Origin of the sequence: Streptomyces sp. NPDC088246 (genome assembly GCF_044741025.1) — a bacterium.
Lineage (GTDB): Bacteria > Actinomycetota > Actinomycetes > Streptomycetales > Streptomycetaceae > Streptomyces.
This window is the reverse complement of sequence record NZ_JBIURV010000035.1, coordinates 1-57,671: the sequence shown is the minus strand read 5'-3', so window position 1 is coordinate 57,671 and position 57,671 is coordinate 1. Positions and strand designations below refer to the sequence as shown.

Below are 57,671 nucleotides of genomic sequence, written 5' to 3'. Positions count from 1 at the left end.
GCGGCCGCCTTTTCACCAAATCATCGGATGAGTTGGTATGACGGCAGAGTGAATCGCCTTCAACCGCTCAACATTTACTGACCAGTTGCGTGCCTGAAACCTTGACCGCAATAAGCGGCATTGCAAGCATCGGATGTCTCGGTAGGCAGCCCCATCGCCTCCGACCACACCGGCCCCCAGCGAGAGAGCGACGGCCATGGCATTCGGACCGCAGAGCCGCACCCGGCCTCCACACACACCATCCGTCTGGGCGAGATGGCGACTCTTCTGCGTCGCCGTGGCCCTCGCGGTGACGACGGGCCTCATCGGCGCACCCACTGCCACCGCCGAGGTCGAACATCCGCGGCAGCAGTGGATGCGGGACTCCACGGCCGGCCTGTTCCTGCACTGGGGCATGTTCACCGCGCCCCGCCATGCCGACTGCAAGGCGTGGGAGCGCGACGTCACCGACGGCGGCTGGACGCCCGACTACTGGGTCGACGAGGCACGCAAGCTCGGCGCCTCCTACATCGTCCTGGCGACCTTCCACAGCAGGCTCGGTTACGCACGCCCCTGGCCCTCGAAGATCCCGGGAAGCTGCTCCACGGAGCGGGATTTCCTCGGCGAGCTGGTGAGGGCGGGCAAGGCGAAGGGCATCAGGATCATGCTGTACATGACCGACGACCCTCAGTGGCACAACGAGGTGCCGGGTGTGCAGACGCTCGACTCGGACGCCTACTCCGCGTACAAGGGCGAGAAGGTCGATCTGACGACGCGGGAGGGTTTCGGCCGGTTCAGCTACGACCAGTTCTTCGAGGTGATGGACAACTACCCGGACCTGGCCGGGTTCTGGATCGACAACGACAACGAGTACTGGGAGAAGCACCAGCTCTACGAGCAGATTCGGGCGAAGCGGCCGTCCTGGTTGTTGACCAACAACAACGAGGACACGCCGATCATGGACACGGTCAGCAATGAGCAGAAGACCGGGATGACACCGTCGTACGACTATCCGTCGGCCGCGTTCACACCGATGCCGCGCATCTCCGAGGGCGACTACAAGCTGCCGACCAGCGGCGACTGGTGGTATGACGGCCAGGACCACCCGGTGGATTTCCGGCTCAGCACCGGCCGCTACATCACCAACGCGGGATCGTCCATGAAGTCCCTGATGGCCGAGACGGCGATGGTGAACGGCACCTTCCCGCCGAGCCAGCAGAAGTACAACGACTTCATGGCCCGATGGACCGCGCCGATCCGGTCGTCGCTGCTGGGCACCGAGGGCGGCGGCTATATGTACGGCGGCATGCAGCCCGGCTTCTGGAACGACGGCGCGCATGGCGTCATCACCGTCGGTCCCGGTGCCGAAACCCATTACGTGCACGTGTTGACCCGGCCCAGGACCGACATGGTCCGGCTGCGCGACAACGGCTACCGGGCCATGGAGGTGACCGATGTACGGACCGGCAGGGCCATGGACTTCAGCCAGTCCGGCGGCTACCTGACAATCCTCGGCATCCATGACTGGGACCCGTACGACACGGTGTTCAAGGTCGACACGTCCGGTCGGCAGGAGTCCTACTATCCGCAGAAGTCCCTGCGGGCCACCGCCTCGTCCTCGCTCGCCGGACACCCTGCCGGAGACCTCGTCGACGGGGACTTCCAGAACTACTGGGACAGTGACACACGGCTTCCCGTGTCCGTGACGATCGATCTCGGAGGCCGCCGGAAGGCGACGTCTCTTGCGGTGAATCAGCGTGAGTGGTCGCCGACCCACGCACGCTCGACGTTCGGCAGGCCGGAGGACTCCGCGCGGATCAAGGACTTCAGGGTCTTTGCGAGCGACGACGGCGAGCACTGGAGGACCGTCCGTTCCGGCGCTCTGCCGAGCGCCCGTGGCGTGCAGTTCATCGACATCGGAGACCAGAAGGCCCGCTATCTCAAGCTGGATGTGCTGAACACCTGGGCCGGTCCGCAGGCCCCGGACTTCCTCGGCAGGCTCAGGATCGACGAGATCAAGGTGGCATACGGATCACCTGTGTCGGGCTCGGCCCGGATGCCGCTGGAGGCCGAGTCGCGGCGCAACGACCGGCACGGTGGCGTACGGGCGTCCGCGTGCGGGGCCTGCTCGGGCTCGTCCCGGCTCGCCGGGTTCGGCGGCGGAGTCCGTAACTCCGTCACGTTCCCCGGTGTCACGGTCGCCGAATCCGGTGCCTACCGGCTCCAGCTCGACCACACGGCAGGGTCGGCAGCCTCCCTTTCGGTACGGATCAACGGTGGGGCGGCGATCGGGGTACCGGTGGCCGCGGGCAATCCGGATGTACCGGGATCCACGGCGCTCTCCGTACCCCTGCGCGCCGGAGCCAACACGGTCGAGGTGTTCAGCGAGGCACCCAAGGGTCCCGGCCTCGACCGGATCGCGGTCGGACCGCTGCCGCCTGCGTCGTACGTGCCCAGGACGACGATGACGGTCGAGCCGCACGGGCTGCAATGGGTCGGCCCCGGGCAGCAGTCCGTCGAGGTGACGGCGAAGCTGAGACTCGACGCCGACGACGCGCTCGACGGCGTCGAGCTCGCCCCGAAGGCGCCCACGGGCTGGTCCGTCGAGGGCGGCCCGGCAGCGGCGACATCGATGCGGCTGGGTCAGACGCTGGAGGCGAGCTGGACACTCACCTCGCCGCCCGGAGCGGATGTCACCTCGACCACCATGCCGGTCACCGCGCGCTTCCTGACGCTCGGCACGCCGCACGAGGTGTCACAGAGCGTCGGCGTCCGGCCGCGCCCGGGGGACCGGGTGTTCATGCGCGAGGCCGAGGACTCCAGGAACGCGCTCGGCAGTGCGGGACTCACCGGCTGTTCGCCCTGCTCCGGAGGTGAGAAGGTGCGCAACATCGGCAAAAGCGCCACCGCCGACGTCACGTTCGAGGATGTCACCGTGGACAGCGCGGGACCGTACACACTCTTCCTCGACTACACGGTGAACGGGGACCGTTCGTTCCTCGTGAGTGTCAATGGCGGTGCGCCGGTCGAGGCGGCGGTGAGCGGCATCGGGAACAGCACTCCCGAGACGACGTCCGTTCCGGTGACACTCGATGCGGGCGGCAACACTGTCAGGATCTACAACGATGAGGCGTCCGCACCCGACCTCGACCGGGTGTCGCTGGGACGGCCGTAGCCGTCGTCGGCGTGGCAGTGGAGTCAGGGGCCGTTTTGCAGCGGCCCCTGACGTATGCCGGCCCCGTGCCGCATGCCGGGCGTCCGGTTCGGGAGCCAGAGGCAGGCGGCGGCCAGGAGCGCCACCGTCGCCCCGCCTGTGAGCACCGGGATGCTGCCCAGCCAGGAGGCGAGCGCGCCACCGCCGAGTGCGCCGATCGGCACCGTACCGATGAGTGCGGCCTGGAGAACCCCGGCGACCCGGCCCTGGAGCTCGGGCGGGGTGATCAGTTGCTGGGTGGTGGTCATGGAGATGGCCCAGACCGTGGCCGAAAGACCGAAGAGGAACTGGTACGAGAGCAGCGCCGGGAAGCCGAATCCCAGGGAGGCGGCCGGGACCAGGAAGATGGCGAGGGCCGCCACCACCGCGCAGATCCTGGTCGCCGGGGCCAGCCCGATGGTGGCGGCGAACCGGCCGGCCAGCAGCACCCCGAGGACGGTCGCGACGCTGAACGCGGCGTACACCGTTCCCAGCTGCCAGGCGGGAAGAGCGAGCTCGCGGGTGGCGTAGAGCACGAAGAGCGCGTCCACGGCTCCGCTGCCGAGATTGAATCCGGCCCCCGCGAGCACCTGCCGGCGCAGCAGCCTCTCCCCACGCACCACGGCCAGTCCGGCGCGCAGCGCGGCCGTGCGGGAGCCCGCCTCTGGACGGCTGCGCTCGGCCGGGGTGTTCAGCGTGGCGGGGAGGGCGAGGAGCAGCAGCGCCTCGACGCCGTAGCCGGCAGCGTCGGGCGTTTCTCGATCGTCTGCCGTTCGCGGTCCTTCGCCTCTTCCTCGCGAACCACTACTTTCCTGATCTCCATATGCCCCTCCCTTCCGCTGTCGATCTCAAGTTCGTCGACGTTAGGTGCCGTTGTGCAAGGCTCGCAAGAGTGCCTCCTGAGGGCGGTGGGGTGTACGGGACAGTCCACGCGCGCGGACAGCGGAGGGTTGATCGCTATGCTGCGACCCAAGCGCTCACAGGAAGCGCTCAAACGAACAACGCGCGGCAGTACGGCGAGGGGGCCAACAGCATGCGGGAGCCCGTTGATCTCAGGCGGCAGCGAATCCTGTCGGTGGTGGAGTCGCGCGGCGCGGTCAAGGTCAGCGTGCTCGCGGCCGAGCTGGACGTCTCGGTGGTCACGATCCGGCGGGACGTCGAGGAGCTGACCCGGGCCGGGCGGCTTCGGCGCGGGCACGGGGTGGCCCGGCCGGTACGGGAGGCGCAGCCGTCCACCGCGGTCCCGGCGCCGAGGAGCGAGGAGCCCGGCGGGGACGGCGGGGCGGTCGCGCTGGTCGTCCCGGAGCGGCATTCGTACCTGTACGAGACCCTGCACGGTGCCCGGACCGTCCTGGAGGAGTCCGGGATGCGGATCGCCCTGCACATCGCGCCTCAGTCGGACGGCGCCGAACGTCCGCTGGTGGAGCGGGCACTGGCGGACGGGGCGCGCGGGTTGCTGATCGCGCCGCGCTGGCGCAATGCGCGGTCGGAGGAGCTGGACTACGGCTGGCTCGCGGACCTGAGGGTGCCGACCGTGCTGATGGAACGGCGGCCCCGGCCGGGCAGCGCGCTGCACGCCCTGGATTCCGTCTGTTCCGATCACTGGTACGGGACGTATCTCGCCGTGGAGCACCTGGTGTCGCTCGGGCATCGCCGTATCGTGCTGGCGGCCCGCGACGACAGTCCGACGGCGCGCAGTATCCGTGCCGCGTTCACCGAGATCGCCGCGGCCCGCCCGGAGGTGGAGGACTGGTCGGTGGTACTGAGTTCCCCGAAGGCGGTGCCCGGCCCCGGCCCCGACTCACCTGCCGCGGGAGGCACAGCCGCTGTGCAGGCCGCGGCGCCACCCGCCCCCGCGACCGATGACCGCACCGCTCTCGACCTGGCCGCGCTGCTGCGGGAGCGGGGCGCCACGGCGGCGGTGCTGCACGGCGATGTGGACGCGCTGATGCTGGTTCAGCGACTGGCGGAGAGCGGTGTGGAGGTGCCGCGGGACTGCTCGGTGGTGGCGTACGACGATGTGGTCGCGGCCCTCGGCAGCACCCCCCTTACAGCGGTGGCGCCGCCGAAGGCGGAGATCGGGCGGGCCGCCGCCGAACTGCTGCTCCAACGGCTGTCCGGGGCCGTCGGCGCGAGCGGCCCGGTACGCCGGACGGAGCTGCTGCCCACGCTCAAGGTGCGTGGATCCGCGCAGGCGCTCACCCCTCCCATCGAGTGAGCGTTTGACCGCTTTGATTTTCTTCTGAGCGATCTATTGACCACTACCGATCAGCCGATCAGGATTTCCCGTGACCCGAATCAGGAGCCGCGGGAGGCGCACATGCCCGGTCGACAGAGCCGTCGATCCGTGCTTGCCACGATCGCCGCCCTGCCTCCGACAGGCGCGCTCAGCGCCTGCAGCGGCAGCGGCGGATCATCGGGATCGGGTAGCACGAGCAACACCAGCAGCACAGTCGGCTCAGCCGGCAAGAACAAAAGGACCTGTTCGCGATGGACGGCGGACTGTACGGGCGGTACGGCAACAGCCTGCCCTACGCGGTCCTCGGCTCCGCACTCGGCGCGTTGGTGAGCATCGCCTGCGGGTACGCCTTCCCATGGTGATGCTCTGCGACCAGCACCTGTATCCGGTCGGTCCCGGGCTCTGCACCTGGAACAGTTCCGCCACCGTGTCCCCCGAGCACTACCCCGCCGTGATCATGGGTTCGCTGCTCGCGGTCCTGCCGCTGGTCCTCGCCTTCGCCCTGCTCCAGCGGTTCTGGAAGTCGGGGCTCACGGCGGGCGCCGTCAAGTAGCCGCGCCACCACCCCACCCCCGTACCAGGAGAAAGATGCCCAGCACCGCCCACACCTCCCCCGGCACGCGGAGCCGGCCACGCGCCGCCGTCGCCATGAAGCCGGACGCCGCGGCCGCCCTCCTCGACGCAGGCTCCCTGGCCGCGCTCGGCGAGGTGTGCGACCTCGCTCCTCTGCCCGTTCTCGACGACTTCACCACCGACCGGGCCCGCGCCGTACTGGCCGGCGTGGAGGTCCTGGTCACCGGCTGGGGCTGTCCGCCGCTCGACGGGGCGGCCCTGGACGCGGCGCCGCATCTGCGCGCCGTCGTCCACACCGCGGGCACCATCCGCGGACACATCACCGAAGCCTGCTGGGAACGCGGCATCGAGGTGTCGTCGGCGGCCGCCGCCAACGCCCTGCCGGTGGCGGAGTACACCGTCGCAATGATCCTGCTCTCCGGCAAACGGGTCCTGGAACGAGCCCGCGACTACCGGACCGAACGCCGCCGCGACAACTGGCTCGCCACCTCGACGCAGGTCGGGAACTACGGCCGCACCGTAGGCATTCTGTCCGCCTCGCTGATCGGCCGACGCGTCATCGAACTGCTGCGGCCGTACGACCTGCCGGTGCTGCTCCACGATCCGTACGTCTCCGAGGCGGAGGCCGCCGCTCTCGGCGTCCGGCCCGTCGGCCTCGGTGAACTGTTCGCCCGCAGCGACGTGGTGAGCGTCCACGCCCCGCTGCTGCCGGCCACCCGCGGGCTCGTCAGCCGTGAACTGCTCACCTCGATGCGCCCCGACAGCGTGCTCATCAACACCTCGCGGGGCGCCGTCGTCGATCAGGACGCGCTCGTCGACGTCCTGCGGCAGGACCGGATCCGGGCCGTCCTCGACGTCACGGAGCCCGACACCCTGCCCGCCGCACATCCCCTCTGGGAGTGCGACAACGTGACCATCACCCCGCACCTCGCAGGCTCGCAGGGCAACGAGTGGGGGCGACTGGTCGATCTGGCGGTCGGCGAGGCCGGCCGCTGGGCCGCGGGCGACGGATTCGCCCATCCCGTACGACGCGAAAGGCTGGCATTCCTCGCATGACCGCACCCCATCCGGCATCTCCCATCGGACTCCCCACCGATGACAGGGCGTTGAGCCCGCACACCGGCTACACCCGTGCGCACTGGGAGGCAGCGGCGGACGGACTGCTCAAGGCCGCCTGGCAGTGGGCCACTCCGGGCGGCGCGCTGCTGGACCTGCCGGGCCGGCCGTCCGCATCCGGGGTGCGTTCCGACGGTCTGGAGGGGTACGCACGTACGTTCCTCGCCGCCGCCTTCCGGGTGGCGGGCGCGGACGGCAAGGACCCGCACGGCTGGCTCGACCGGTACGCCGACGGGCTCACCGCGGGTACCCGTACGCCCGGCCGGGACGATGCCGAGTCCTGGCCGCTGATCCGCGACCACACCGTCTTCGGCCAGCCGATGGTCGAGTCCGCGTCGGTCGCCATCGGTCTGCGGCTGACCCGGCCGTGGCTCTGGGACCGGCTGGAGTCCGGGGTGCAGGACCGTGCCGAGGAGTGGCTGCGCGGCGCGCTGCGGCACACCCCCGCTCCCAACAACTGGTATCTGTTCCCCTACTCCGTGGCGGCGTTCCTCGACTCCGTGGGCCGTGGCGACGCGGAGACGGCCCGTGCGAAGGAGCGTGCCCTCGACCTGCTGGAGGGCTGGTACCGCGGGCAGGGCTGGTACTCGGACGGCGACGGCCGCGCGTTCGACCACTACAACGGCTGGGCGCTGCACCTCTACCCCGTGCTGGACGCACATCTGTCGGGTGACGCCGAGTCGTCCGCGCACTACGGCGACCGGCTGCGCGAACATCTGGAGGGCTTCTCACTGCTGTTCGGCGGCGACGGTGCGCCGATCCACTTCGGCCGCTCGCTGACGTACCGCTTCGCGGCCGCTTCGTCGGTCGCGCTCGGCGCCGTCACCGGGCACACCCCGCTCACGCCCGGCGCCTCGCGTCGGGTGATCAACGGGTCACTGCGCTACTTCCTGGACCGGGGTGCGACCGGTACGGACGGACTGCTGAGCCTGGGCTGGCACGGCCCGCACGAGGCGACGCTGCAGAACTACTCGGCCCCCGCCTCGCCGTACTGGGCGTCCAAGGCCTTCGTCTCGCTGCTCGCCCCGGACGGTCATCCGCTGTGGACCGCGACCGAGGAGCCCGCGCCGAGCGAGGGCCCCGACCGGGTGCTCGCACTGCCGGCTCCCGGACTGCTCGTCCAGTCCACCCGGGCGGACGGGATCGTACGCCTGCACAACCACGGCAGCGACCATGTGCGCCCGCACGAGGGCGAGTCGGGTGTGCAGGACGATCCGCTGTACAGCCGTCAGTCGTACTCCACGGTGACCGGCCCCACGTCGAAGGCGAACGTGGCGGACAACCACCTGGCCGTGGTCGTCGCCGGGGCGCGCAGCGGTCGCCGTGCCATCCGTCCGCTGGGCGCCGGTGGAGGCGACGGCTGGGGCTGGGCCGCCTCCTGGCACCGCCCGGTGTTCACATCCGGTGCGCCGATGGTGCCGGGTATGCGGGTGGAGAGCGTCACCGTGGTCCGCGGCCGGTACGAGCTGCGGGTGCACCGCGTACTCGGCGCACCGGCAGGGGCCCGGGTGGAGCAGACGGGCTGGGCGACCGGCCGCGACGACGCGGTGACCTCCGCGCTGCACGGTCTGCACGGATGGGAGTCACGGGACGGGATACGGGCCCCGCAGGGCACGGCGTACACGCGCTGGGCGGTGGTGCCCCGGCTGTCCGCGGCTGCTGAGGGCACGGCGGTGCTGGTGTCGCTCGCCTCGCTGACCGCGGAGCCCGACGCGGCGCCGCTCGATGCGGTGGTGAGCGGGGTGAATGTGGACGGGGACACGGTGGAGGTCTGCTGGGCGGAGGATGCGGCGACGACACGTATCGGCTTCGGTCCGCTGACGGTCACGCACGGGTGAACACCGGGTTGCGCGGCGGGACCGCGCAACCCCGCCCTCCCCTACACGTCTGTCCTGATCACCACGGCCAGTGTGCGCGGACCGTGCACGCCCTCCACCCTCTCCAGTTCGATGTCGGACGTGGCCGAAGGACCGCTGATCAGCGTCGTCGGCCGCTCCGGCACCAGCCGGGCCACCGCCTCAGGCACCCCGACCTCGACCGTCGACAGATCGACGACACACACATGCAGATCGGGGACGAGGGACAGCGCCCGCCGCCCCTGGTCGGGTGAGCCGTCCAGAAAGATGGTGCCCGTCTCCGCGCAGCTGACGGCCGAGGCGGTGACGACCCCGTCCAATGAGTCGAGCCGGGGAGCCGGAATGTCGGCGGAGTCCTGCTGGACCTCACCGTCGTACGCGTCGAGCCATGCCGCGTCGAGTCCGGCCGGCACACCGATCCGCTGTGCACCGCGCTCTCGCAGCACCTCGGCGACGACCTGCGCCGTGCGGTCTGCGGTACAGGTGTGCACGTGCGCCCTGTAGTCGACGAGCCGGTCGGTGAAGAGGGCCAGGCGCCCGTCGTCGGGGAGGCTGCGGCCGGTGCGGAAGGCGCGGCGGACGGTGGTGTCCGGGGTCGGGGCGAGGGCCAGGGCGTCCCTGATCCTGCCCATCACCGTTTCGCGAGCGGTCGTCACTTCTCCTCCCCCTTCTTCTGGTTCTTCTGGTTCTTCTGGTTCTTCTCGTGCTCGTCGGCGGCGGCCCGCATCATCGCGGCGCCTTCGGCCGATGCCAGCCAGGAGCGGAAGGTCTGCTTCGGCGGGGCGGCCGTGTCGCGGCTGTCGCTCCAGCCGTTGAACGGCGGCGGCAGATGCGAGATCTTCCCGTCCCGCCCGGCGATGACGCGGCCGATCGCCGCACCCTTCTGCGCGGCGGTGTACAGCCTCGGCCTCTTCATCACTCCGGCCGCGGCCTTCATGGCCAGCTTCTCCGCCGTCGTACCGGACTGCTCGGTGTGCTGATGGCGCAGCTCGACCAGCAGCGACGGAATGTCGATCTTGACCGGGCAGGCGTCGAAGCAGGCACCGCAGAGGCTGGAGGCGTACGGCAAAGAGCTGTTGGGGTCGTCCTTGGCCGCGTGCATCCCGGCGAGCTGCGGCGTGAGGACCGCGCCGATCGGTCCGGGGTACGTCGATCCGTACGCATGACCGCCGGCCCGTTCGTACACCGGGCAGACATTGAGACAGGCCGAGCAGCGGATGCAGTTGAGCGCCTCGCGCCCGATCCGGTCGGCGAGCGCGGCGGTGCGTCCGTTGTCGAGCAGGACCAGATGGAAGTCCTGCGGTCCGTCGCCGGGTGTCACACCGGTCCACATCGAGGTGTACGGGTTCATCCGCTCACCGGTGGAGGAACGCGGCAGCAGCTGCAGGAAGACTTCGAGGTCCTGATAGCGCGGCAGCACCTTCTCGATGCCCATGACGGTGATCAGGGTGTCGGGCAGGGTCAGGCACATGCGGCCGTTGCCCTCGGACTCGACGACACAGAGGGTGCCGGTCTCGGCGATACCGAAGTTGGCGCCGGAGATCGCCACCTTGGTCGTCATGAACTTCTCGCGCAGATAGGTGCGGGCCGCGGCGGCGAGATGCGCGGGTACGTTGTCGAGGCCCGGGTCGACGCCCGGGATCTCCTTGAGGAAGATCTGCCGGATCTCGTCACGGTTGCGGTGGATCGCGGGCACCAGGATGTGCGACGGCTTGTCGTGCGCGAGCTGGACGATCAGTTCGGCCAGGTCCGTCTCGTACGGGGTGATACCGACCGATTCGAGGTGCTCGTTGAGGCCGATCTCCTGGGTGGCCATCGACTTGACCTTGATGACGTCGCCGCTGCCTGTCGCCTTGACCAGCCGGGTGACGATCTCGTTGGCCTCGACTCCGTCGCGCGCCCAGTGGACGGTGCCGCCCCTCTCGGTGACCTTGCGCTCCAGTTGTTCCAGGAGTTCGGGGAGCCGGTTCATGGTGTCGGTCTTGATGGCCGAACCGGCGTCACGCAGCTCTTCCCAGTCGGGGAGTTCACCGGTGACATTCAAGCGTTTGGTGCGGATCGTATGGGTGGCCCTGCCGAGATTGCGGCGCAGTTGTTCATTGCGCAGTTCGTCGTGGGCGGCCTCGGGGAACGTCCGGTCGCCACGCAGATTTCCCGTTCCGTACGGGGAACGGGGCGGGGTCGCGGGCATACCGAGGAAGGTGCTGCTCATCGGGCGGCCTCCGTCGGGACGTACGGCGAGGTGCGGGTGGAGGACAGGATCTGTGCGAGGTGCAGGGTGCGGGTGCCCGAGGCGATACGGGAGAGTCCGCCGCCGATGTGCATCAGACAGGACGAGTCGCCCGCGGTACAGACATCGGCTCCGGTGGTGGCGATGTTGCGCATCTTGTCCTGGAGCATCGCCGTCGACGTCTCGGCGTTCTTGAGGGCGAATGTGCCGCCGAATCCGCAGCAGGAGTCGGATTCGGGGAGCTCGACGAGGTCGATGGAGTCGACGGCGCGGAGCAGCTTCAGCGGCTTCTCGCCGACCCGGAGCATGCGCAGGGAGTGGCAGGTGGGGTGGTACGTCACCCGGTGCGGGAAGTACGCCCCGACCTGGGTCACATCGAGGACGTCGACGAGGAATTCCGACAGCTCGTACGTCTTGGCCTTGACGGTGGCGACACCCGCGCGCAGCGCCGCGTCCCCGTACCGTTCGGCGACGATCTCGTGCTGGTGCCGAACCGAGCCCGCGCACGATCCGGACGGCATGACAACGGCGTCGATCGACGCGTCACTGAACTGCTCGGCGAAATTCCGCACCAGAGGCACGGGTTCGCGCTGGTATCCGGTGTTGACGTGCATCTGGCCGCAGCAGGTCTGCCCCGGCGGGAACACCACGTCATGGCCCAGGCGGGCGAGCAGGACCGCAGTCGATTTCACCGCCTCGGGGAAGAGCGTGTCTCCCAGACAGGTGGCGAAGAGTCCGATGCGCATGGGGTCTCTCCGATCGATTCTCCATTTTATGGTCCGACCATACTAGCCTCGGTCCGGAACGAGAAGGATGCGGCGCGCCCGGAGCGGCAGGGAAATGTAGTCATGCCCCTGACAATTCCTTTATCCAAGACCGGCGCACTCGTCGTCGGTCACCGTTCCTACAGCCGATCGGAGCTCTCGTCGACCAGCGTGCCATGGAGGCTGCGGATGTGCTGCTCGACCAGGTCGGCGGCCTTCGCACCCTTGCCCGCGCGCACCAGCCGCAGGAGTTCGGTGTGCTCCGCGTTGAGTGCGGCAGCCGCGGCCGGCCAGTCCTCGGCCTCCTCCAGGGCTCGCAGGATCAGCGGGCGCACCGACTCGCGTACGGCGGAGGTGAGCGTGGAGGTCAGCTCATTGCCGGAGCTGCGGGCGATGTGCACATGGAACCGGGTATCCAGGTCGTTGAACTCGGGCACCTCGACGTCCGGCTCTCCCATCCGCACGACCAGGGCCTCCGCCTCCTCGAGGTCCTCCTTCGAGGCATGCCGCGCGGCCGCCTCGAAGCTCGACCTCTCCAGCACGACGCGCGCCTCCAGGACGTCATGGAGGCTGTAGCTTCCGAGGGCGAAGTGGAGACGCAGCAGCCGGCCGAGGGCGCCGTCCGGGTTGCGCACGATCCGCGCCCCGGCGTCCGGCCCCCGGCCCGGCTGGGCGACCAGCACACCGATGGTCTCCAGCACCCTCAGCGCCTCACGCAGCGCGGACCGGCTGACCCCGAGAACGGGCGCGAGCTCACGCTCGGGCGGCAGCCGGTCACCGGCCCTGAGCTCACCGGCGAACACCCGCTGCTCGATGCTCTGGAGCACGAGTTCATGCGTACGGGACTGCCGTACGGGTTGCCACTCGACGGGCATCCGTCACCCCCTGCCTCGGCCGGAATCGTCCGGTTGCCGTCGCATCTGCTGTCCGATCTCCAACTATGTCACACATCACGTATGGTCGGACCAAAGGCCGGTCATGCGGGACCCACTGCCGACGGCCGTCGAGACACGTGCGTTCTCAGTATTTGACTGCTCCCCTCCCTTGAAGGAAGGGGATTCCCTCCTTCGAGGCTGAGCGGGGATCTCTGGCTCACGCTGCCTGGCCAGGTCTTCCACGCTCAGCACCAGCCGGGTGCAGACCAGCCCGGACAAGCATCACACCTGCGGAGTTCTTGCCCCTCGGGGATACGGCTCCGCAGGCGGTGCAGGTGCAGGTGCGCTCTCCCAGCGGCAGTGCGTGCTCGGCTCTCGCTCCGCAGCGCGCGCAGTCCATCGTGGAGTACGCAGGGTGGATCAGGTGCACGGACCGTCTGTGCTTGCGGCCCATCTCTATCAGGGCCTGTCTGGTCGCGCCGATGGCGGCGTCAGCAGCCTTGCGGGCCATGGTGGTCCGGCTGAGGAACTTCGGCTCGAAGTCCACCGGGCGCGCTCCGCACCGCCATCAGCAGCCAGGACAGGATCTCCAGGTTGCCGTCCCAACTCGCGCCCTGGACGGCCCGGCCGTCGGTGTTGTGCCAGATACAGCCGTCACAGGGCCGCATCTCGGGTTCGGAGTCGAAGGTACCCGGCTCCTCCCAGCGGCCGCCTGCCCCGTTGGTCTCCTTGGACGGGGTGAGTTCAAAGGCATTGGTGGGGTACAGGTGGGTCGACGTCCGATGAGCGTATGTGCCGATGCACCCGGGCTCCGTCGGTTTTCCGTCACGGTCGGTTTGTTGACCGGCATCAGCATTGCTGACCGGCCGAGGAGCGGAGCCGAGAGCCCGCTCCTGGCCCGGCGACGGATGCCGACGACTCCCCTCTCCTCCTGTCCGGACCGGTCCGCGTGCTGGTCACGCGGACCACCCCGGTCGTGCCGGGCGGCCCGCCATTCAGTCGGCGAAGGACCCGTGGCGGCCCGCCCCGCCCCCGAAGCGGTCGGCACCGGCCTGTGTCTCCCCCGCAGTCAGCGGCACCAGGCCGTGCCGGTACTCCGAGGCCAGGGCGTCCGGCTCGCTCAGACCGTGCTGCTCGCACACCGAGAGCCGGTCGTGGCGCAGACACAGCTGCGGGAACGCGGCGATCTCCCGGGCGAGTTGCTCAGCCGCACGGCGGGCTTCACCCGGTGGGACGATCCGGTTGGCGAGCCCGATGGCGTACGCCTCGGCGGCCGGGACCGGCCGTCCGGTGAGGATCATGTCCATGGCCCGGCTCTCACCGATCAGACGCGGCAGCCGTACGGTCCCGCCGTCCACCAGCGGCACCCCCCAGCGGCGGCAGAACACCCCGAACACCGCATCGTCCTCGGCCACCCGCAGATCGCACCAGACGGCCAGCTCCAGCCCCCCGGCCACCGCATGCCCCGCGACGGCCCGCGATGACGGGCTTGTTAAGGCGCATACGAGTCGGGCCCATCGGCCCGTCGCCCTCGGCTACTACCTTGTTGCCGCGTTCCGTACCGATGCCCTTCAGGTCGGCACCGGCACAGAACGTGCCGCCCTCGCCCCACAGCACCGCGACGGCCGCATCCGGGTCGGCGTCGAACTGACGGAAGGCATCGGCAAGTCGGTCCGCCGTCGGACCGTCAACGGCGTTACGGACCTCGGGCCGGCTGAGGATCACCGTGAACACGGGGCCGTCGCGCTCGATCCGTACCGCAGGATTCTCGCTCATCGTTCGCCCTCCCACAGGGGATCGCGCAGGGCCCGGCGGAGCGCGGCGGGCAGCATCGGGTCGGCGGCGCTCGCCCCGCGCATCGCAACCATCATGTCGAGGTGGTCCGCATGAGTGGACTCGCCGAGGCAGGCGAGCCTCAACCCGGCCACGGACAAGCCCAGTTCGAACGCCCGCTCGGCGAACTCGGGCCCGTACACCAGGAGTGTGACGCCGGTGTCCCGGAGCATACGGGTGTGTTCGGCGGCGGAGAGCCGGCCGTTGAGGGGGACGCGGGCGGCGCCGGCCTTGAGGCAGGCGAAGTCGACGGAGACGGACCACAGACCGTTACCGAGGAGCAGCCCGACCCGGTCGCCCCGCGAGACACCGAGTCCGGCCAGGACATGGACGAGGCGGTCTGCGGCCCCGTCCACCTCCTCATAGGTGAGGGAACGGTCTTCGACATGCACGGCGGTACGTCCTGCGAAACGCGCGGCACCGCGGCGAACCAGGTCTACAGCAAGCATGTGCCGGACCATAGACCCGCCAAATACAGTCCGTCCAGACTGTTTGTTGGTTCATTTTCCGTATCGTAGGCTCGCGCCATGTCCCCCGTCACACCACCCACTCGACGCACCCAGCGGCAGCGAAGGGAGGAGACCCGGCAACGGCTTCTCGACGCCACGATCGACTGCCTGGTGGAGCACGGTTTCGCGGGTACGACCACCCAGCGTGTACAGGAGCGGGCCGGGGTGTCACGGGGCGCGCTGCTGCACCACTTCGCGTCCAAGGCCGACCTGCTGGCGGCGGCGACCCACCATGTCGCCGAGCTGCGCCTCGCACACATCCGCGCCGAGACGGACGGGGGCGCCCTGCATCCGGAGCACGGACTCGCGCTGCTGCGTACCGCGATGTCGGGACCGCACTTTCTCGCGGGCCTGGAGCTGTGGCTCGCAGCCCGCACCGATGCCGGCCTCAAGGCGGCCCTGCTGCCCGCGGAACGGGAGGTGGGCGCCGCTCAGCGCGCCGTGATCTCGGACATCTTCGGGCCAAAGGTCGCGGCGCGCGACGATTTCGCCATGCTCTGCGAATCGCTGCTGGTCCTGCACCGGGGGCTGGCGCTCACCAGCGTGCTGCGCGAGGACCCGGCGTTCGGGGACGAGATGCTGCGGCTGTGGGCGGAGCGCTTCCTCACCCGATTCACGTGATTCACCGTGTTCACCCGGTTCATCTGATCCAATGTATTCATCTGATTCTCACGCAACCGTTCTACGGTGGCCGCGTGACCCAGATGAGCCCGCCCGGTTGGCATCCAGACCCCGGGTATACAGGAATTGGCCCCATTCAGGAACGCTGGTGGGACGGCAACCAGTGGACCGACCATCTCCGCGTGCCGCCCGCCACGATCCGGCGCCGTCGGATGCGTATCGGCATCACCGCAGGTGTGGTGGTGCTCGCCGCCATCGGGGGCGGCCTCTTTCTGCTGTCGGACGATTCCGGCGATTCCAAGGAGAACGCGGCCACTGCCCCGTCCACCGCACCTTCCGGTGCGCCCGGCCGCGGGCCGGGCATGCCCGGAGGCGGCGGTGAGAGCCAGGCACCCGAGCGGCAGGTACCGCAGACCGAGGACGGCTACGCCACGGACCTGGCCAGCGGAATCAGCCTCCCGGTGCCCGACGGCTGGACGGGCAAGTCGGGGATCGCGGGCGCGGGAGTGACCACGGGCGAGTACGCCTGTCCCGGCGACACGTCCCAGGAGTGTGTGCGCGGCGGGGTGTTCTCCATGCCGGCGAATGCCCTGAAGCTCGACACCACAACGGCGAAGGCCACGGCGACGAAGGACATCTCCGCCAACGCGACGGATTCCTACGGCGAGAAGATCTACGGAGGCATCGCCTCGCATCAGGAGCTCAAGTCGGGGCCGGTCACCGTGGCCGGTGAGCAGGGCTATCTGGTGCGCTGGAAAGTGGTGACGAAGAGCGGTGACGACGGGTACGTCCAGTCGCTGGCGTTCCCGTCCCCCCGCTCCAAGGACACACTGATCGTCGTCCGTTCCGGCTTCGACATCAACACCAAGGCGCCGGAGCTCTCCGTCATGGACGACATCACCAAGGGCATCAAGGCAGCATCGGGAACGGGCTCCGGTCCCGGCACGACCGCGTAGGCGCATGGCGGGACGATCCGTCGGCGGGGCGGGCGTCGTACACCGATGAGTACGAAAGGACGACCGGACTGAGTACGCCGTCCGATTCCTCACCGGTCCATCGCTGATCGAATGACACCCATGGCTCCTGACGCACCGCCTCGCCCCCGCATGCAGCACGTCGCCACCGCCGGTACTGCCCTGGCCGTGACCTTGGCCCCGCTGGTGATCGGCGTGCTGCTGGCCAAGACCATGGCGACGGATCCGATGACGCCGGTCAACGCGATGGTCACCAGGGGTGGGCAGCCCGCACCCATCTCGCCTGCGCAGTGGCGCAGATGCGGCAGGCATGCGCTTCGCAGGTGGAAGGGCCCGCTGAACGCCTGCAAGCGGCCGGGCGCTCTTGCGCAGCGGTGCCCCGGGGTACGTCGCCCACGACGGCCCGGGGTGTTTCTGCGCGAGCACTGACATACCGCGGGCCTGTCCTCCGGGCAGGCCCGCGGTATGTCAGGCCCTTCGGCAGTGCAGGAACAACTGGGGCTCGGCCGCCGCTGCTTCGTAGGCCGGGGTGAACAGGCTGCTGTGCTCCCACAGAACCGTGAATCCTGCCCCGGCGACCAGCTCGGTGAATTCGTCGGCGCCGAAGCTGGTCGCCTGCACCTTCTGTCCCATGAAAACGACGCTGACGTCCTCGACGTCCAGCGGCACCGTCGCGACGACCAGGTGGCCTCCGGGGACCAGCAGACGCCCCAGCTTCCCCAGGAGTCGGGACTGCTCGTCGCGGGACATCTGCAGCAACGAGAAGTACACGCAGATGGCATCGAAACTCCCCTCACCCAGGGGAAGTTCACGAATATCGGCACACTCGAAAGACGCACCGGGCACTTGTCGGGCCGCCAGGTCAACCATGACGGGCGAGACATCGACGCCCAGCACATCATGACCGGCGTCGACCAGGGTCTGCGCGGTCGGCCGGCCCGTTCCGCAGCCCACGTCCAGGACCCGGCTGTGCGGTGCGATGTGCTCCAACAGCCGGTTCAGCGAGGCGTGGTGGGTGGCCGAGTCGGCGAACGCCCGCTCGTACTCGGCACCCAGAGCGTCGAACACCTGCGCGGCCGGGAGGCCGTGGACTTCGTCCATCGATGTGGGTCCTTCCGTTGCCCTGGCGGCTTCCCCGGGATCGTTTCATCATTCGCATCGGCATTCAACGCCCAATCCGGGCACGTCACATGGGGGATCAGGGCGCCCGGTGGACGGACGAGAAGAACGGATCGTCCGTCGCTCGCTGCCGGGCCCGCCCGCTCTCCTCCGGGTTGCACACCGGGACCGAGTCCGAGATCCCCCAGCCGCCGGTGGCCAGGCAGGAGGAGCCGACCCGGCCCGATGCGCGGGTCACCGGATACGGCGGCAGGCAGAAAAATCCGGTGAACCGCCGGCACCGGGTTCACTACACTCGCCACCAATCGCACGCTGCAACAACATCGCGGCGCGCACCGTGACGAGTGAGGGGAGACCGGCCGTGCGTTACCGCAGCGCTGTTGTTGTCCCCCGGTCGCGGTACGAGGTGATCCTGGTGTCCTCGTGTGCCCGGTGCCTGCTGCGCGGCCGGCACCGGATGACCGTGGCGAACAACTGACCCATTTCTTGAAGGTGTTCAGCATTCCAAGCGGCTGTGCACCGATGCGGTTCGCCGCATCAGGGGTTTCAGCGGGGCCTGACCACAGGCCGGTTCGTCCGGGAATTGCGCCGACCCGATCCGGATCACCCCGAAAGGCCATGGGCCGTGCGTACCGACCTGCACCGTCATCTCACCAGTCCGCTGAACGGCGTTCGTAATCTGGGCATCCTCGCCCACGTCGACGCCGGCAAGACCACCGTCACCGAACGGATCCTCTACCTCACCGGCACCACCCACAAGCGGGGCGAGGTCCATGACGGAACGACAGTCACCGACTTCGATTCCCAGGAACGCGACCGCGGGATCACCATCTTTGCAGCTGCGGTGAGTTGTGTCTGGGACGGCCACCGGATCAATCTGATCGACACCCCGGGCCATGTCGACTTCTCCGACGAGGTGGAGCGCTCGCTGCGGGTGCTCGACGGCGCGGTCGCGGTGTTCGATGCTGTCGCCGGGGTCGAGCCGCAGAGCGAGTCGGTGTGGCGGCAGGCCGACCGGCACGGGGTGCCACGAATCGCGTTCGTCAACAAGCTGGACCGTGCCGGAGCCGACCTCGACGTGGCGGTCGCGTCGATAGCCGCGCGGCTTCACACGGTCCCGCTGGTGGTACAGCTGCCGATCGGAAAGGAGGACGGGTTCACCGGGGTGGTGGATCTGCTGCGTATGCGGTCGCTGGTCTGGGCCGACGGCCGCGGCACGTTCGAGGAGGGCCGGGTGCCGGACGCCTTGCGGGAAGAGGCGCACCGGCGCCGCCGGGTGCTCGAGGAGACGGTGGCGGAACTCCATCCGGTCGCTTTGGAGGAGTTCTGTGCGGAGTCGACGGTCTCCGCACAGACTCTGTCCGCCGCACTGCGTGACCTGACCCGTACCGGTGAGGGCGTTGTGGTGTTGTGCGGTTCGGCCTACCGCAACCGAGGGATCGAACCGCTGCTGGAGGCCGTCGTGGCCTACCTGCCCTCACCGCTGGACGTGCCTGCGGTACGCGGCACCCTGGACGGCGCTGTGCAGGAGCGGTCCGCCGACCCGGCGGCACCGTTCGCCGCGCTGGTCTTCAAGGTGAACTCGACCGCCACGGGGCGGCTGACTTATCTGCGCGTGTATTCGGGAACGGTCCGGAAGGGGGACGCGGTGCTGGACGTGGGCGCGCGACGCAACGAGCGAATCGGCCGGATCCTGCGGGTGCAGGCCGGACAGCACTCGGACGTGGACCAGGCGGTGGCCGGGGACATCGTCGCGGTGATCGGACTGAAAGCCGCCCGTGCCGGGGCGACCCTGTGCACACCCGCGGCGCCATTGGTTCTCGAACCGCCCTCCGTTGCCGATCCGGTCGTCTCCGTGGCGGTCGAGGCCCGCAGACGCATCGACACCGAACGCTTGGTGTCGGCGCTGGCGCGATTGGTCGAGGAGGATCCTTCGCTGGCGGTCCGGACCGACCCCGAGACCGGTCAGACGGTGCTGTCCGGAATGGGGGAACTGCATCTGGAGGTCGCGGTGGAGAAGATCCGTCGTGCTCACGGGCTGGAGGTCGGCGTCGGCAGGCCGCAGGTGGCCTACCGGGAGACGGTCGTGCGAGGGGTGTCGGGACTGGTGTACCGGCACGTCAAGCAGGACGGGGGTGCCGGCCAGTTCGCTCATGTCGTCCTCGATGTGGAGCCACTGGAAGCCGCCCGTGACAACGGCGGTGGCGATGCTGTGGACTTCGCGTTCCGGTCGACCGTCGTCGGTGGCCGGGTGCCGCAGGAGTACGTCCGGGCGGTGGAGGCCGGCTGCCGGGATGCCCTGGCGGAGGGCCCCCTCGGCGGACACCCGGTGACCGGGCTGCGGGTCACGCTGTCCGACGGGGCCACCCACTCCAAGGACTCCTCGGAGATGGCGTTCCGGACGGCCGGCCGGCTCGCGCTCCGTGAGTCGCTGCGCAACAGCGTGATGGTGCTGCTGGAACCGGTGGTGGAGGTCACGGTCACCGTGCCCGATGACGCCGTGGGCGGGGTGCTCGGTGACCTGGCGGCACGGCGCGGCCGGGTCACGGGCTCGACCGCGCGGGCCGGCACATCGGTGATCAGCGCGACCGTGCCGCTGGCCGAGCTGTTCGGCTATGCGACCCGGCTGCGCAGCCGGACCCAGGGCCGGGGGACGTTCACCACCCGGGCCACCGGTTACGCCCCGGCGCCGGACGCGGTGCCTCGCGGGACACCGGACCGGTAGAACCGGGGATGGCCCTGGTTCTTGGCCGGCTCACGAAGTCTCCTTTGTGGTTGACCAGGGTCTCTGCGTGGAGGACATGTCCTCCACGCAGCTCCGGCCCGCGTCAGGAAATCTCCGGGCGATCTTGCACAACTCGCGCGATCAGGTCGTGGATCAAGAATTCTCCGGGCTCACGATTCTCTCTGAGGCGAGCGAGGTTGTCAGGGCCGAACCAGCCGTAGGCAGAATGCTTGGACCATTCCAGGGCGGGGTGGTCCAAGTCGCCGTCGACCTCGACGAGATAGTCGGCCTCGTGACGGAGTCCAGCTCCGTCGTCCCCGGTCCAGGTGCTGGTGCCCAGAAATCGGCACACGTGGCGAAGGCGCCATCCCGTCTCTTCCTCGACCTCTCGCGCGAGAGCGTCCAGGAGGGTTTCGTCCGCCTCGACATGGCCGCCCACGATGTCCCACGTGTCGGGGAAGAGGTGGCGGTCCGGGCTTCGTTTCTGGGCGAAGGCTTCGCCGTCCTGGTTGAGGATGACCGCTCCGACGGTCCAGACCGCTCCGGGTACAGAAACGGGCACCTCGACGTCGTGGTTCACGGTGAATGGCCGGTTGTCTGTTGGCATGCCTGACAGCGTAGGCCGGGCAGCGGGGTGGGGAGGAAGACCGGTGAGGTGCCGACGTGATCGCGACGGTGTCGCCGTCGATGTTGACGAGGCGCCGGGTGTCGGCCCGGCGTTCAGCCGGGACGGGCGACGACGGCCCAGGCGAGACGGCGCTGTCCGGCGAGCCGGACGGTGGCTCGTCCGAGTGCAGCCAAGACCGCGTCGGCGTCGAGGCCGGATTCGAGGTTCGTGACGCCGGCCGACCCGCAAGCGCCCGTCCACCGGCCGGCGCAAGGCCCCTGAACCTGTGCGAAGTCACGACGTCGCCGACCGGAAAGTTCAACTGCGCTTGGCGTTCCCATGGCCCGGCCGACGCCGGTCTGCTGCACCCTCGTCAAGGCTTCATGCGTAGGAAGACCTGAAAGGAACTCAATGATGAACGACACTCGCGTGTCACGGCCCGGTACCGCCTCGGCCGGACTGGGGAGCGGCGCGGCAGCGGTCCTCCTTGCCGTATCGGCAGTCGGGCTGTTCACACCTCCGGCCGCGGCAACAGACGTACGGAAGGCGGACACACCCACCGTCACCGTGAAGCGCGGCAAGCCCGCACGGACCCTGCCCTTCGCCGCAAATCGGGCGGGGGAGGCTGTGGTATCGCTGAACTCCCGAGCGTCCGGGGTCTCCTGGGGGATCAAGGGCAGCGAGTCCGCGGTCGTATCGGCATACGTCGACGGGCGCTACGCGACCGACATCGTGATCCCCTCGGATCAGCCGATCACCCGCAGCTTCACCCTGGGCCACCTCAAGAAGGGGCCGCACAAGCTGCGGTTCCGCTTCGCCGACGACCGTTCTCCGCAGGGAGCGAGCAGCGCGCAGCTCGACGACGTCTCGGTCCGGATGTACGGGGAGGAGAGCGATGAGGCACTCGTGCTGAAGAACGCACCCGTACTCTATGGCCGGAACCTGCCGGATCTGGGTGATCGGTTCCAGAGCAGCACGACCGACACCCCGGTCTTCGCCTATCACGAGATCTCCCCGGCGCAGACCGCCGGCCACAAGGTGATCCAGTACACAGTGATCTGGAGCAACGAGGACGGCGGCACCAACTCGCCTGCGCTGATGGCACGCTGGGGCCGGACCACCGACATCGAGTGGGCCTATCGCGTCGAAGTCGACGCCGAGGGCAAGACGGTCCCCGGCACGGGCGTCTACCAGGCGCCCAACCACCAAACGCTGAAATTCGCCGGCGCGTACGAGAACAGCCGCCCGCTGCTGGAGACCTGCACTTCCAACAACAACCTGTGCGACAAGGTCGACGACCCCATGCGGTTCTCCCTCGCACCGATCGAGTCGCTGCCCGCGGGTCGGACGCGGGAGCACATCATGGACACGAATCCGTGGCTCTACCCCATCATGGGGCAGGAGATGACACGTGAGGGCCAGATCGAATCCCCCTCGGACCCGGAGACTCCGGCCCTCGGCGATCAGCGCACCTACCTGTACCTCGCGGTGTCCCACACGACCTCGCCGTCGGACCAGGCCGGTAACGTGGGCCTGTCCATCGGGGTGCGGCTGAAGGGGAGCGACAAGCTGTACACGTCCAACCACGACGTCGCCTCGTGGTCCCTCACCCGCAATGGCGCGGCGGCGACCACGATCGAGCTGCCGGTGGGGACGAAGCCGTCGGACGTCGCGGAGGTCGTCGGGCTGCGTACGCCCGTCCAGGAGACCGGCGCGTCCGTGACGGTCACACGGATCACACGGGCGTTCTTCCTCCAGCAGGACTATCTGCCCGGCACCTCCTTCATCGACTGGACGGGCGAGAGGACACTTACGCAGTCGGCTCCGCAGGCGGCTCTGTGGACGGCGGGCAACTGACCTGGGGGCGGCGCGACGGGCATGCGCCGATCGGGGCGTGACGCAGGCACGCGCCGTGCGCCTGCTCGTACGTACGCACTCGGACCGGGTCGCGCAGCACGGCCGTGAGCAGCGCGGCCTGCCGGTGGACGGCGGGCCGCTCTTCCTCGCAGGTCCTGCGCTTCGGGCCCAGAGGCAGGCACGGACGGGGCGGCGGGCGTGACGGCCCGCCGTCATCAGGCGGCGGAAGCGGGAGGGCCCTGCGTTCGGACGCGTGCGGGTGCCGTGCGTGTATACCCGGGCACAGTCGGCAACCGGTCCCTGCAGTCCCCATCAGACGCCTCATACCCTCCCAGCTCGCTGAAGCTGTCGCCTGTCTCGTCGGCGGGGGGTGGCGCGCAGGGTTTGACGCACCTCCTTGTAGCCGGGGCCGGCGGCACGGTCGTGCTGTTCGTGCGGATCGCTTCGCCGCGGGCTGAGACGCGGGAGGGCCTGAGAGGCCGCGTCGTCACAAGCCTGCTCCCCCATCCGTCGAAGCGGCGAGCCGCCCGGTTCGGCCAGTCGCACCAATGCCCGGGCCGCATGTGGTGGGAGTGGACGAAGAGGGCGGTTTCCGCAGGTCCTAAGCTCCTGCGCAGTCGAGCAGGGAGGGATGCCGTGCAGAAGCTGGACGGGTCGGATCAGCTGAACAAACTGGAGGAGGTCGGTGCCTGGTTGCGCCGCCGGTTGCCGGATCTGCTCGCCGAGAGCCAGGTGCCCGGGGCAGCCGTGGCGGTCCGAGCCGGAGATGAATGGGTCGAATCCGCGGCCGGTGTGCTGAGCACGGCCACAGGGGTCGACGCCACGGTGGACTCTCTCTTCCAGATCGGGTCGATCACCAAGGTGATGACCGCGACGCTGGTCATGCAGTTGGCCGACGAGGGACGACTGGATCTGGACGCTCCCGTACGGGCCGTCCTGCCGGAGTTCCGGATCGCCGACGAGGAAGCGGCGCGAGGGATCACCACGCGGCATCTGCTGAGTCACGTCGCGGGTTTCGAGGGGGACATCTTCACCGACACCGGCAAGGGTGACGACTGCCTGGAGAAGTACCTGGGCGTCCTGCGGGACGTGCCGCAGCTCTTCGAGCCGGGCGCGATGTTCTCGTACAACAACGCCGGGTACTGCGTGCTCGGGCGGATCGTCGAGGTGCTGCGCGAGGAGCCGTTCGACGTCTGCGCCCGGCGGCACCTGTTCACTCCGCTGGGTATGAGTCACACCGCGAGTGACCCCTACGAGGCGATCGTCCACCGCACGGCAGTGGGTCACATCGAGACGGTGCCGGGGGCGCCGCTCGAGCCGACGCCGGTGTGGGCCCTGGCACGCTCGAACGCACCGGCCGGATCGATGCTGGCGATGCGTGCGCGCGATCTGCTGGCCTTCGCCCGGATGCACCTCGCCGGAGGCCGGGGCCCCGACGGGGTGACCGTGCTCGGCCCGGAGACCGTCCAGGCCATGCAGCGGCCGCAGGTCACGCTGCCCGACATCGACCAGGGCGCCGCCTGGGGGCTCGGCTGGGAGCTCTTCGACCTGTCGGGCGGCACGGTCATCGGACACGACGGGAACACCATCGGTCAGTCGGCGTTCCTGCGCCTGGTGCCGGAGCGGGATGTCGCGGTGGCGATCGTCACCAACGGCGGCCTGTCGCGGCGCGTGTACACGGAGATCGCGGGCCGGGTCCTCGGTGAACTCGCCGGGGTCGCTCTGCCCGCCTCTCCGGTGCCGGACATGGGCGCTCCCGTTACGGAGACGTCCCGGTACGTCGGTACGTACACGTCCAGCACCGCCGAGACCACGGTGAGCCGGGACACCGCCGGGCGGCTGTGGCTGGAGCGCACTCCCCGGGGAGCCGTCGCCGAACTGGACGAGGCGCCGTACCGCACGGAGCTGGTCGGCAGGCGCGGTGACACCTTGATCCCGGTCGAGCCGGAGCGCGGGGTCCACGCGCCGCTCGCCTTCCTCGGCGACGACGGGCAGGGACACGCGCTGTATCTGCACACCGGCCGGGCCGAGCGGCGGGCACAGCGATGAACGAGATGCACCGACGCGCGATCGTGGCAGACCTGCACAACGACCTGCTGTGTGCGGTGGTCGCCCGGCCGGTGGACCACTGGGCGGAGTTCTTCCGGGAGCGCTGGCTGCCGCAGTTGCTCGCCGGCGGGGTGAACCTTCAGGCGCTGCCGGTGTTCGTCGAAGATCCGTACCGGCCGGAGGGGGCGCTTCGCCGCACGCTGCGCATGATCGAGGCGGCGCACCGGCTCGCGGCCGGCAACGCCGATGCCGTCACGCTGTGCACGGACGGCGCCCAGATCGACCGGACGCTGGCTGAGGGCCGGATCGCCCTGGTGCTGGCACTGGAGAGCGCACCCGGCGTGGGCGAGGACGTGGAGCTGCTGGAGACCCTGTTCCGGCTGGGGGTCAGGATCGCGTCCCTGGCCCACTTCGGTCGCACCTCCCTGGCCGACGGCAGCGGCGAGGACGCGACGGGCGGCCGGCTGACCCGCTCCGGGGTCGCGGCGCTGGCCGAGATGGAGCGCCTCGGCATGCTCTACGACATCAGTCATCTCGGCGCGTCCGGGGTCGAGCACGTCCTGGAGCTGTCCTCACGGCCGTTGATCGCCACGCACTCCAGCGCACGGGCGCTCTTCGACCACCACCGCAACCTTGACGACGAGCAGATCCGGGGCGTCGCCGCGGGCGGCGGAGTGGTGTGCGTGAACTTCTTCGCCCCGTACCTGCACGAGAGCGACTACTCGATCGGCCGGCTGATCGACCACATCGAGCACATTGCCGGGGTGGCCGGCGTCGAGCACGTCGGGCTGGGTCCCGACTTCATCAAGGAAGTACTTGCCGACACCACTCCCCCGTGCTGCGAGCCGGCCTTCGTCGAGGGAGTGCCGGCCGACGCCTATCTGCCCGGGCTTGCGGGTCCGGCCGGGCTGCCGCTGGTCACCGATGCGCTGCAACAGCGGGGGTGGCCGGAGCGCGACATCGTCGCGGTCCTGGGGGAGAACGTACGGCGCCTGCTGCGGAACGAACTGGGCCGGCCCGCGTCCGCCGGCTGAGCGCCGTGCGCGGCAGGAGATTCCCTTCGTGCGATCGGAACGACGCACACCTGAATGTTCAGTGAACCCGACGAACGGCGCCTGAAGTACGTGTCTCAAAATCGTCGGATGGTCGAGGAGATGGAGAGCCATATCGTGCGCGCGAGCGATGGTTTTGAGAACGCACGTGAGCCCGCGGACGGCAGCCGGGTGCTGACGATCCGCAATCTGTCGGTCGAGATCCGCCGGGGCGACCGGATCGTTCACCCGGTCTCGGGCGTCAGTCTGGCGCTCGATCGCGGGGAGACCCTGGGGATCGTCGGGGAGACCGGATCCGGCAAGTCCATGACCGGCCTGGCCGTGATGGGCATGCTGCCGGCCGGTGGCCGGGTGACCGGCGGCTCGATCGACTTCGGCGGTACGGAGCTCGTCGGACTCCCCGCGGACCGGTACCGGGCCCTACGCGGCAACGACATCGCGATGGTGTTCCAGGATTCGATGACGGCCTTGAACCCCACCCGCCGCATCGGCGAACAGGTCGCCGAACCGGTGCGGTTGCACCAGGGCGCGTCGAAGCAGGCCGCGCGCGCACGTGCCGCGGAGCTGCTCGACCTGGTCGGGATACCGAAGCCCCTCGAGCGGTTGGACGACTATCCGCACCAGCTCTCGGGCGGCATGCGGCAACGCGTGATGATCGCGATGGCCCTGGCGTGCGAGCCGCGGGTCGTCATCGCGGACGAGCCGACCACCGCGCTCGACGTCTCCATCCAGGCGGAGATCCTCGATCTCCTGGACGACCTCAGGACCCGGCTGGGCATGTCGATGATCCTCATCACCCACGACATGGGAGTGATCGCCCGGCACGCCGACCGGGTGGGCGTGATGTACGCCGGGCGCGTGGCCGAGACCGGGCCGACACCAGCTCTTTTCAGCCATACCCGGCACCGCTACACCCATGCGCTGCTGTCCTCGATCCCCTCGCTCACCCAGGACCGGCGCGAGCAGCTCTTCAGCATTCCCGGCACACCGCCGGATCTGGCCACCTCCCCCGCGGGCTGTCCTTTCGCGCCGCGCTGTGCGGCCGCGACGGACCGCTGCCACGAGGAGCGGCCGCCGCTCTCGGTGGCGGAGGACGGGCACACCCACGCGTGCTGGCACCCGGTCGCCGCGGCAGCAGTCCGTACCGGCTCAGGAGCATCGGCCGTCGCACGGCCCGCCGTCTCCCCCGAGGCCCCTGCCGCACGCGAGACGACGCCGCGGCTGCGGATCGTCGATCTCAGACTTGAGTACCCGGTGGGCGGACGGGGCCTCCTCGGGCGGCGCCGCACGGTCAAGGCGGTCTCCGGAGTGAGCTTCGACGTGGCGCCCGGTGAGACGTTCGGCCTGGTCGGGGAGTCAGGGTGCGGCAAGTCCTCGCTGGGCCGCATGCTCGTGGCCCTGAACCGGCCCACGTCGGGCGAGGTGATCTTCGACGGCGCGTCGGTGACCGGTATGAGTGCCCGCGAACTCGCGCCGCGCCGGGCCCAGTTGCAGATGATGTTCCAGGACTCGAACTCGTCTCTCGACCCCCGCATGCGCATCGGCGCGATCCTGCGCGAGCCCCTCGCGATCCAGGGCATCGGCAGCCGCGCCGCCCGGACCGCCCGGGCCCGCGAGCTCCTTGGGGACGTGGGGCTGCCGTCGGGCGTCCTGGAGCGCTACCCCCACGAACTCTCCGGGGGACAGCGCCAACGGGTGGGGCTGGCCCGCGCGCTGGCCCTGGACCCGAAGGTGCTGGTCGCCGACGAGCCGGTCAGCGCGCTGGACGTCTCCATCCGTTCCCAGGTCCTCAATCTGATGCACCGCGTCCAACGTGAACGCGAACTGAGCAGTGTCGTGATCTCCCACGATCTCGCGGTCGTGCGGTACCTGGCCGACCGCGTCGGAGTCATGTACCTGGGCAAGTTGATGGAGACCGGCACCACCGAGGAGGTGTACGGGTCCACGGCGCACCCGTACACCGCGGGGCTGCTCGCGGCGGTTCCCGAGGCGGACCCCGCCGCGCCGCGCTCCCGGTCGGGCACGCGCGTGCGCGGCGAACTGCCCAGTCCCATCGATCCGCCCAGCGGCTGCCGGTTCCGCACCCGATGTCCACTGGCGACCGAGGTGTGCGCGGCGACGGAGCCCGCCCTCGCGACCCTCACCGGCACGCACAAGGTCGCCTGCCACCACCCCCTGCACTCGCCGGCCGCACAGCCCGAGGAGCTCTCCGCACGATGAACCGTCACTCACCACTCCCCTGCACATCAGGGACCCCACGGATCTCCCGGAGAGGAAATGGTCACGCATGAGCTGGTACGTGGTCCGACGGCTGGCGATCTCCTTCGTCGTCGTGCTGGGCATCTCCGCGGTGGTGTTCTTCCTGCTGCACGTGGTCTCGGACGACCCGGGCCGCGTGGTCCTGGGACAGCGCGCATCCCCCCAGGCCGTGGACGACTTCAACCGGGAGCACGGGTTCGACCGGCCGCTCGTCGTGCAGTACCTCAGCTATCTGGGCCAGCTCGCCCACGGTGACCTGGGCAGGTCCTACAAGCTCAACGAGAACGTGGGGGCGGTACTGCAGCAGAACGCCGGCCGCAGCGCGATGCTGTCGCTCGCCGGCCTGGTCCTCGCGCTGCTGATCGCCGTCCCGCTCGGCATCCTCCAGGCGGTCCGCCGCAACAGTCTCGTCGACCGCGCCACCACGGCGGCCTCCTATGTGCTCTACGCGACTCCGTCGTTCCTGCTGGGCCTGATCCTGATCGCTGTGTTCAGCCAGTCCCTGCCGTTCTTCCCTGCCGAGGCGTCCCAGTCGCACTCCTCGTGGGTGGTCCTCACCGATCCCCGCGCCATGGCCCTGCCCGTCATCACGCTCGCTGTCACCAGCGTCGCGATCTTCTCCCAGTACCAGCGCTCGTCGGCTCTCGACCAGCTCGGCCAGGACTACATCCGGGTCGCCCGGGCCAAAGGGCTCCCGGAGCGGAGCGTCCTGACGCGCCACCTGCTGCGCAACGCCTGTCTGCCGCTGATCACGCTGGTCGGCACGCTCATCCCCAGCCTCCTGGCAGGCAACCTGATCGTCGAGTCGCTCTTCAACTACCCCGGCCTCGGCCTGCTGTTCCTCAACAGCCTGCAGCACGAGGACTACCCGGTGCTCCTCGCCTACACCCTGATCGGCGGCGTCCTCACCGTGGCCGGCAACTTCGTCGCCGACATCGCGGTCGCCGCCGCCGACAGCCGAATCGAGTTGAACAAATGACCTCACGACACACAGACACAGCGGGGGCCCTGGAGGCGGGCGCCACGGCGCCGTCAGCAGCCGACCCGGTCGAACCGACCAACGTGCGCGAGCGGTTCACTCCGAAGCCGGTGCTGCGCGCACTGCGGCACCACCCGCTGGGCCTCGCCGGCGGGCTGCTTCTGATACTCGTCGTCGGGTTCTGTTTCCTCGGCCCCCTGCTCTACCGGACCAACCAGACCGACGTGGATCTGGTGAACGCGGCTCTGCCGCCCAGCACCGAGCATCCGCTCGGGACGGACCTCAACGGGTTCGACGTGCTCGGCCGCCTCATGGCCGGCGGCAGGGTGTCCTTGCAGATCGGGCTGCTCGCCGCGCTGTTCGCCACCACGATCGGTACGGTCTACGGCGCCGTCGCCGGACTCGCCGGCGGGGTCGTCGACGGGTTCCTGATGCGGGTGGTCGACACCCTGCTGTCGGTCCCCTTCCTCTTCTTCGTCCTGATCCTCTCGGTGCGCTTCCACCCGAACGCCGTGTCGCTGAGCCTGGTCATCGGCGGGTTCTCCTGGCTGGTCTCCGCCCGGCTCGTCCGCGGCGAGGTCCTGACCCTGCGGGTAAGGGAGTTCGTGCTGGCGGCCCGGGTGATGGGGGCCTCCCGCCCACGGCTCATCCTCACCCACCTGATTCCGAACGCGCTCAGCGTGATCATCGTCGTCATCACCTTCCAGGTGGCCGACGCGATCCTCGTCGTCGCCGCTCTGGGCTTCCTGGGCTTCGGCCTGACATACCCGACCGCGGACTGGGGCAGCCAGCTTGCCAACGGCGCAACGTTCATCTCCGCCGACTACTGGTGGCTGGTGTATCCCGTCGGCATCTGCGTCATCGTCACGGTGCTGGGGCTCAACCTGCTGGCGGACGCCCTCCGCGACGCGGTCGGTCACCGGGCCGGCTGAGGCCGCTCGCGACAACCGTCGCCTCTTCACCCTCTTCCACCACACCTCGCAGGGAGCCATCCATGACACATGTGCCCGGCAAGGCGCGAGGACGCCGCTTCGCGGTGCTCGCCGCCGTGCTCGCCGTACTGGCCACGGCGTGCACCGGCGGCGGCGACCTGGCCAAGGAGCTGCAGGGCGGTTACAAGACCCTGCCGAAGGAGTCCGGGAAGCCCAAGGACGGCGGCACGGCCACGGTCGCGCTGACTCCAGGACTCAGCCCCAACTACATCTATCCGTATCCGCCGGCGTCCGCCAACGGCACCGTCATCGCCCGGGGGCTCCTGTGGCGCTCCCTCTACCGCCCCAGTGGTGAGGGCGACCAGATCGCGGACGCCGCACTGAGCCTGGCCGAGGCGCCCCGCTACAGCACCGACCGCAGGACCGTGAGCATCAGGATGAAGCGCTACTCATGGTCCAACGGCAGACCGGTCACCGCCGACGACGTCGTCTTCTCCCTGGCCCTGCTGAAGGCCGCGCTCAAGGAGAGCCCGGCCAACTGGAGCTTCTACACCCCGGGGCAGTTTCCCGACGGCATCACCGCGAAGGCCACCGCGTCGGACGAGCTCACCCTCAGGTCCACGAACGCGTACAACCCGTCCTACCTGATGTCGATGCTGACCCTGCTGTACGTGATGCCCTCCAAGGAGTGGAACATCGCCCGCGCCTCGGGGCCGCACCTGGACTACACGCAGCCGAAGAACGCCAAGGCCATCTACACCTACCTCACCAAGCAGTCGGAGTCCCAGGCCACATTCGCCGACAACCCGCTCTGGCAGGTGGTCAACGGCCCGTACCGTCTCAAGAGCTTCGACCCCACGACCGGCTCGTTCTCCCTGGTCCCCAACACGTCCTACAGCGGCCCGGGCGGCTCACGGCTCGACCGGGTCGACTTCAAGTCGTTCACCTCCGCCCCAGCGGTCCTCAACCAGTTCAAGGCCGGCAACCTGACCGTCGGAACGCTGGACTCCAGCTTCATCATGCAGATCGACGCGCTGAAGAAGAAGGGCTACCACGTCTACGGCGCCCCGGCGCCCGCCCGGTTCGACCCGCTGGTCCTGAACTTCGAGGACACCACCCACCACTTCGACAAGGTGATCGCGCAGCCGTACGTCCGCCAGGCCCTGCAACACCTGATCGACCAGCAGGGCTACATCAGAAGCCGGGGCGTGTACAACGGTGCCGCCTCCCCCAACTACACCACTGCGGGCAGCGACTCCCCATACCCGCCCGCGTTCGGTGACAAGGCGCCCTACCCGTACGACCCGGCCGCCGCCAAGAACCTGCTCACCGACCACGGCTGGAAGGTCGAGCCGGGCGGCGCCACCACCTGCCAACGCCCGGGCACCGGGGCCGGCGAGTGCGGGGCGGGCATCCCGCGCGGGCAGACGGTCGACTTCTCCCTCGCCTCCGCGAACACCCCGGCGTACGTCGGCGCCCGGGACACCGCCTTCGCATCGGAGGCCAAGAAGCTGGGCCTCAAGGTCACGCTCGTGAGCAAGTCGCTCAACTACCTGTACACCAACTACGGCAACTCCTTCGCGCCCGCCAACAAGAACAAGTGGGCGGCACAGGACTACGGACCGCTGTACCTGGCGGCCGGATACCCGAGCAGCAATACCGTGTTCAACACGGGAGGCAGCTTCAATCTCGGCGGGTACCGCGACGCAGAGGCAAACAAGCTGATCGACGCGTCGACGTTCGGAGCGGATTCCAAGGCCCTGTCGGCCGAGGTGACCCACCTCGGCAAGGAGCTGCCGGTGCTCTACTTCCCGACTCCGCACACCCTTGTCGTGTGGAAGAACAGCCTCTCCGGGCCGCCGTCGTCGTTCAGCTCGCTGCTCAGCTTCCTGTATACGCCGGAACTCTGGTACTTCCACAACTGAATGCCGCGCGCGGGAAGGTGGTGAGCCGTCATGGATACGTTCCACGACACGTCTGCGGACATGGCTGCGCTGCGTCGACTGATCGGCGGAGCACGGGTGGTGGCGCTCGGCGAGGGCGCGCACAACATCACGGAGTTCTACGGGCTCAGGGACCTGCTGTTCCGGTTCCTGGTCCGGGAGTGCGGGTTCACCGGGCTGGTCCTGGAGTCCGGTTTCGCCGAGGGGCTGGCCGTCGACGAGTGGATCGGCGGCGGGCCGGGACGGGTCGAGACCGTCGCCCGGGACGGCGTCACCTACCGCTTCGGCGAGTGCGAGCCGATGCGGAGGCAACTGCGCTGGATGCGTCGGCGCAACTCCGGCGGGTCGGCGAAGGTCGCCTTCTACGGAATGGACCTGCCCGGCTCGTCCACCTCCCCCGGCCCGGCGGTCCGTGCCTGCCTCGACCGGCTGCCCGCACGCCCGGGCGACGAGGAGTTGCTGCGACTGAGCGATCTGGGCGACCGGTCGCAGGCGGCGGTCCGTTACGCGGCGATGTCCTCCTCGGACCGTGCCCGGCTGCTCGACGGCCTTCGCGGACTGGACGAGCGCGCACTCCGCTCCCGCCGGCACAGCGGCCCGGACGACGAGGACGCCGAGATCGCCCTGCGGTGCGCGGCCTCGCTCGAAGCCTTCGTCGCCGAGGCCGACGAGAACGGGACCTCCGCGGAGGGTCCCTATCCGCGGGAGGCGTTCATGGCGCGCAGCGTGGAGTGGATCCTGCGCCGGGAACGGCGCATCGTGGTGAGCGCCCACAACGCACACGTCCGCCGTACACCGCTGCACGGTCGGCCGACCCTGGGCGGTCTGCTCTCCTCGGAGCTGGGAGCGGACCTCGTCGTCATCGGGATGACGTACGGCTCCGGGCCCGAAGTCACCTTCACCCAGCGGTCGTCGCGTCCGTTCGACTGCGACGTCACGCTCGGTGCGCGGACCCTGACGCCGGAGTCCGTCGAATCGCGGCTCGACCGTCTCGGCCCGGAGGTGACCCTCCTCGATCCGCGCCGCGCGCCCGCCGGGTTCTTCGACGGCGTCGAGGGGACGCTCGCCGGTGGGGAGCTCGACCCCGTCGACGACTTCCCGGCTGCCTACGACGCACTGCTCCACGTCCGGCAGGTGAACCGGATCCCCGGGGCGTTCGAGCGGCTGCGTGCCGAGTTCGCCGCGGCCGCGCGAGCGGGCTTCGAGGCGGCCCCGGATGCGGATGCACCAGCAGATCAGTCCATGCGTCCCGGAGACCTCGACGGTCTCCGGGACACCGAGGAGTCGGAGTCACAGTGAACAGCAGCCCTCCGCCGTATCCGCCCGCGCGGACCGTCGACGCCTTCGAGGACGTCGCGGGCGTCCGGGTGCCGGACCCGTACCGGTGGCTGGAGCCGGAGACCGACGAGGTACAGCGGTGGCAGCGCCGACAGGCCGAACTCGCCACTTCGATCGCCTACGACGGGCAGGACCCTGCGGCCGTAAGGAAGCTGATCGAGACCTACGATGCCGGGTCCCGCCCGGCACTGCCGAGGTTCGCGGCGGGCCGCTGGTTCCGCGCCGTGAACGCACCCGGTGCGGCGGCGCCCAGCGTGGTCGTCGCCGACCGGCCGTTCGGCGCGGGCCGACCGGTGGTCGACCTGACCGCGTTCGGCGACGGGCAGAACCCCGCGTTCCTGTCGTGGCTCGCGCCGTCGCCGAACGGTCGCGTACTGGCCCTCGGCGTCTGCACCGACGGCAGCGAGCACAACACGGTCCGGCTCATCGAGGTGGACTCGGGGCGCGTACTGGACGGCGCGCCGCGGCAGGTCCTGCACAGCGCGTGGGCCGGTGGCGTGTCGTGGCTGCCCGACAGCAGCGGCTTCTTCTTCCTCGCCCTGACCGGTTCGCCGCATGAGTTCCGGCAGGCCGTGTACCGTCACCGGCTCGCCACGCGGGACAGCGCGGGCAGCACCGTGGTGGAACCGATCCCGGTCGGTGAGGGCTCCCAGGAGTACACACTCGTGCAGTTCTCGGCCGACGGCCGCTGGGCCGTCGCAAGTCACCGGGTGGGCAGTCCTGTTCCGGTCGCCGTACGCGATCTGTCCCGGCCCGCCACCCCCTGGCGTCCCTTCGTCACCGACTGCGCCGGGACCGTCGCCGGACACATCGTCGGCGACCGCTACATCGCGGTGACCGATGTAGCGGCACCACGCGGGCGCGTGGTTGCGCTCCCGCTGGACGCCGCCGGACCCGACGACCCTGCCTCGTGGACGGAGTTGGTACCACAGGGCGAGACGGTGCTGCGGTCCTTGTCTCCGGTCGGTGACCATCTGTACCTCAGTGAGTTCGACCAGACGTGCGCCCGGGTACGGATCCTCGACCGCTCCGGCGCCGTCACCGGGGAGGTTCCGCTGCCCGGGCAGGGGGCGCTCTCCGCGCCGTTCTTCGCCCTGACCGGCCTGGCCGTGGGCTCTCCCCCGGACGACTTCGTCTTCGCCTTCTCCACCCTGACCAGCTCCTGGGGCGTCTATCGGCACCGTCCGGGAGAGGCGGACGTCGAGACGCTGTCGGCCCCGGCGGTCACCCTCGACGCCGACGTGACGTTCGAGCGGGCCGTCGCACTCGACGGCGTGGAGATCCCTTACCACGTGGTGCGACCGGCGGGCAGCGACCCGACGCAGCCCGCGCCCACGCTGATCTCCGCGTACGGAGCGGCGAACGTGCCTCTGCTGCCGCAGTACCAGCCCGAGATGGCCGCCTTCGTCGCGGCCGGCGGCGTGCTCGTACAGGCGCATCTGCGCGGGGGCGGCGAGTTCGGCCGCGACTGGTACCTGGCCGCGCACCGGGAACGCAAGCACGTGCGCGACCGCGACCTCGTCGCCGTCGCCGAGCACCTCATCGCCACAGGGCTCACCACACCCGAGCGGCTCGCGCTGACCGGTGGCTCCGACGGCGGTCTCATGTGCGGGGTCGCCCTCACGACGCGCCCCGAGCTGTGGTGTGCCGTGCTGCCGATGGCGCCGCTCCTCGACCTCATCGGGGGCACCCGCGATCCCTATCTGGACTTCGTCATCCGCAAGGCGTGGGCGGATCCGGACGATCCTGCGGAAGTACGGCGGCTGCTGCGGCTCTCGCCCTACCAGTTGGCCGGGCCCGGCGTCTTCCCGGCGGTCTATCTTCAGGCCGGGGCGACCGATCCGCGGTGTCCTCCCTGGCATGCGCGCAAGTTCGCCGCCCGCCTGCAGGCGGCACAGGAAGGGGACGCGCCGATCCTCCTGCACGTCTTCGACAACGCCGGGCATGGCGCGGCGACGTCGTACGAGGTCGCGACCGCACAGGACGCCGAGTGGCTGGCCTTTCTGATCAGGACACTCGGTCTGGGCCGTCAGGAAGCTTCCGGATGAGCGGGCGGGACGGCCTGTCCGCTCATCCGCCGTCCGGGGCGGACCTGAGCGACATCAGGTGCAGCTGCAGCATGGCCGAGAGACGTGCGGACGGATCACCGAGGTCGATCCGGCCGACCTCCGCCGCGCGCCGAAGCCGGTAGCGGAACGTGTTGGGGTGCACGAACATCGAGGCGGCGGCCGTAGCGACATCGCCGAAGGCGTCGAGCCAACTCCGCAGCGTCTCAGCCAGGTTGGTCTCGTGGATCTCGTCGTAGGCGATGACGCGTGCGACGACGCCGCTGGGCAGGTCCCCGCGCGGGACGAGGTCGGCGAGCTCCAGCAGCAGTGCCTCGACGTGGACGTCGTCCAGGCGGGCGACCGGCTGCCCGGCGGTTCCCGACCGCAGGACGCGCGACGCCCGTTCGGCTCCGGTACGCGACCGGGCCAGCGCCGCACTGTCCTCGGCGTACGGCCCTACGCCGATCACGGGGCGCAGCCGGGAGCCCACGCGGGCCAGGAACTCGGTGGCGATGCGGGCCGCCCGTTCCTCGGCATCGTGCCGGTTCTGCGGAAGAAGGGGCAGGATGCCGTACGCGATGTCACCGATCAGCGCCGCGGTGGCGCGCGGGTGCACCGCGGCCAGATGCATGGCAAACGCGTCAGTGAGGCGTTTGCGTTCGGTGGCGGTACGGGCGGGCAGCCGGTGTTCATTCGCCGCGTCGACGACGGTGAGTGCGAGAACGACGGCGGGCTCGTCCTTCAGGCCGAGGCGGCGGATCGCCTCGGGTGATCCAGCGCCGCTCTCCAGTGCGGTGGCCAGCAGCTCCGCGCGCTGCCGCCTTTCCATGTCCGCGTCCGCGCGCTGCCACACCATGTGCATCGCGACCAGCTTGGACGCCTCGTAGAGCGCTTCGCTGCGGTCCTCGCTCAGCGGCTCGGCGACGACCACCCAGATCGCGCCGAGGATCTCGTCCCCGGCGCGCACGGCGATCGCCGCACGCGGCAGTTCGGGCGGCTGTGTCGTGTCGGCCGACTCGGGGAGAGACGCGACGAAGACGGGGCGGTCGCTGCGGTAGATCGCCTGGAACACCCCGCGTTCCTCAAGGATGCGCGTGTAGTGCTCGGGGACCTGCCGGCCCAGGATCGTCTGGACCCGTGAGGTGTCGATGTCCTCCTGCCGGCTGGAGAAAGCCAGCAGGCGCGAGTTGCGGTCCTCGATGGTGACGGGCGCGTCCAGCAGCGCGGCAATCGCGTTGGCGACCGCGAAGAGGTCGCCGGACTCGATCCGGCCGGCCGTGTGACCATCCATGGCATGCCGGTTGCTGTCGGTCGTCAGCGTCCGGAGCATCGCCGCCAGGTGCGTCCAGGAGGCGCCGCGGGCGAAGGAGAGCACGGCCACGCCCGACGCCTCGGCCGCGTCGATCAGCGCCTCGTCGGCGGTGAGGGGCGCGCGTACCACCAGGGCGGCGGCGCCGCGCTGCCCGAGGCGGGTGACGACTCGGGCGATGTCGGAGAGGTCGTGCAGGGCTACGCCCAGTACCAGTGCGTTGTCCGGGAGTTCCGGCTCGTCGAGTGGGTCGTGGATGACGACGCCGCCGATGCCGTCGGCGCGTTCTACGTCACCGCAGACCACATCGAGCAGGGTGGAACCGAGTTCCTCCAGGACACGCGCGAGGCTCGCTCGCGGAAGGCTGGTCACGGGAATGAGCACGGGGCCGAAACTAGCCCGGCCCACCGGCATCGGAGTTGGTCGCGCATGACGTAATGATGCCAGCCCGTTCGTCCACACGGACGAACGGGCCGGCGCGGTGCGGTGCGGGCCTCAGGGGACGGGCACCCAGGTCGTCGAGTCCGTCACCTCGTCCAGCACCTCCGGGACGGGGGTGACGCCGAGGCCCGGCCCGGTCGGCACGGCGAGGTGTCCGTCCACGAGGTGGAACGGCGCGGTGATGTCGGTCCGGTAGTAGCGGTCGGAGGCCGAGGTGTCGCCGGGCAGCACGAACCCGGGCAGTGCGGCAAGCGCCACGTTGGCGGCGCGGCCCAGTCCCGTCTCGAGCATGCCGCCGCACCAGACGGGGATGCCGTGCGCCGCGCAGACGTCGTGGATCCGCCGCGCCTCCAGATAGCCGCCGACGCGGCCCGGCTTGATGTTGACCACGTGGCAGGCGCCGAGCGCGAGCGCGTCGGCGGCGGCGCGGGCGGAGACGATCGACTCGTCGAGGCAGATCGGGGTGGTGATGCGCTTCGCGAGTTGCGCGTGGCCGAGGAGGTCGTCCTCCGCGAGAGGCTGCTCCAGCATCAGGAGGGCGAACGGGTCGAGCCGGGCCAGATGGCGGACGTCGCCGCGGTGATAGGCGGCGTTGGCGTCCACCTGCAGCAGGATGTCGCCGAACCGTTCGCGGACGGCGCGCACGGGCTCGATGTCCCAGCCGGGTTCGATCTTCAGCTTGATCCGCAGATAGCCGGCGTCCAGATATCCGGCGACGGCGTCGAGGAGCGCGGGGATCGACTCCGTGATCCCCACCGACACCCCGCACGGCACTCTGTCGCGGACCGCGCCGAGGGCGTGTGCGAGGGGCACTCCCCGGGCCCGGAGGTCCGCGTCCAGCACCGCCGTCTCCAGGGCGGCCTTGGCCATGCGGTGCCCCTTGAACGCGGCCAGAGCCGGGGCGACCCGGTGGGCGTCGAGGTCGGCCACCCCGACGAGCGCCGGGACCAGGAAGCGGCGGAGGACGTCCGCGGCGGCGTGCGTGTACTGCGACGAGTACTGAGGAGCGGTGCCCGCGCCGCACTCGCCCCAACCCTCGGCCTCGTCGGTGACGACGCGCACCAGGAGGGCCTCCCGCACGGTCTCGGTGCCGAACGAGGTACGGAACGGGGATACGAGGGGTGCCTTGATGGTGCGCAGTTCGACTCCGGTGACCTTCACGCTGTCTCCTGTGGCGCTTCGTTGTGGTGTGTTCCGTGCCGGCGCGTGCCGCCGGCGACCTGCGTCGGGCTTCCGCGGTCCACGACGTACCAGCCCGCCGGGTCGAAGCCGCGCACCCGCGCGCCGTCGGCGAGCAGTCCGCCCAGCACGTCCCGTACCGCCGTGCGCCAGCTCACGGCGCACGCCGGGTCGCTCTCGCGCAGTGCCTCGATGTCTTCGGGTACGGCCACCAGTACGGTGCGTGCGTTGCCGCCGGTGCGCCCCACCGACGGCGCGCCCGTGGCGGAGACTCCGAGGGCGACGGTCGCTCCGCGCGACCGGGCGACTTCCGCGTCGGCCCGTCTGGGCCGCCCGGCGCAGACCGACTCGGCCTCCGGGGACGCCAGACGCCACCGCACCAGAATCCGGTCGCTGTCGTCGCTGCGGTTGATCCCGTCGTCGATGGGGCCGTAGAAGTCCGGCAGGTACTCGGCAGGCTCGGCAGCCAGCTTGGCGATGTTGAAGTACGCGTTGCGGCGCACCAAGGGGTCGTACGTCCAGCAGATCTCGCCCACACCCCGCGCCAGCGTCCAGGCCCGCTGGTGCAGTTTCAGGGCGAATCCGACGTTGCGCCGCCGCACGTGGGGCAGCACCCCTGCGATGTGGCTGTGCAGGGTCGCGCGCGCCGGGGGGGAGAAGAACCCGAAGCAGGAGCCGACCAGTTCGTCCCCCACAAAGGCGCCGCTGACGTAACTGCCCGCCTTCGCCAGCGCACGCAGCAGGTCGGCGGTCACCACCGGACTGTTCTCGCCGGTGCGCCAGATCTGCTCGTACAGGCGCCGAACGGCCTCAAGCTCACTGACACTGTCCAGGGAACGGACGTCGATGCCCGCGACGCGCGCGGCGGTCTCGGCCGCGGCGTACGCCGCGTCGACGGGCGGGGATTCGGTGCGGTCGCGCAGGAGATCGGTCACGCAGGTCATGGTTTCAACCCCGATCTTCGCGCAGCTGGTTCGAGGGCACAGGATGCGGGCTTCCGCTTCGTCCGGGCGGACAGCCGTCCTGCGGTGCCAGGAGGTCGGCCACCAACGCGGTGAGCAGTCGGGTCCGCCGCGGCAGCTCCGCGACGAGCAGATGTTCGTCGTCGGCATGCGCGCCGCCGCCCACCGCTCCCAGGCCGTCGAGGGTGGGGGTGCCGACTCCCGCGGCGAGATTTCCGTCGGAGGCGCCGCCGACGGCCACCTGCGTGAGCGGGCCGAGCCCGAGGTCCGTCGCGAGCCGGCGCGCCCGCGCAAAAAGATCCTTCGATGCGGTGGCCTGCAAGGGCGGCCGGTTCGGACCACCTGTGACCTCCACGGCTGCGCCGGCCAGCCGGGCCCGCAGGTCGCGCATCGCTCGGTCCACACGGTGCTGCTCTGCCACGTCCCGTGTGCGGACATCGACGTCGAAGCGTGCCGAGGCGGGGACGGTGTTGCTCGTGGTGCCCGCCTCCAGGCGGGTCGGCGTGACAGTCGTACCGTGTGCCGCATCGCCCAGTGCGGCCACGGCCAGGATCTGGTGGGCGGCCTCGATCGTCGCGTTCACGCCACGCTCCGGCTCAAGGCCGGAGTGGGCGGCACGTCCTCGAACCAGCACCTCGTAGCGCGACACCCCTTTGCGTTCCGTCTTCAGGGCCCCACCCGGTCCTGCGGCCTCCAGTACGAGCGCGGCAGCATGGGAGCGGGCCTCGCCCTCGATGAGCTCCCGGGACGAGGGCGAACCCGGCTCCTCGTCACCGGTGATGAGGAGGGTGACACCGTCCAACGGATGCGCGGCCCCGGGGCCGGACACACTCGTCCGTGCCCCCGTGCCGATCAGGTCCGCCAAGGCGTGGAACGCCATCACCAGGCCGGCCTTCATGTCGAAGCAACCGGGTCCGCGCAGCACTCCGTCGCGAACCTCGAACGGATGGCTCTTCAACGACCCGACCGGCCACACCGTGTCGTGATGCCCGATGAGCAGCACGCGCGGGGTCCGGCCGAAGCGCCACCGCACATGCGTGCATCCGTCGATGACTACCCGCTCCGCCTCGGCCCCGAGGTGACCGGCGCCGATCCGGGCCACCAGCTCGGCGCTGCGGGCGACCGCGGCCAGGTCGTCCGAGGGGGACTCGCAGCGCACCAGCCGCTCGACGTCTGCGATCATCGCGGCCGCACGCTCTCGTTCCCGGCTCTCGGGCCGGGCACCGTCCTCCTGCCCAGTGGTTCGATTCACCACGGCGCGGTGTTCTGTCACGGCGGACACCTCCAGTCGACGCATCTGCCCAGCATCGTGAGCTGCGCCGCGGTGGGATCTGTCCGGTCGGCCAATATCGATGTGCTCGATTGGGGTGGGGCGATGAACCGGGCCTCCAGTGCAGTGACCCGGCTCAGGCCGTACCGCCCATTGCCGCGGGGACGGCAAACCATCTGACCCGCGATCCAAGGTCCTGACGGCCCATCAAAACGAGCGTCAAGATGCCTCGTCAGTTCGCGGCGCACTGACTGAATTCCAGGCGTAGCCGGAACCGTCCGGCGCATCGGGTCACGTGTCCCGCGGTGTGCGAATGAGTGTGTCGAGGCGCTGCCATGCCGGGGACGAGGGTAGGGAAAGGAGAGGGCTGCCGGGGTAGTGAGTTCGCTTTTGACGGCCTCTCACCATGCCGTCTGACGCGTGTGTGGCCCGAATCCGGGCGCGGCCGGCGGAGTCGGTCCCGGGTCGGTGCACTGGTATTCACCACCGGTCAGCACTCCGGTGAGGACGCCCGTTGTCGGATCGTAACCGTACGGGTCAGGCCTTGTGGAGAAAGCCTGTGCGAGTGAGCTGGCTCGCAAATACGGTTCGGGAGCGCAGGGAGTCGCGGTCGCCGGGGACGCGTGCTCTGGGGATGTCGGACGGTGTGGGGGGATCTTCGATGAATGTCCAGCGTGTGCTCCGCGGTCGGAACGGCGTGTTCCGCGGTCGGACCGGCGTGATCTTCGTCCTGATCATGGCGCTCGCCATGATCGGGCTGACTTCGACCGAGCCGTTCCGCAACGTCGCGGCGGGGCCGGACGCGGGGGCGGCGGCCACGGGGCCGGAGGGGCCGGAGGGCACGTCGTTCAACCCGAACCAGATCAAGGACATCAAGGCGGCCGATCCCGGCGCCGGGGTGAACCTGATCGAGGCCCCTACGGCGAACAGCGCCGGCGACGCGCGGCTGACGTACCCGCTCGAGGTGCCCAAGGGGCGCGGGGGCCTGCAACCCGACCTTTCGCTCGCCTACAACTCGGCGGGCGGCAACGGTTGGACCGGCGTCGGCTGGGACATGAGCACCCCGTCGATCACGGTGGACACCCGGTGGGGCGTGCCGCGCTACGACGGTGCGAAGGAAACCGAGTCGTACCTGCTGAACGGGGAACAGCTCACCCCGGTGGTGCACCGCGGCGCACTCCAGGCGCGTTCCGCGGAGAAGGTCTTCCACTCCCGCGTCGAGGGCCGGTTCGACCGGATCGTCCGGCACGGCGACAAGCCGTCGAACTACTGGTGGGAGGTCACCGACAGGCAGGGCCTGCGCACCGTGTACGGCGGGGCGCAGGACACCACGCTCGCCGACGCCGCCGGCAACATCGCGCTGTGGGCGGCGCGCGAGGTACGCGACGGGCACGACAACCTGCTGCGCTACCACCACGTCCGGGTCGACGACGGCGGGGTCGCGAACGCCACCGTCCCGGGCCGCGCGCTCTACCCGAAGCGCATCACCTACACCGGGCACGGCGAAACCGAGGGCCGCTACTCGGTCACCTTCCTCCGGGACCGCGACCGGGACGAGCCTCGACGCGGCGACGTCCAGATCGACGCGCGGTACGGCTTCAAGCGGGTTACCGCGGACCTGCTGCGCCGGGTCGAGATCAAGCTCGACGACACGCTGATCCGCGCCTACGAACTCAACTACCAAACCGGCGCGTTCGCCAAGACGCTGCTGCAGTCGGTGTCGCAGTTCGGTGAGGACAACCGGGTGTTCAACACCCACCTGTTCGACTACTTCGACGACGTGCGGGACAAGTCGGGCGCCTACACCGCGTTCGAGGCCGCCGCGGGCTGGACGGTCCCCGACGACGACCTCGGCGTCAACATCCGGGAGGGTGAGGCGAGCGCTCTGTCGTCGAGCACGTCGGTCGGCGCGGGCGGGCATCTCTACGTCGGCTACAACCCGGTCGCGCCGGTCAAGTCCGGGTCGGCCGGAGTGAAGGTCGGCGTGAACGCCGGGGTGTCCGACGGCCTCCTGGCGCTGCAGGACGTCAACGGCGACAACCTGCCGGACAAGGTGTTCCGCAAGAACGGCGAGGTGTTCTACCGGCCGAACCTGTCCGGCCCGTCCGGGCAGCCGAAGTTCGGGGACACCCCGGTCAAGCTCACCGGGCTGCCCGGCATCTCCCGGGAGACCACCCTGTCGGGCACCGCGGGCATCGAGGCGTATGCCGGCGTCAACGGCCAGCTCGACTATGTGTCGACCACGACGACGTCCGACCGCTACTTCAGCGACGTCAACGCCGACGGCATCGCCGACCTGGTCAACAACGGCGGGGTGCTCTACGGGCGCCTGGACGCCGACGGCAAACCGACCTACAGCGCCGACAGCGCCGGCACCGAGGCCCCAGTGGGATCGGGCGCCGCGACGGGCACGATCGTGGGCGACCAGACCGCGGCTTTCGAACGCGCGGTGGACAACTCTCCGCTGATGGACAGCGTGCGCCGCTGGGTGGCACCCTACGACGGCACCATACGGATCGAGGGCGGGGTGCGGCTGGAAAAGGACACCAGCCCGCAGCGCGCGGAGTACGAGAAGGCCGACGGCGTCCGCGTCACCATCCAGCACAACGACACCGAATTGTGGGCGCAGCGGATCGGGCCGGACGACTACGTCGAGTTCGCCCCGACCGGGGTGAACTCGGTGCAGGTGCGCAAGGGCGAAGCCGTGTACTTCCGCGTGCAGTCCGTTCTGGACGGCAAGTACGACACCGTGGCGTGGGACCCGAGGGTCAGCTATGTCGGCATGCCCGCGGGCACCGACGCCAACGGCCAGAGCAGCACGGTCTTCGACGCGAAGAACGACTTCACCCTGGCCGGACGCCCGTCCGTGGTCACCGCGCCGCTGACCAGCACACTGAAGATCACCGGCGACCTGGTGAAGACCACGGCGACCTCGGACAGCGTGACCGTGCTGATCACGCACGAGAAGACCGACTTCCTGGGCAACCCGGTCACCAAAGAGCTGATCCGCAAGGTCCTGCCCGCGGCATCCACCGGCACGACACCGATCAACCTCAGCGTCCAGGTGGCCGCGCGCGAGCGGCTTTCGTGGAAGCTGCTGGTGGACTCCCCGATCGACGCGAACGCGCTGCGCTGGACGCCGAAGGCGCACTACACCCAGGCCGACGGCGTCGAATCCGTCGTCGACTCCGCAGGTAACCCGACGGTGGTGGTCAACCCGCCGTACGAGCTGAACCTGTACCCGGTGAACTCTCTGACCGGGCCGCAGGGTTCCTACACTGCCACGCGCACCGGCACGCTCATCGTCGAGCCGGACATCCAGCTGAAGCCGAACTCCGAGAACGCGACGATCTTCCTCACGGTCAAGAAGCGCAATGCACTGCTCGGCAAGCGGACGATCGAACTGCGGCTCGGCGCGGGCTTGCCCGCGTCCATGACCCGCTTGAACGTGCCGGTCACCCAGGGCGACGAGCTGTTCTTCGACCTGACCACGACCAACACCAAGCTCGTCGGCCTCCTCAACACGCAGACGGTCAAGGTCAGCTACGACGGCTCGGACTTCCGGCAGGTGCCGAGCGCGATGCACTCGCCCGCCGACCAGGGCGCGTTCGCCCAGCCGTACCGCGGCTGGGGCGTGATCGGCTACCAGGGCAACCGCGAAAGGGCCACCCGCCCCATCGCACAGACCGAGCTGGTGCTCGACCAGAGCTACAAGGACGCGCTCCCGAAGGCACCGGCCGCGGCCGACCTGGCCACGTTCACCGCGGACCCGAAGGTGCCCACCCCGCGGATCACCGTGTTCGCCCCGCAGCCCGGCACGGGCCGGTGGGTCGCCTCCGACGACAGTACGTGGGCCGGCGCATCGGCCGCGGCCAGTTCCCGGCTCGGCCTGGACACCGTCGACATCATCACCGACGCCGACATCGCCGGGTCGACCGGCCTGATCCGGCGCGGCCGCACCCAGCAGATCTCCACCACGCTGACGCTCGGCCCGTTCGGCGGCAGCGGCGCCATCGGCACCACCGCGAGCGAGGTCGACTTCCTCGACCTCAACGGTGACCGCTTCCCGGACGTCGTCGGCGCCAAGGAGATCCAGTACTCCGACATGGACGGCGGCCTCGGCGCCACCCGCGGCACGCTCGGCGGCAACGTGCGCGAGTCGGACTCCATTTCCGGCGGCGTGTCGCTCAGCGCGGGCAGCCCGGTCCGCACCCTGGCCACCGCAGGCGGCACCGACGCGCCCTCCGGCGACGCCTCGGCCACCACCGCCCGCACCGGCGTCGAGATGCCCTCGCTGGGCATCGGCGGCAACCTCGGCGGCGGCGAGTCCGACGCCAAGTTCGACCTCACCGACATCAACGGCGACAGCCTCCCGGACAAGGTGTACGCCAACGGCGAGGCCCAGCTGAACCTCGGCTACAGTTTCGCGCCCCGCGAACCGTGGGGCGGGGGGCCCGTCAACGACGCCTCCACCCGCAACACCGGCGTCAACCTGGGCTTCAACCTCGACAACTACGGCTTCGCGGGCGGGGTCTCCGCGACACTGGGGACCTCGAAGACCAACGCCACACTGGCCGACGTCAACGGCGACGGCCTGACCGACCGCGTATTCACCGACGGCGCCAACCCCGTGAAGGTCGCGATCAACACCGGTGCCGGCTTCACCGCACCGACACCGTTGCGCGGCGCGTTCAGCGACATCGCGGTGGACAAGAACGCCACCCTCGGCGGCGGCGCGTACTTCACCTTCGGCTTCCCTGTCGGCGCCGGCCACATCGTGTTCAACCCTGGTGTGGACGCATCCACCAGCATCGGCCGGGCCGAGGTGGCGCTGCGCGACATCAACGGCGACGGCCTGGCCGACCACGTCAAGTCGACCCAGGACAACGAACTGCTCGTCGCGGTCAACAAGAGCGGCCGCACCAACCTGCTGCGCTCGGTCAGCCGCCCGATGGGCGCCCGCATCGACCTGGGTTACACCCGGTCGGGCAACACCGCCGCCATGCCGGACAGCCGCTGGGTGCTGTCCCGCACCGCCGTGTTCGACGGGCTCGAGGGCGACGGCGCCGACACACGCCTGACCACCTTCCGCTACGAGAAGGGCCGCTACGAACGGGCGGAGCGCGAGTTCCTCGGCTTCGGCCGCGTCGTGACCGAGGACCGCAACACCGGTACGGACGACGCCGTGCGCCGCACGGTGACCGACGAGTACCGCACCGACGGGTACGTGAGCCGCGGCCTGCTCACCCGCACGCTGACCGAGGACGACGCCGGCCGCCCGTACCGCGAGACACTCAACACCTACCGGCTGCTCGACACCTCCACGGACACGAACGCCGACCCGAAGAGCCGGACTGCCACCGTCTTCCCGCACCTCACCCGCGTCGAGGACAAGCACTACGAAGGCGCGGCCACAGCAGAAAAGTCCACATTCACCGACCTCTCCTACGACGACTACGGCAACGTCACCCGCACCTTCGACGCGGGCGACGAGGGCACCGCGGACGACCTGGAGACCACCTTCGCGTACAGCGGCTCCGACACGCAGTGCCGCGACCACCACCTCGTCGGCATCGCCAACGCGATACGGCAAAAGGCCGCCGCCACCGGCACACTCCTACGCCACCGCGAATCCACCGTCGACTGCGCGACCGGCGCCGTGCGCCAGACCCGCGAATACCTCGACGACGACACCCCGGCCGTCTCCGACCTGACGTACCACCCGGACGGGAACCTGAAATCGGTGACCGGCCCGGCGAACGCAAAAGGGCAGCGCTACAAACTCGAGTACGGCTACGACACCACCGTCGGCGTACACGTCGAGTCCATCGAGGACAGCTTCGGCTACCGCTCGTCCACGGCGTACAACCTCAAATACGGCCAGCCCGAGCGGAACACCGACCACAACAACCAGCCGCTCCGGATGTCCTACGACAGCGTCGGCCGACTCGACAAGGTGACCGGACCCTACGAGAAGGACGGCGACCAGGCCACCATCACCTTCGGCTACCACCCCGAGGCGACCGTCCCGTACGCCACGACCAAGCACCTCGACCGCGCCGCCTCAGGCGTACGCGACGACACCATCGACACCGTCACCTTCAGCGACGGCCTCAAGCGCGCACTGCAGACCAAGAAGGACGCCTCGGTGTCCGCCTCGCCCGGGGCCACGCCCACCCAGGTGATGACGGTCTCCGGCAGGCTGAAGTTCGACTCCCTCGGCCGCACCGTGGAGAAGTACTACCCGGTGACCGAGAACAAGGGAGCCGCGAACACCACGTTCAACGCATCCTTCGACACCGTGACACCCACGAAGGACACCTTCGACGTCCTGGACCGGTCGGTCAGGACCGTGCAACCAGACGGCGTCACCACCAGCACCGGATACGGCTTCGGCGAGGACCGGTCGGGCACGACCCGCTTCGAGCAGACGGTGACCGACGGCAACGGCAAGGAGCGCCGCACCTACACCGACGTCCGAGGGGCCACCACCTCGGTGAAGGAGTTCAACGGCTCCTCGGAGATCTGGACCGGCTACGGGTACGACCCCACAGGTCAGGTCACGACGATCACCGACGACAAGAACAACATCACGCGCGCCGGCTACGACGCACTGGGACGCCGCACCTCGTTCGACAGCCCGGACGCCGGGCGCTCCGAGACCCGCTACGACCTCGCCGGGAACGTCACATCGAAGATCACCGCGAACCTGCGGGCTGCGGACAAGGCCATCGAGTACGACTACGAGTACTCGCGGCTGAAGGCCATCCGCTACCCGACGTTCCCGGACAACAACGTCTCCTACGAGTACGGCGCCCCCGGCGCACCGGACAACGCGGCCTCGCGCGTCACCGAGGTCCACGACGCAGCAGGAACGGTGAAGCGCACCTACGGGGCGCTGGGCGAGGTGGTCAAGGAGACCCGCACGATCACCGCGGTCCGCGACGCCCCGCGCACCTACACCACCGCCTGGCGCTACGACGCCTTCAACCGCGTGCTGCAGATGACCTACCCCGACGGCGAGGTCCTGACCTACGACTACGACTCGGGCGGCCAGGTCAGCCGGGCCACCGGATCCAAGAACGGCACCGGCTACACGTACCTGGACCGGCTCGACTACGACAAATTCGGGCAGAAGATCCTTCAGCAGACCGGCAACGAGGTGCGCACCACCTACACCTACGACAGCGAGGACCGCCGACTCGGAGCACTCAAGTCCGTGGCGCCGGGTGGAACCGCGTTCCAGAACCTGGGCTACACCTACGACAAGATCGGCAACTTCACCTCGCTGGCGAACAACGCGCCGCAGGGCGGGGACATCGGCGGTCCGAGCAGCCAGACCTACGGATACGACGACCAGTACCGGCTCACCTCCGCGTCCGGTCAGTACACGGACAAGAACAACGCGGTCAACAAGTACACACTGAGCCTGGGCTACGACTCGATCCACAACACCACGAGCAAGTCGCAGACCCACGAGGTCACCGGCGGCAGCCCGGCCTTCCCGGTCAAAGGCGGCGGAGCCGGGCCGATCGAACCGGTCGAGGACCCGTCCAACCCGGGCGACGTCCAGGACCGGACCACCTACGACTACACGTACGCCTACGACGGCGCCAAGCCGCACGCCCCGAGCAAGGTCGGTCCGATCAGCCATGTCTACGACGCCAACGGCAACCTGACAGGCACGGTCAACACAGCCGTCTCCGACAAGCGCAGGCAGTACGTGTGGGACGAGGAGAACCGCCTCGTCTGCAACCAGGACACAGCGACCGGCACCCTCACACAGGACCCGAACGGCTGCGCCGGCGCCACCGTCTCCTACGTCTACGACGACAAGGGCGACCGCCTCGTCAAGCGGAGCGAAGACGGGCTCTCGCTATACCCGAACCGCTACTACAGCGAACGCGACACCACCGGCTACAAGCACATCTTCGTCGGCGACAGCCGCGTGACGACCAAAACCGTCGCGACCACCGGTCCCGAGGACGCCCAGCAGTTCTTCCACGCCGACCACATCGGCTCCTCCGGCTACGTCACCGACAAACAGGGCAAGGTCACCGAGCACCTGGAGTACTTCCCGTACGGGGAAACCTGGGTGGAGGAACGGACCGGACAAGCGGACACTCCCTACCAGTTCACCGGCAAGGAACTCGACGCAGAGACCGGGCTCTACTACTACGGAGCCCGCTACTACAACCCACGGACCCAGCTCTGGGCGAGCACCGACCCGGCACTGCCCGATTACCTCGACGGGGACATGGCAGGCGGCATCAGCGAGCCACGCAACCTCGCCGCCTACACCTACACCCACAACAACCCGGTCATGCTCACCGACCCGACCGGCAAGTGGCCGAAGATGCCGTCCTGGAAGACGATCGGCCACACCACCCTCGACGTCGTCGGCATGGTCCCGGTCGTCGGCGAGCCCGCCGACCTGGCCAACGCGGGCTGGTACGCCACGGAAGGCGACTACGTCAACGCCGGCCTCTCCGCCGCCTCAGCCATCCCCGGCGCGGGCTACGCGGCGAACGCCGCCAAGTACGGCAACAGGGCACTCGACGCCGCACAGGCCGCTAAGAACGCCAACAACGCCGCCGACGCGGCGAAGACGGCCAAAGCAGCCGAAAGCGCTCCCGTACCGAAGGCGGCAGACAGCCCTCCCGCACCAAAACCGGCCGACAGCGGATCCGCCCCCAAGGCCGCCGACAACGGGGCAGGGACCTGCAACAGCTTCACCCCGGACACCCTGGTCGTGATGGCCGACGGCAACCACAAGGCCATCGAACAGGTGCGCGTCGGCGACAAGGTCACCGCCACCGACCCCGCCACCGGCAAGACCGGCCCGCGCACCGTCACCGCGCTCATCACCGGAGAAGGCCAGAAGAACCTCGTCGAAATCAGCGTCACCAACCGCGGCGGCCACACGGGCAAGGTCGTCTCCACGGACAACCATCCGTTCTGGGCACCCGAACTCGGCAAGTGGGTGTACGCCAAGGAGGTCACCCCCGGCACGCTGTTGCAGACCGGCAGCGGCTCATACACCCAGGTGGACAACGTCCGCGCGTGGACCCAGCACAAGCGAGTCCACAACCTCACTGTCGACGACCTGCATACGTACTATGTGCTGGCAGGGGCCACGCCGGTACTCGTTCACAATGCAACGCCAGGTCAGAAGTGCGATCTGACGCTGGGTGCTGGTCCGAATGCCCGAGAGGGGGTAGCCCTGGAGAACGGTGACATTGAAGCAGATGGCGTTCGAGATCTGATCAACCAATCAGGAAACGCGCACGGCTGCCACACCTGCGGTGCTACGACCCCCCGGCACCAAGGAAGGTGACTGGATCCCAGATCACCAGCCGCCGTCTGGTCTTGTCTCTCCCGGATCTCCTCAGACGGCATATCCTCACTGCCTGCCGTGTGCCAGGAGACAGGGCGGGGTCGTCTCACAACTTTCCCAAGAAAAGAGCAAGAAGGAATGGTAGCTAATAGCCCTGTGGTTGCATTCCTGGCAAAAATCGAGCACGGATGCCTAATCTTGCGGGATGCGGGAAGTGACGATGACGTCAGCGACTGGGATCCGGCGTCGAGCAGCTGGTATCGAGAGGGCAGTTCACTCATCTTCGGCGTTCAGGCCAGCGTTGACGGTCCTGTCGAATGCGAGGTATGGAGATCGGCTCCTCCTGCGATGCTTCCTGCGAACCTCTTCGAGGTGTCACTCCCATGCCCGTCCGGGTGGCTCGTATTGCACGACCCTAACGGCCACGCTCGAATGCAATTTGTGGGGTTTCGTGGCTCTGTGATCTGCTCGGTAATGGTGGATGATCCACAATTTCCGTCAAAGGTGCAGATCTTGTTGCGGGAAGATAAGAGGGGGAAAGTGAATTCTTAACGCTTGAAGGAAGGGCGAGGATCTATCCGTGGATCTCGCCAGTTTCTCGTACGTGGCATGAGGTCGGCGTTCCGCTGGGGGACATCGACCTTCCTGTGTCATTCTGCACTGCAAAGTGAAGCTCCGTCAGGTGCGTGTCCTGGCGGGGCTTCTGCGGTGTCTGACGGTAGTAGTTGACGGCAACGTCAGTGGACGGTGACTCCGCACGGCGGTGGGTCGTCGCCGTCGTTGTGGGCCGGCTCGTCGTTGGCAGGACTGTGCTGAGGATGTCGATGGCGTCGCGCTGGAGGCGGAGTCGGACGTGGGCGTAGACGGTGGCGGTGACGCCGATGTGGGCGTGGCCGAGGAGTTCCTTGATCACCACGAAGGTCCGCACCCCCTGGCAGGGCACCGGGCTCTCCCAGCGCATCCACGAGGAATTCCTCACCGGCCGCATCGAGGAGCGCGTCACGCTTCTCGTCGATCCCGAGCACCCCAAGGTAAAACGCTGTACCAGACCTGGGGACAGCGGGACATCGGCAGCCAGCAGCCGTTCCCGAACGCCCCGATCTACGCCGCCATGCTGTGCCAACTGCACTGACAACGCCCAGCGCGCCTCCCCCTCTTCCCCTTGCCGACGCGCGCCCATTCCCGGCCCGAACCCACTGCAGGAGCAGCCGTGATTGACATATCCCCCGCGGGTTCATCCGCAGAGACGCGCGAGATTCCGCGAACCCGTCGGCTTCTCGGATCTGGCGGGTACAACACAGAGCTCCTGGCGCATGCCCTCGGGCCGCGCGGGCGCGTGGTGACCGTGGGCGTCGACCCGTACGTGGTGCACCGCACGAAGCGGCTGTGCGCGGAAGCAGGGAGCGGCCGAGTCATCGCCGTCCTCGGCGACGGCGGCCTTGGCGCACCCGGCCACGTCACGGCGGACGGGTTCGACGGCGTGATCATCACCCACAACGCGGCGGACATCGCACCGGCCTGGCGGGAGCAACTCGCCGACGGAGCGCGGTTGGTGGTGCCGCTGGAGATGGGCGGCCACACCCGCTCCCTCACTCTGGTCCGGCGCGGTGACGTGCTGCACACCGAGCACTGGACGTACTGCGGTTTCGTGCGGGACTGCGGCGCCGCCGCCCGCACCGCCCCCGCTGTCCCTCTGGCCGACGGCGAAGTCACCGTGCGGTGGGAAGACGGTGCTCCAGGCGACACCGTCGGGCTCGAGGGGCGCCGCGCGGACCCCGGCACGAGGTCACCACCGGCCTCGTCGTCCGCGGCGTATTCAATTTCGAGACCTTGCAGGTCTACGCCGCGACCGCGCTGCCCGGGTTCTGCCGCCTGGCCACCCCGGAGGGTTCCACGCTGGTCACGCAGCAGAACGCGGCCGCGATGGTGGCGGACGGCTCCCTCGCCTACCTGACCCACATCGAGATCCAGGACGCGCCGACGCCCGCCGACCGTCGCTACGAGTTCTGCATCCACGCCTACGGCCCGGCCGCCGCAGATCTGGCCGAGCCGTTGGCCGAGCGCGTGCGGGACTGGGACCGGCACGTGCGCGAGACCGGCTACCCGCCGATGACCGTCTCCCCGGCCGGTACCCCCGACGACCAACTGCCGCCCGGCGACGTGCTCGACAAGCCCGCCTCCCGGCTGGTCTTCCAGTGGCCGGGCCGAACCCCGTCCGGGGCACAGTTCCTGCTCTCGTGCGACTGACGACTCCAGTTGACACATAACGGCGACAACTGTCATCGAGATCGCCAACGTCGGACCTGACGGGAGACCGGGGACTGGCGGCCTGACGCAGCGCGACTGATGACCGCGGAGGGTCACGCCAGAAATAGTGCCTGGGACTCTACGCAGCAAGGCGCCAAAAAAGCCCCCGAGTGCCCCTCTGTCGCATTTTCAAGGGGTCAAGGCAGGGGGGATTCAGCAAGGGCAGCTCAACTGAACCCCGTCCCCCGCCTGATCCCGGCCCGGAAACAGGCCGCGACCGAGCCCGCCGCGCGCTGACCTCACACAGGCCGGCAACAGGAGCATCCGGACGGGTCCCCACCACCAGCCCCATGCCCCATGCGTCCGGGCCTCCATCGACGGCGACCGCTCGCGATGCCGAAGGCAGCGCGAGCGACGCCGACAGCGGACAGTCGCCGACAGCGGACAGTCGCCGACAGCGGACAGTCGCCGACGAGAGCGCTCAGACTGGCCAACCACAGCGCTCAGCCACACTCCCGGCCCCACCCGGGAGGCGCTCAGCCCACGACCCGCTGCAACATGACTCAAACCAGTTCGGGCTGCGGTTCGCGTCGCGGTTCCGGCAGATACGCCGACGCGGCCTTCCGGTCCCACAGCTTGGTGGTCCGTACGTAGCCGTAGACCACTGAGGTCATCGCCAGAATGAGCAGCGGCCCGAACACCCACGGATGTCCGGCCATCTCCACCGACAGATAGCGATACGACGCCAAGAGCCCAGCGAAGACCGCGGCGCCGTAGACGACCAGCTGGATTCCCGACCGGTCCCAGCCGCGGTCGAGCGAGCGCAGCGCCGTCTCGATCGTGAGCGTGAACACCACGCCGGCGACGATGTCCGCGCCGTAGTGGTAGCCGAAGCCCAGCGTTGCGCCGAGCGTGGCGATCAGCCAGAACGCGCCTGCGAATCGCAGAGCCCGCGGGCCCTTGCGGGAATGAATGAAGATCGCGGTAGCCCACGCCGTGTGCAGACTGGGCATGCAATTGCGCGGGGTGATCTCGTCGAAGAGCATCGGGTGCGGGGTACTGACCGGCGGCGGCGTGTCCGGCCACAGGTTGGCCACCGCCCAGTGCCCCCCGTCCGCGCCGTAGGCGAAGATCGGTCCGACGACCGGGAAGATCATGTAGATGCCGGGCCCGAGCAGGCCGATGACCAGAAAGGTACGCACCAGATGATGGCCCGGGAAGCGGCGCTCGACCGCCACGTTGCGCAGCTGGTACAGCGCGACGACGACCGCGGCCACCGCGAGCTGAATGTAGACCCAGTCGAGAACGTGGGCGCCGACCGTGCCGGTAGCCGCGACAATCCGGCCTACCAGCCACGACGGGTTACCCAACGCATGATCGGCGGTTGCCACGTACTGGTCGAGCACCGCCGGGCGGGTCTTCGACGTGATCAGCAGCCAGGTGTAGCCGGTCTTGCGGCCGGCCACCAGCAGCAGGGCCAGTCCGACGCCTTTCAGCAGCAGGACACGGTCCCGGTCGGTGCGGCGCGTGACAGCGATGACGGCACAGGCCAAAGTCACCCACAACGCACCGTTGCCGAACATCATCTCGGCGTCGACCGCCCGCCGCACGAGCCAGAAGACGACGTCGATGCCGATCGCGGCGCCGGCCGCGATGAACCGCTGCCGCCAGGTGAGCACCACCATCATCAACGCCATACTGACGTACAACACCGTCCCCGATTTGGGGGCGAATATCACCTCTCGCGCCTGGTCGGTGATCGGCCCCGGCTCGCCGTACCGACGCGCGGCGACCTCCAGCGCAATGAGGAATCCGAGGGCCGCCACACTCACCGCGACCCACAGCATGACGCGTGGTTGACGCCATGCAGCGAACCTAGTTCTGCCGTCTATTCGCGAAAACATTCGCGTTACCGTAGATATCAATTTTCAGCTGCTTTGTCATATTTCAATGTGGTCGTTGCGAGCTCGAACATGCTAACGGAACGGGTGGGTTTCGCTGATCACAGGTACGCCGAATACGGCGATCAGCCCCCCTTTCCCCGCGGCCACGGCGGACATGAAACGCCGCGCGCCCCGCACGGCCCCGAATTAGGGCGGCGCGGGCGGCTCGGTGGACGGGAGGGCAGATGTCGGGGCGAGCTCGACGGCGACGGTGGCGGTCGAGGGCAGCGCGAGCGACGCCGACAGCGGATAGTGGCCAACGAGAGTGCTCAGACTGGCCACCTACAGCGCTCAGCCACACCAGGGGGCCACTGACTCTGTCGGATGCTGCCGACTCACCGCGAACCAGCCCCAACCCGGGCATGCGATCACACTGCGACCACCACACCCCCGGACGCACGAAAGGCCGCCTTCCGATTCCTGGGTGGGTGTTTAGGGATGGATTGTGGCGCTAAGTCGCTCCTGCGGCCAGCGATCTTCGGGTTGACTCACACCTTACGTGCGCCTTCACAGCCTTCCGGGCGCCGACCCGTGTGCCCGTTTAATCCGCTTCTCGGCACTGGATTCCGTCTGGTTTGGTAATGGGGCGGAAGATTCCCGCCAGCGCGGAGCTTCCAGCATTTCAGGCTGTGCACGTTGGCGATAAATACGGCAAAGCGGGTCGAAATACCCATCACGAATCAACATCAAACGCCCACTCGGAACTCGGCAACATTTGAGCGTCCTGGACGAAGCGGCCGCTCTCCGTATCTGCCGACAAACGCTCTCCGTTGTCACCTGCATAGCCAACCACCAGTGGCGCTGATATTCGGCGGCGCCCGGGGCAGGTGTCCGCGACACTGGGCCGGTGATCGTCATACGCCCCGTGCTGGAGACCGGCGCGCTCCCCGGCTTCGAGTTCTGGCCGGTTGCCGAGCAACCGCCGCGCCACCTCACCCCACTGAACGGCACGCTGAGCGATGAGCAGGTCGGCACGGCAATAGCCACCATGGCCGGCTACAACTCCAGCCGGGTCGAAGACCACCTGACCGACCCGGCCGACGCCTTCCTCAGCTCACTGCTGCACGAGGAGAGGTTCGTCGCCCCTGGAGGGCTCCGCGTCCAGGACACGGGCACAGGCACGACGCTGACGCCCGGTTGCTGCTGCGGACTGGAGGACTGGCGCGGATGGCTGGAGATCGCCGACGGAAGCGAGCTGTGGCTCGGCCACGACCCGACACCGTGGGCCGAACAACTCGGCGACACCGTCCGGCTCCACCCGAACGGCGAGCACCCGGGCCCCGTGATCGAGGTCGCCCGGACCGAGCTCCCCCGGCTGCTCGCCGGGGTCCAGCAGGACCTCGCGGACTTCCTCCTCCTGGTCGCAGCATGGGCCGAGCAGCACGCGCCCCAGTCGGCGCAGGCACTGGTCAGTGCGGTCGACCGGTCGCTCGCAATCACCGCACCACTGCGAAAGCTGAGCTGATGGCGAGCTTCCTGACGCACCGCCGGCTCGTGCTTGACTGCACGCTTCCGGTGCGGCGCCGCCACGCGGCACTGCGGGCCTGCCTCACTCTGTACGCCCCATACGGCTTCCGCGCCACGTACCACCACCTGACGGTCAGCGCCGCGATGCCACGCGACCTCGACGCCGATCTCGAGTCTCTGGAACGTGCGGTGAACGAGCTCCACGAGGCCCGCCTGCTCCGGCTGGCCGAGGACGCCCGGTACGCCGAGCGGCGGCGACGCGAGAAGCATGCCGGTCAGCGGGGCCCCCGACGCCCGGGCACGTGGTGGCACCGCCACAGGCAGCAGAGCTGCATCCAGCTCGATCCGCTCGGCCATCCTGCCCTGGCCCTGCCCGAGTTCGTCCGCCGCCAAATCAGCCTGGCGAATGGCGAAGCACTGCCCGGCTGCGCGGACTGCGGCAGCGGCCTGCCCGCGGTGTCCCGTTCAACCGGCCACGGGTTCATCGACCTGTGCCGCAGCTGCGGAACGGTACAGCGCTCCTGCGCCTGCGGCCAGCCGCACTACCTCCACCCTCGAGAACGGGACCTGTGGCCGCGCCTGTGGCGCAGGGAGCACATGACCCACGACGGCCTGCCCACCCCGCACTGGCCCGGTACGGTCGAGGACCGAATCGCCAGCCTGCAGCTGAGGAACCCGTCACAGCCACGGAACGGGCGGCTCGGATGAGCGAACTCGCCTTCTTCGCCCAGGTGGTGGCCCGGAGCACGGTCCGCGGCCTGGACTGCAGCTCCACGCCCGACCAGGTCACTGCCTGGCTCGGCGACTACGGGGAGAACCTTCGGGGCGACCTGATGTGGCGCGACTACGGTCTGGTCGAGTTCACGTGGGAGCGGCCCTCGGGGAAGGAACCGTGGCAGGGCTGCCGGTTCACCGTGCAGTGCCACCGCCTCGAGCACGGCCCCACGCCCGTGCCTACCTTCGCGGACCTCCGAACAGCGCTGGCGGAGCTGGACTATGAAGTCAAATGAATCACGCCGCTCAGCAGTGACCTCGACGAGTACCGGCAACCCGAGAGTCGGATGGCCATCTACGTTGACACCCGAGACGGCGTCCTTCACCAGATCACCGGCCCGGTTGCCCCCGACTACGCGAACCTCCGCCAGGGGCTCTGCTCCAGTCGGGCCGAGCGCGACCAGATCCGCCATCTTCTCCACGCCTTCGACGAGGACCGGCTGCGCTGGATTGGGCGCAACCAACCCCACGGCGCCGAGCGACCGGCCTGGTGGACGGGAAAGCTCGCGGTGATCGGCGGGATGGTCTCCGACACTCCGGACAAGCAGCTCCCCTGGGCCCGTCTGCTGCTCTCGATGATCCAGCAGAGCAACGAACGGGAAGGCTCACCACGACCTTGAGGAGCCCGCGCGCTGGCTGTTGCTCCAGGAATTGTGGCCCACAGGTGCCAACCTCCTGCGGCTGAACGACCGCACCTGCCTTGTCGGCGCGCTGCGCGTCTTCACGCCGGGTGCGTCACAGCTTTTGCCGCACAATGACCGGCTGCACCAGGAGACGGACGCCCCGGAGGCACGGCGCCTGACCGAGCAGATAACCGCCAACGTATATCTCCAAGTACCGGAGACCGGCGGCGACCTTCACCTGTGGCTGCGGGAGCCGGACCAAGCAGAGACGGAACGCATACTGGCAGTGGAAGGGCTCGATCCAGGCACCATCCCCCCGTTACCGTTTTCGTGGCCCCGCAATGGGGTGCCTGGCCCCCGGGTCCGGTATGGCTGTGTGCCCCCTGTCGAAGTCGATGACCTGGGGGGTGTTGCCGCCGGGCTTCGGGGCACCGCTTGACCGCTGATGA

The 57,671-nt window shown here is 69.3% G+C and carries 41 protein-coding genes and 4 pseudogenes; 27 read left to right on the top strand and 18 right to left on the bottom strand.

Annotated features, from left to right (window positions below; all coding sequences use genetic code 11):
* The first annotated feature begins 196 nt into the window (after window positions 1-196).
* The gene (locus ACIPEK_RS34790; protein WP_402004530.1) at window positions 197-3,154 is read left to right on the top strand and encodes an alpha-L-fucosidase; all 2,958 of its coding nucleotides are present in this window, start codon (window positions 197-199) and stop codon (window positions 3,152-3,154) included.
* Window positions 3,155-3,177: 23 nt separating this feature from the next.
* On the opposite strand, the gene ACIPEK_RS34785 is transcribed toward ACIPEK_RS34790, so the two are convergent.
* The gene (locus ACIPEK_RS34785; RefSeq protein ID WP_402004561.1) at window positions 3,178-3,867 is read right to left on the bottom strand and encodes an MFS transporter; all 690 of its coding nucleotides are present in this window, start codon (window positions 3,865-3,867) and stop codon (window positions 3,178-3,180) included.
* A gap of 338 nt (window positions 3,868-4,205) precedes the next feature.
* Here ACIPEK_RS34785 and ACIPEK_RS34780 point away from each other — a divergent pair, with 338 nt between their 5' ends.
* The 4 genes and pseudogenes from ACIPEK_RS34780 to ACIPEK_RS34765 all read left to right on the top strand — a co-directional run bounded on the left by ACIPEK_RS34780 (window position 4,206) and on the right by ACIPEK_RS34765 (window position 8,938).
* Complete coding sequence (locus tag ACIPEK_RS34780) at window positions 4,206-5,390, top strand: substrate-binding domain-containing protein (protein ID WP_402004528.1); 1,185 nt, start codon at window positions 4,206-4,208, stop codon at window positions 5,388-5,390.
* A gap of 248 nt (window positions 5,391-5,638) precedes the next feature.
* A pseudogene (locus ACIPEK_RS34775) lies at window positions 5,639-5,964 on the top strand (hypothetical protein); the annotation flags it as partial.
* A gap of 35 nt (window positions 5,965-5,999) precedes the next feature.
* Window positions 6,000-7,040, top strand: coding sequence for a hydroxyacid dehydrogenase (locus ACIPEK_RS34770; RefSeq protein ID WP_402004525.1), 1,041 nt, complete (start codon window positions 6,000-6,002; stop codon window positions 7,038-7,040).
* On the top strand, window positions 7,037-8,938 hold the full coding sequence (locus ACIPEK_RS34765; protein WP_402004522.1) for a DUF2264 domain-containing protein: 1,902 nt from the start codon (window positions 7,037-7,039) through the stop codon (window positions 8,936-8,938). The genes ACIPEK_RS34770 and ACIPEK_RS34765 overlap by 4 nt, the downstream gene beginning before the upstream one ends.
* A gap of 41 nt (window positions 8,939-8,979) precedes the next feature.
* Here ACIPEK_RS34765 and ACIPEK_RS34760 read toward each other — a convergent pair whose 3' ends face one another.
* The 7 genes and pseudogenes from ACIPEK_RS34760 to ACIPEK_RS34730 all read right to left on the bottom strand — a co-directional run bounded on the left by ACIPEK_RS34760 (window position 8,980) and on the right by ACIPEK_RS34730 (window position 15,107).
* Complete coding sequence (locus tag ACIPEK_RS34760) at window positions 8,980-9,612, bottom strand: lactate utilization protein C (RefSeq protein ID WP_402004519.1); 633 nt, start codon at window positions 9,610-9,612, stop codon at window positions 8,980-8,982.
* Window positions 9,609-11,168, bottom strand: coding sequence for a lactate utilization protein B (locus ACIPEK_RS34755; RefSeq protein ID WP_402004517.1), 1,560 nt, complete (start codon window positions 11,166-11,168; stop codon window positions 9,609-9,611). The genes ACIPEK_RS34760 and ACIPEK_RS34755 overlap by 4 nt, the downstream gene beginning before the upstream one ends.
* Entirely contained in the window at window positions 11,165-11,932 is a 768-nt protein-coding gene (locus ACIPEK_RS34750) for a (Fe-S)-binding protein (protein WP_402004514.1), read from the bottom strand. The genes ACIPEK_RS34755 and ACIPEK_RS34750 overlap by 4 nt, the downstream gene beginning before the upstream one ends.
* Before the next feature lie 158 nt (window positions 11,933-12,090).
* On the bottom strand, window positions 12,091-12,825 hold the full coding sequence (locus ACIPEK_RS34745) for a FadR/GntR family transcriptional regulator (protein WP_402004511.1): 735 nt from the start codon (window positions 12,823-12,825) through the stop codon (window positions 12,091-12,093).
* 217 nt (window positions 12,826-13,042) lie between these two features.
* A pseudogene (locus ACIPEK_RS34740) lies at window positions 13,043-13,369 on the bottom strand (zinc ribbon domain-containing protein); the annotation flags it as partial.
* 451 nt (window positions 13,370-13,820) lie between these two features.
* A pseudogene (locus tag ACIPEK_RS34735) lies at window positions 13,821-14,601 on the bottom strand (crotonase/enoyl-CoA hydratase family protein).
* Window positions 14,598-15,107 carry an AMP-binding protein gene (locus ACIPEK_RS34730; protein ID WP_402004508.1) on the bottom strand — a complete coding sequence of 170 codons (510 nt, stop codon included), beginning with the start codon at window positions 15,105-15,107 and terminating at the stop codon, window positions 14,598-14,600. The pseudogene ACIPEK_RS34735 and the gene ACIPEK_RS34730 overlap by 4 nt, the downstream one beginning before the upstream one ends.
* Window positions 15,108-15,185: 78 nt before the next feature.
* Between ACIPEK_RS34730 and ACIPEK_RS34725 the strand changes: the two genes are divergently transcribed.
* The 3 genes from ACIPEK_RS34725 (at window position 15,186) to ACIPEK_RS34715 (ending at window position 17,191) form a co-directional block, all read left to right on the top strand.
* Window positions 15,186-15,788 (top strand): TetR/AcrR family transcriptional regulator, encoded by a 603-nt coding sequence (locus ACIPEK_RS34725; protein ID WP_402004505.1) that lies wholly within the window; start codon window positions 15,186-15,188, stop codon window positions 15,786-15,788.
* Between the two features lie 83 nt (window positions 15,789-15,871).
* Window positions 15,872-16,744, top strand: a complete 873-nt coding sequence (locus ACIPEK_RS34720) for a DUF2510 domain-containing protein (protein WP_402004558.1) — start codon at window positions 15,872-15,874, stop codon at window positions 16,742-16,744.
* A gap of 120 nt (window positions 16,745-16,864) precedes the next feature.
* Window positions 16,865-17,191 (top strand): hypothetical protein, encoded by a 327-nt coding sequence (locus tag ACIPEK_RS34715; RefSeq protein WP_402004502.1) that lies wholly within the window; start codon window positions 16,865-16,867, stop codon window positions 17,189-17,191.
* A 39-nt stretch (window positions 17,192-17,230) separates the two neighbouring features.
* On the opposite strand, the gene ACIPEK_RS34710 is transcribed toward ACIPEK_RS34715, so the two are convergent.
* Together ACIPEK_RS34710 and ACIPEK_RS34705 are read right to left on the bottom strand one after the other, a co-directional pair.
* On the bottom strand, window positions 17,231-17,863 hold the full coding sequence (locus ACIPEK_RS34710) for a class I SAM-dependent methyltransferase (protein WP_402004500.1): 633 nt from the start codon (window positions 17,861-17,863) through the stop codon (window positions 17,231-17,233).
* Window positions 17,864-17,960: 97 nt separating this feature from the next.
* Window positions 17,961-18,119 (bottom strand): hypothetical protein, encoded by a 159-nt coding sequence (locus tag ACIPEK_RS34705; protein ID WP_402004497.1) that lies wholly within the window; start codon window positions 18,117-18,119, stop codon window positions 17,961-17,963.
* A 387-nt stretch (window positions 18,120-18,506) separates the two neighbouring features.
* Between ACIPEK_RS34705 and fusA the strand changes: the two genes are divergently transcribed.
* Window positions 18,507-20,606 carry an elongation factor G gene (gene fusA / locus ACIPEK_RS34700; protein ID WP_402004494.1) on the top strand — a complete coding sequence of 700 codons (2,100 nt, stop codon included), beginning with the start codon at window positions 18,507-18,509 and terminating at the stop codon, window positions 20,604-20,606.
* A gap of 103 nt (window positions 20,607-20,709) precedes the next feature.
* Here fusA and ACIPEK_RS34695 read toward each other — a convergent pair whose 3' ends face one another.
* Entirely contained in the window at window positions 20,710-21,213 is a 504-nt protein-coding gene (locus tag ACIPEK_RS34695; protein WP_402004491.1) for an NUDIX hydrolase, read from the bottom strand.
* Between the two features lie 56 nt (window positions 21,214-21,269).
* On the opposite strand from ACIPEK_RS34695, the gene ACIPEK_RS34690 reads away from it, so the two are divergent.
* From ACIPEK_RS34690 to ACIPEK_RS34640, 11 genes are all read left to right on the top strand, one after another.
* Entirely contained in the window at window positions 21,270-21,614 is a 345-nt protein-coding gene (locus ACIPEK_RS34690) for a hypothetical protein (RefSeq protein ID WP_402004488.1), read from the top strand.
* A gap of 13 nt (window positions 21,615-21,627) precedes the next feature.
* Window positions 21,628-23,070 carry a hypothetical protein gene (locus tag ACIPEK_RS34685; protein WP_402004485.1) on the top strand — a complete coding sequence of 481 codons (1,443 nt, stop codon included), beginning with the start codon at window positions 21,628-21,630 and terminating at the stop codon, window positions 23,068-23,070.
* Between the two features lie 37 nt (window positions 23,071-23,107).
* Window positions 23,108-23,272: a hypothetical protein gene (locus ACIPEK_RS34680; RefSeq protein ID WP_402004482.1), complete on the top strand. Its 165-nt coding sequence runs from the start codon at window positions 23,108-23,110 to the stop codon at window positions 23,270-23,272.
* A gap of 434 nt (window positions 23,273-23,706) precedes the next feature.
* Complete coding sequence (locus ACIPEK_RS34675) at window positions 23,707-25,119, top strand: serine hydrolase domain-containing protein (protein WP_402004479.1); 1,413 nt, start codon at window positions 23,707-23,709, stop codon at window positions 25,117-25,119.
* Window positions 25,116-26,153 (top strand): dipeptidase, encoded by a 1,038-nt coding sequence (locus ACIPEK_RS34670; protein WP_402004476.1) that lies wholly within the window; start codon window positions 25,116-25,118, stop codon window positions 26,151-26,153. The genes ACIPEK_RS34675 and ACIPEK_RS34670 overlap by 4 nt, the downstream gene beginning before the upstream one ends.
* A 120-nt stretch (window positions 26,154-26,273) precedes the next feature.
* Entirely contained in the window at window positions 26,274-28,391 is a 2,118-nt protein-coding gene (locus ACIPEK_RS34665; RefSeq protein ID WP_402004473.1) for a dipeptide ABC transporter ATP-binding protein, read from the top strand.
* Window positions 28,392-28,458: 67 nt separating this feature from the next.
* Window positions 28,459-29,409 carry an ABC transporter permease gene (locus ACIPEK_RS34660; RefSeq protein ID WP_402004470.1) on the top strand — a complete coding sequence of 317 codons (951 nt, stop codon included), beginning with the start codon at window positions 28,459-28,461 and terminating at the stop codon, window positions 29,407-29,409.
* On the top strand, window positions 29,406-30,341 hold the full coding sequence (locus ACIPEK_RS34655; RefSeq protein WP_402004467.1) for an ABC transporter permease: 936 nt from the start codon (window positions 29,406-29,408) through the stop codon (window positions 30,339-30,341). The genes ACIPEK_RS34660 and ACIPEK_RS34655 overlap by 4 nt, the downstream gene beginning before the upstream one ends.
* A 62-nt stretch (window positions 30,342-30,403) precedes the next feature.
* The gene (locus ACIPEK_RS34650) at window positions 30,404-32,266 is read left to right on the top strand and encodes an ABC transporter substrate-binding protein (protein WP_402004464.1); all 1,863 of its coding nucleotides are present in this window, start codon (window positions 30,404-30,406) and stop codon (window positions 32,264-32,266) included.
* 30 nt (window positions 32,267-32,296) lie between these two features.
* A complete protein-coding gene (locus ACIPEK_RS34645) occupies window positions 32,297-33,583 on the top strand; it encodes an erythromycin esterase family protein (protein ID WP_402004461.1) in 1,287 nt (428 codons plus the stop codon).
* Window positions 33,580-35,670, top strand: a complete 2,091-nt coding sequence (locus tag ACIPEK_RS34640; protein ID WP_402004458.1) for a prolyl oligopeptidase family serine peptidase — start codon at window positions 33,580-33,582, stop codon at window positions 35,668-35,670. Before ACIPEK_RS34645 ends, ACIPEK_RS34640 begins: the two co-directional genes overlap by 4 nt.
* Window positions 35,671-35,692: 22 nt before the next feature.
* Here the strand turns inward: ACIPEK_RS34640 and ACIPEK_RS34635 are convergent, their stop codons facing one another.
* From ACIPEK_RS34635 to ACIPEK_RS34620, 4 genes are all read right to left on the bottom strand, one after another.
* Window positions 35,693-37,363 (bottom strand): PucR family transcriptional regulator, encoded by a 1,671-nt coding sequence (locus tag ACIPEK_RS34635; protein WP_402004455.1) that lies wholly within the window; start codon window positions 37,361-37,363, stop codon window positions 35,693-35,695.
* A 111-nt stretch (window positions 37,364-37,474) separates the two neighbouring features.
* The gene (gene menC, locus ACIPEK_RS34630; protein ID WP_402004452.1) at window positions 37,475-38,581 is read right to left on the bottom strand and encodes an o-succinylbenzoate synthase; all 1,107 of its coding nucleotides are present in this window, start codon (window positions 38,579-38,581) and stop codon (window positions 37,475-37,477) included.
* Window positions 38,578-39,534 (bottom strand): GNAT family N-acetyltransferase, encoded by a 957-nt coding sequence (locus ACIPEK_RS34625; RefSeq protein WP_402004449.1) that lies wholly within the window; start codon window positions 39,532-39,534, stop codon window positions 38,578-38,580. Before ACIPEK_RS34625 ends, menC begins: the two co-directional genes overlap by 4 nt.
* Before the next feature lie 13 nt (window positions 39,535-39,547).
* Complete coding sequence (locus ACIPEK_RS34620) at window positions 39,548-40,744, bottom strand: M20 family metallopeptidase (RefSeq protein ID WP_402004555.1); 1,197 nt, start codon at window positions 40,742-40,744, stop codon at window positions 39,548-39,550.
* A 748-nt stretch (window positions 40,745-41,492) separates the two neighbouring features.
* On the opposite strand from ACIPEK_RS34620, the gene ACIPEK_RS34615 reads away from it, so the two are divergent.
* Complete coding sequence (locus tag ACIPEK_RS34615; protein ID WP_402004446.1) at window positions 41,493-50,168, top strand: SpvB/TcaC N-terminal domain-containing protein; 8,676 nt, start codon at window positions 41,493-41,495, stop codon at window positions 50,166-50,168.
* A gap of 574 nt (window positions 50,169-50,742) precedes the next feature.
* Here ACIPEK_RS34615 and ACIPEK_RS34610 read toward each other — a convergent pair.
* Window positions 50,743-51,129 carry a hypothetical protein gene (locus ACIPEK_RS34610; RefSeq protein WP_402004443.1) on the bottom strand — a complete coding sequence of 129 codons (387 nt, stop codon included), beginning with the start codon at window positions 51,127-51,129 and terminating at the stop codon, window positions 50,743-50,745.
* A 249-nt stretch (window positions 51,130-51,378) separates the two neighbouring features.
* On the opposite strand from ACIPEK_RS34610, the pseudogene ACIPEK_RS34605 reads away from it, so the two are divergent.
* A pseudogene (locus ACIPEK_RS34605) lies at window positions 51,379-51,729 on the top strand (hypothetical protein); the annotation flags it as partial.
* 269 nt (window positions 51,730-51,998) lie between these two features.
* Window positions 51,999-52,415: a hypothetical protein gene (locus ACIPEK_RS34600; RefSeq protein ID WP_402004564.1), complete on the top strand. Its 417-nt coding sequence runs from the start codon at window positions 51,999-52,001 to the stop codon at window positions 52,413-52,415.
* A gap of 563 nt (window positions 52,416-52,978) precedes the next feature.
* Here the strand turns inward: ACIPEK_RS34600 and ACIPEK_RS34595 are convergent.
* Window positions 52,979-54,319, bottom strand: a complete 1,341-nt coding sequence (locus ACIPEK_RS34595; RefSeq protein ID WP_402004440.1) for a phosphatase PAP2 family protein — start codon at window positions 54,317-54,319, stop codon at window positions 52,979-52,981.
* 186 nt (window positions 54,320-54,505) lie between these two features.
* A complete protein-coding gene (locus ACIPEK_RS34590) occupies window positions 54,506-54,640 on the bottom strand; it encodes a hypothetical protein (protein ID WP_402004437.1) in 135 nt (44 codons plus the stop codon).
* A gap of 565 nt (window positions 54,641-55,205) precedes the next feature.
* Here ACIPEK_RS34590 and ACIPEK_RS34585 point away from each other — a divergent pair.
* The 4 genes from ACIPEK_RS34585 to ACIPEK_RS34570 are packed head-to-tail and all read left to right on the top strand — an operon-like array spanning window position 55,206 to window position 57,219.
* Window positions 55,206-55,823, top strand: coding sequence for a hypothetical protein (locus ACIPEK_RS34585; protein ID WP_402004435.1), 618 nt, complete (start codon window positions 55,206-55,208; stop codon window positions 55,821-55,823).
* Window positions 55,823-56,533 carry a hypothetical protein gene (locus ACIPEK_RS34580; RefSeq protein WP_402004432.1) on the top strand — a complete coding sequence of 237 codons (711 nt, stop codon included), beginning with the start codon at window positions 55,823-55,825 and terminating at the stop codon, window positions 56,531-56,533. Before ACIPEK_RS34585 ends, ACIPEK_RS34580 begins: the two co-directional genes overlap by 1 nt.
* Window positions 56,530-56,835 carry a hypothetical protein gene (locus ACIPEK_RS34575; RefSeq protein ID WP_402004429.1) on the top strand — a complete coding sequence of 102 codons (306 nt, stop codon included), beginning with the start codon at window positions 56,530-56,532 and terminating at the stop codon, window positions 56,833-56,835. The genes ACIPEK_RS34580 and ACIPEK_RS34575 overlap by 4 nt, the downstream gene beginning before the upstream one ends.
* 51 nt (window positions 56,836-56,886) lie before the next feature.
* Window positions 56,887-57,219: a hypothetical protein gene (locus ACIPEK_RS34570; protein ID WP_402004426.1), complete on the top strand. Its 333-nt coding sequence runs from the start codon at window positions 56,887-56,889 to the stop codon at window positions 57,217-57,219.
* Window positions 57,220-57,671: the final 452 nt, after the last annotated feature.

What these genes read in the sequence shown, in the direction of transcription:
- ACIPEK_RS34755 (WP_402004517.1), bottom strand. Translation starts at nt 11,168, where the DNA reads ATGAGCAGCACCTTCCTCGGTATGCCCGCGACCCCGCCCCGTTCCCCG.
- ACIPEK_RS34620 (WP_402004555.1), bottom strand. Translation starts at nt 40,744, where the DNA reads ATGATCGCAGACGTCGAGCGGCTGGTGCGCTGCGAGTCCCCCTCGGAC.
- ACIPEK_RS34745 (WP_402004511.1), bottom strand. Translation starts at nt 12,825, where the DNA reads ATGCCCGTCGAGTGGCAACCCGTACGGCAGTCCCGTACGCATGAACTC.
- ACIPEK_RS34670 (WP_402004476.1), top strand. Translation starts at nt 25,116, where the DNA reads ATGAACGAGATGCACCGACGCGCGATCGTGGCAGACCTGCACAACGAC.
- ACIPEK_RS34615 (WP_402004446.1), top strand. Translation starts at nt 41,493, where the DNA reads ATGAATGTCCAGCGTGTGCTCCGCGGTCGGAACGGCGTGTTCCGCGGT.
- ACIPEK_RS34610 (WP_402004443.1), bottom strand. Translation starts at nt 51,129, where the DNA reads ATGCGCTGGGAGAGCCCGGTGCCCTGCCAGGGGGTGCGGACCTTCGTG.
- ACIPEK_RS34695 (WP_402004491.1), bottom strand. Translation starts at nt 21,213, where the DNA reads ATGCCAACAGACAACCGGCCATTCACCGTGAACCACGACGTCGAGGTG.
- ACIPEK_RS34595 (WP_402004440.1), bottom strand. Translation starts at nt 54,319, where the DNA reads ATGTTTTCGCGAATAGACGGCAGAACTAGGTTCGCTGCATGGCGTCAA.
- ACIPEK_RS34715 (WP_402004502.1), top strand. Translation starts at nt 16,865, where the DNA reads ATGGCTCCTGACGCACCGCCTCGCCCCCGCATGCAGCACGTCGCCACC.
- ACIPEK_RS34575 (WP_402004429.1), top strand. Translation starts at nt 56,530, where the DNA reads ATGAGCGAACTCGCCTTCTTCGCCCAGGTGGTGGCCCGGAGCACGGTC.
- ACIPEK_RS34645 (WP_402004461.1), top strand. Translation starts at nt 32,297, where the DNA reads ATGGATACGTTCCACGACACGTCTGCGGACATGGCTGCGCTGCGTCGA.
- ACIPEK_RS34750 (WP_402004514.1), bottom strand. Translation starts at nt 11,932, where the DNA reads ATGCGCATCGGACTCTTCGCCACCTGTCTGGGAGACACGCTCTTCCCC.
- ACIPEK_RS34725 (WP_402004505.1), top strand. Translation starts at nt 15,186, where the DNA reads ATGTCCCCCGTCACACCACCCACTCGACGCACCCAGCGGCAGCGAAGG.
- ACIPEK_RS34770 (WP_402004525.1), top strand. Translation starts at nt 6,000, where the DNA reads ATGCCCAGCACCGCCCACACCTCCCCCGGCACGCGGAGCCGGCCACGC.
- ACIPEK_RS34730 (WP_402004508.1), bottom strand. Translation starts at nt 15,107, where the DNA reads ATGCTTGCTGTAGACCTGGTTCGCCGCGGTGCCGCGCGTTTCGCAGGA.
- ACIPEK_RS34790 (WP_402004530.1), top strand. Translation starts at nt 197, where the DNA reads ATGGCATTCGGACCGCAGAGCCGCACCCGGCCTCCACACACACCATCC.
- ACIPEK_RS34765 (WP_402004522.1), top strand. Translation starts at nt 7,037, where the DNA reads ATGACCGCACCCCATCCGGCATCTCCCATCGGACTCCCCACCGATGAC.
- ACIPEK_RS34685 (WP_402004485.1), top strand. Translation starts at nt 21,628, where the DNA reads ATGAACGACACTCGCGTGTCACGGCCCGGTACCGCCTCGGCCGGACTG.
- ACIPEK_RS34665 (WP_402004473.1), top strand. Translation starts at nt 26,274, where the DNA reads ATGGAGAGCCATATCGTGCGCGCGAGCGATGGTTTTGAGAACGCACGT.
- ACIPEK_RS34660 (WP_402004470.1), top strand. Translation starts at nt 28,459, where the DNA reads ATGAGCTGGTACGTGGTCCGACGGCTGGCGATCTCCTTCGTCGTCGTG.
- ACIPEK_RS34580 (WP_402004432.1), top strand. Translation starts at nt 55,823, where the DNA reads ATGGCGAGCTTCCTGACGCACCGCCGGCTCGTGCTTGACTGCACGCTT.
- ACIPEK_RS34780 (WP_402004528.1), top strand. Translation starts at nt 4,206, where the DNA reads ATGCGGGAGCCCGTTGATCTCAGGCGGCAGCGAATCCTGTCGGTGGTG.
- ACIPEK_RS34720 (WP_402004558.1), top strand. Translation starts at nt 15,872, where the DNA reads ATGAGCCCGCCCGGTTGGCATCCAGACCCCGGGTATACAGGAATTGGC.
- ACIPEK_RS34650 (WP_402004464.1), top strand. Translation starts at nt 30,404, where the DNA reads ATGACACATGTGCCCGGCAAGGCGCGAGGACGCCGCTTCGCGGTGCTC.
- ACIPEK_RS34655 (WP_402004467.1), top strand. Translation starts at nt 29,406, where the DNA reads ATGACCTCACGACACACAGACACAGCGGGGGCCCTGGAGGCGGGCGCC.
- ACIPEK_RS34570 (WP_402004426.1), top strand. Translation starts at nt 56,887, where the DNA reads ATGGCCATCTACGTTGACACCCGAGACGGCGTCCTTCACCAGATCACC.
- ACIPEK_RS34710 (WP_402004500.1), bottom strand. Translation starts at nt 17,863, where the DNA reads ATGGACGAAGTCCACGGCCTCCCGGCCGCGCAGGTGTTCGACGCTCTG.